The organism is Puerhibacterium puerhi, assembly GCF_009846865.1.
In the GTDB taxonomy this organism is placed as follows: Bacteria; Actinomycetota; Actinomycetes; order Actinomycetales; family Cellulomonadaceae; genus Puerhibacterium; species Puerhibacterium puerhi.
The window spans coordinates 1-48,183 of sequence record NZ_WUWN01000026.1; the positions used below are offsets into that span (position 1 = coordinate 1).

General features: G+C 76.7%; 37 protein-coding genes and 3 pseudogenes. 21 read left to right on the forward strand and 19 right to left on the reverse strand.

Features of this window, described 5'->3' with window-relative positions:
• The 4 genes and pseudogenes from GSF02_RS13175 to mtrA form a co-directional block, all read right to left on the reverse strand.
• Positions 1 to 321 (reverse strand): annotated as a pseudogene (locus tag GSF02_RS13175) (ComF family protein); the annotation flags it as partial.
• Between the two features lie 101 nt (positions 322 to 422).
• A complete protein-coding gene (locus GSF02_RS13180) occupies positions 423 to 2,168 on the reverse strand; it encodes an LpqB family beta-propeller domain-containing protein (RefSeq protein WP_159797246.1) in 1,746 nt (581 codons plus the stop codon).
• A complete protein-coding gene (mtrB, locus tag GSF02_RS13185; protein WP_159797298.1) occupies positions 2,165 to 3,898 on the reverse strand; it encodes an MtrAB system histidine kinase MtrB in 1,734 nt (577 codons plus the stop codon). Before mtrB ends, GSF02_RS13180 begins: the two co-directional genes overlap by 4 nt.
• A 104-nt stretch (positions 3,899 to 4,002) precedes the next feature.
• Positions 4,003 to 4,683: an MtrAB system response regulator MtrA gene (mtrA, locus tag GSF02_RS13190; RefSeq protein WP_159797248.1), complete on the reverse strand. Its 681-nt coding sequence runs from the start codon at positions 4,681 to 4,683 to the stop codon at positions 4,003 to 4,005.
• 105 nt (positions 4,684 to 4,788) lie between these two features.
• On the opposite strand from mtrA, the gene GSF02_RS13195 reads away from it, so the two are divergent.
• The 5 genes from GSF02_RS13195 to GSF02_RS13215 all read left to right on the forward strand — a co-directional run bounded on the left by GSF02_RS13195 (position 4,789) and on the right by GSF02_RS13215 (position 10,582).
• A complete protein-coding gene (locus GSF02_RS13195; RefSeq protein WP_159797250.1) occupies positions 4,789 to 5,964 on the forward strand; it encodes a glycerophosphoryl diester phosphodiesterase membrane domain-containing protein in 1,176 nt (391 codons plus the stop codon).
• The gene (locus GSF02_RS13200; RefSeq protein ID WP_235915555.1) at positions 5,961 to 6,677 is read left to right on the forward strand and encodes a DUF4129 domain-containing protein; all 717 of its coding nucleotides are present in this window, start codon (positions 5,961 to 5,963) and stop codon (positions 6,675 to 6,677) included. Before GSF02_RS13195 ends, GSF02_RS13200 begins: the two co-directional genes overlap by 4 nt.
• A complete protein-coding gene (locus GSF02_RS13205) occupies positions 6,674 to 7,975 on the forward strand; it encodes a DUF4350 domain-containing protein (protein WP_159797252.1) in 1,302 nt (433 codons plus the stop codon). The genes GSF02_RS13200 and GSF02_RS13205 overlap by 4 nt, the downstream gene beginning before the upstream one ends.
• A complete protein-coding gene (locus tag GSF02_RS13210; protein WP_456239001.1) occupies positions 7,969 to 9,096 on the forward strand; it encodes an AAA family ATPase in 1,128 nt (375 codons plus the stop codon). Before GSF02_RS13205 ends, GSF02_RS13210 begins: the two co-directional genes overlap by 7 nt.
• 112 nt (positions 9,097 to 9,208) lie before the next feature.
• Positions 9,209 to 10,582 (forward strand): DUF58 domain-containing protein, encoded by a 1,374-nt coding sequence (locus tag GSF02_RS13215; protein WP_159797254.1) that lies wholly within the window; start codon positions 9,209 to 9,211, stop codon positions 10,580 to 10,582.
• Positions 10,583 to 10,764: 182 nt separating this feature from the next.
• Here GSF02_RS13215 and GSF02_RS13220 read toward each other — a convergent pair whose 3' ends face one another.
• Complete coding sequence (locus GSF02_RS13220; protein ID WP_159797256.1) at positions 10,765 to 11,754, reverse strand: stage II sporulation protein M; 990 nt, start codon at positions 11,752 to 11,754, stop codon at positions 10,765 to 10,767.
• Positions 11,755 to 11,808: 54 nt separating this feature from the next.
• On the opposite strand from GSF02_RS13220, the gene GSF02_RS13225 reads away from it, so the two are divergent.
• Positions 11,809 to 12,627, forward strand: a complete 819-nt coding sequence (locus GSF02_RS13225) for an RDD family protein (RefSeq protein ID WP_159797258.1) — start codon at positions 11,809 to 11,811, stop codon at positions 12,625 to 12,627.
• Positions 12,628 to 12,649: 22 nt separating this feature from the next.
• Here the strand turns inward: GSF02_RS13225 and GSF02_RS13230 are convergent, their stop codons facing one another.
• Both GSF02_RS13230 and GSF02_RS13235 read right to left on the reverse strand, forming a co-directional pair.
• Positions 12,650 to 13,819 carry a glycosyltransferase gene (locus GSF02_RS13230; RefSeq protein ID WP_159797260.1) on the reverse strand — a complete coding sequence of 390 codons (1,170 nt, stop codon included), beginning with the start codon at positions 13,817 to 13,819 and terminating at the stop codon, positions 12,650 to 12,652.
• A gap of 186 nt (positions 13,820 to 14,005) precedes the next feature.
• Positions 14,006 to 15,001 (reverse strand): hypothetical protein, encoded by a 996-nt coding sequence (locus GSF02_RS13235; protein WP_159797262.1) that lies wholly within the window; start codon positions 14,999 to 15,001, stop codon positions 14,006 to 14,008.
• A 317-nt stretch (positions 15,002 to 15,318) separates the two neighbouring features.
• Here GSF02_RS13235 and GSF02_RS13240 point away from each other — a divergent pair, with 317 nt between their 5' ends.
• Complete coding sequence (locus GSF02_RS13240; RefSeq protein WP_235915556.1) at positions 15,319 to 16,314, forward strand: alpha/beta fold hydrolase; 996 nt, start codon at positions 15,319 to 15,321, stop codon at positions 16,312 to 16,314.
• Positions 16,311 to 17,492: a glycosyltransferase family 4 protein gene (locus tag GSF02_RS13245; protein ID WP_159797264.1), complete on the forward strand. Its 1,182-nt coding sequence runs from the start codon at positions 16,311 to 16,313 to the stop codon at positions 17,490 to 17,492. Before GSF02_RS13240 ends, GSF02_RS13245 begins: the two co-directional genes overlap by 4 nt.
• On the opposite strand, the gene GSF02_RS13250 is transcribed toward GSF02_RS13245, so the two are convergent.
• From GSF02_RS13250 to ahcY, 3 genes are all read right to left on the reverse strand, one after another.
• Positions 17,471 to 18,139 (reverse strand): response regulator, encoded by a 669-nt coding sequence (locus GSF02_RS13250; protein ID WP_159797306.1) that lies wholly within the window; start codon positions 18,137 to 18,139, stop codon positions 17,471 to 17,473. The genes GSF02_RS13245 and GSF02_RS13250 overlap by 22 nt on opposite strands.
• A 5-nt stretch (positions 18,140 to 18,144) precedes the next feature.
• Positions 18,145 to 19,539 (reverse strand): sensor histidine kinase, encoded by a 1,395-nt coding sequence (locus tag GSF02_RS13255; protein ID WP_159797266.1) that lies wholly within the window; start codon positions 19,537 to 19,539, stop codon positions 18,145 to 18,147.
• Positions 19,540 to 19,770: 231 nt separating this feature from the next.
• Complete coding sequence (gene ahcY, locus GSF02_RS13260; protein ID WP_159797268.1) at positions 19,771 to 21,312, reverse strand: adenosylhomocysteinase; 1,542 nt, start codon at positions 21,310 to 21,312, stop codon at positions 19,771 to 19,773.
• Between the two features lie 131 nt (positions 21,313 to 21,443).
• On the opposite strand from ahcY, the gene GSF02_RS13265 reads away from it, so the two are divergent.
• From GSF02_RS13265 to GSF02_RS18905, 3 genes and pseudogenes are all read left to right on the forward strand, one after another.
• The gene (locus GSF02_RS13265) at positions 21,444 to 22,757 is read left to right on the forward strand and encodes an acyltransferase family protein (RefSeq protein ID WP_159797270.1); all 1,314 of its coding nucleotides are present in this window, start codon (positions 21,444 to 21,446) and stop codon (positions 22,755 to 22,757) included.
• A gap of 200 nt (positions 22,758 to 22,957) precedes the next feature.
• A pseudogene (locus GSF02_RS13270) lies at positions 22,958 to 23,629 on the forward strand (MFS transporter); the annotation flags it as partial.
• 86 nt (positions 23,630 to 23,715) lie between these two features.
• Positions 23,716 to 24,123 (forward strand): MFS transporter, encoded by a 408-nt coding sequence (locus GSF02_RS18905; protein WP_328799031.1) that lies wholly within the window; start codon positions 23,716 to 23,718, stop codon positions 24,121 to 24,123.
• Positions 24,124 to 24,148: 25 nt separating this feature from the next.
• Here GSF02_RS18905 and GSF02_RS13275 read toward each other — a convergent pair whose 3' ends face one another.
• Positions 24,149 to 25,435, reverse strand: coding sequence for an Nramp family divalent metal transporter (locus GSF02_RS13275; RefSeq protein WP_159797272.1), 1,287 nt, complete (start codon positions 25,433 to 25,435; stop codon positions 24,149 to 24,151).
• Between the two features lie 106 nt (positions 25,436 to 25,541).
• Here GSF02_RS13275 and GSF02_RS13280 point away from each other — a divergent pair, with 106 nt between their 5' ends.
• The 7 genes from GSF02_RS13280 (at position 25,542) to GSF02_RS13310 (ending at position 34,422) form a co-directional block, all read left to right on the forward strand.
• Entirely contained in the window at positions 25,542 to 26,228 is a 687-nt protein-coding gene (locus GSF02_RS13280; RefSeq protein WP_328799030.1) for a YoaK family protein, read from the forward strand.
• A gap of 260 nt (positions 26,229 to 26,488) precedes the next feature.
• Entirely contained in the window at positions 26,489 to 28,207 is a 1,719-nt protein-coding gene (locus GSF02_RS13285) for an ABC transporter substrate-binding protein (protein WP_235915559.1), read from the forward strand.
• 5 nt (positions 28,208 to 28,212) lie between these two features.
• Positions 28,213 to 29,169 carry an ABC transporter permease gene (locus tag GSF02_RS13290; RefSeq protein ID WP_159797276.1) on the forward strand — a complete coding sequence of 319 codons (957 nt, stop codon included), beginning with the start codon at positions 28,213 to 28,215 and terminating at the stop codon, positions 29,167 to 29,169.
• Positions 29,166 to 30,092, forward strand: a complete 927-nt coding sequence (locus GSF02_RS13295; RefSeq protein ID WP_159797278.1) for an ABC transporter permease — start codon at positions 29,166 to 29,168, stop codon at positions 30,090 to 30,092. The genes GSF02_RS13290 and GSF02_RS13295 overlap by 4 nt, the downstream gene beginning before the upstream one ends.
• A gap of 92 nt (positions 30,093 to 30,184) precedes the next feature.
• Positions 30,185 to 31,954: a gamma-glutamyltransferase family protein gene (locus GSF02_RS13300; RefSeq protein ID WP_159797310.1), complete on the forward strand. Its 1,770-nt coding sequence runs from the start codon at positions 30,185 to 30,187 to the stop codon at positions 31,952 to 31,954.
• A complete protein-coding gene (locus GSF02_RS13305) occupies positions 31,938 to 33,629 on the forward strand; it encodes a dipeptide ABC transporter ATP-binding protein (protein WP_159797280.1) in 1,692 nt (563 codons plus the stop codon). The genes GSF02_RS13300 and GSF02_RS13305 overlap by 17 nt, the downstream gene beginning before the upstream one ends.
• Positions 33,610 to 34,422 (forward strand): GntR family transcriptional regulator, encoded by an 813-nt coding sequence (locus GSF02_RS13310; RefSeq protein ID WP_235915560.1) that lies wholly within the window; start codon positions 33,610 to 33,612, stop codon positions 34,420 to 34,422. Before GSF02_RS13305 ends, GSF02_RS13310 begins: the two co-directional genes overlap by 20 nt.
• A gap of 168 nt (positions 34,423 to 34,590) precedes the next feature.
• On the opposite strand, the gene GSF02_RS13315 is transcribed toward GSF02_RS13310, so the two are convergent.
• From GSF02_RS13315 to GSF02_RS13330, 4 genes are all read right to left on the reverse strand, one after another.
• Positions 34,591 to 36,096 (reverse strand): S8 family peptidase, encoded by a 1,506-nt coding sequence (locus GSF02_RS13315; RefSeq protein ID WP_159797282.1) that lies wholly within the window; start codon positions 36,094 to 36,096, stop codon positions 34,591 to 34,593.
• 235 nt (positions 36,097 to 36,331) lie between these two features.
• Positions 36,332 to 38,728: a BNR-4 repeat-containing protein gene (locus tag GSF02_RS13320; protein ID WP_159797284.1), complete on the reverse strand. Its 2,397-nt coding sequence runs from the start codon at positions 38,726 to 38,728 to the stop codon at positions 36,332 to 36,334.
• 367 nt (positions 38,729 to 39,095) lie between these two features.
• Positions 39,096 to 39,314, reverse strand: coding sequence for a Trm112 family protein (locus GSF02_RS13325; RefSeq protein ID WP_159797286.1), 219 nt, complete (start codon positions 39,312 to 39,314; stop codon positions 39,096 to 39,098).
• Positions 39,311 to 40,792 (reverse strand): phosphomannomutase/phosphoglucomutase, encoded by a 1,482-nt coding sequence (locus GSF02_RS13330; RefSeq protein WP_159797288.1) that lies wholly within the window; start codon positions 40,790 to 40,792, stop codon positions 39,311 to 39,313. Before GSF02_RS13330 ends, GSF02_RS13325 begins: the two co-directional genes overlap by 4 nt.
• 58 nt (positions 40,793 to 40,850) lie before the next feature.
• Here GSF02_RS13330 and manA point away from each other — a divergent pair, with 58 nt between their 5' ends.
• Complete coding sequence (manA, locus tag GSF02_RS13335) at positions 40,851 to 42,056, forward strand: mannose-6-phosphate isomerase, class I (RefSeq protein WP_235915561.1); 1,206 nt, start codon at positions 40,851 to 40,853, stop codon at positions 42,054 to 42,056.
• A gap of 40 nt (positions 42,057 to 42,096) precedes the next feature.
• On the opposite strand, the gene GSF02_RS13340 is transcribed toward manA, so the two are convergent.
• Positions 42,097 to 43,089 (reverse strand): glycosyltransferase, encoded by a 993-nt coding sequence (locus GSF02_RS13340; RefSeq protein WP_159797290.1) that lies wholly within the window; start codon positions 43,087 to 43,089, stop codon positions 42,097 to 42,099.
• Between the two features lie 52 nt (positions 43,090 to 43,141).
• A complete protein-coding gene (locus GSF02_RS13345; protein WP_159797292.1) occupies positions 43,142 to 43,501 on the reverse strand; it encodes a DUF3499 domain-containing protein in 360 nt (119 codons plus the stop codon).
• Between the two features lie 112 nt (positions 43,502 to 43,613).
• Between GSF02_RS13345 and GSF02_RS13350 the strand changes: the two genes are divergently transcribed.
• Together GSF02_RS13350 and GSF02_RS13355 are read left to right on the forward strand one after the other, a co-directional pair.
• On the forward strand, positions 43,614 to 44,153 hold the full coding sequence (locus tag GSF02_RS13350) for a metallopeptidase family protein (RefSeq protein WP_408003896.1): 540 nt from the start codon (positions 43,614 to 43,616) through the stop codon (positions 44,151 to 44,153).
• A gap of 61 nt (positions 44,154 to 44,214) precedes the next feature.
• Positions 44,215 to 45,450: an acyltransferase family protein gene (locus GSF02_RS13355; protein WP_159797294.1), complete on the forward strand. Its 1,236-nt coding sequence runs from the start codon at positions 44,215 to 44,217 to the stop codon at positions 45,448 to 45,450.
• Between the two features lie 55 nt (positions 45,451 to 45,505).
• On the opposite strand, the gene GSF02_RS13360 is transcribed toward GSF02_RS13355, so the two are convergent.
• Both GSF02_RS13360 and GSF02_RS13365 read right to left on the reverse strand, forming a co-directional pair.
• Complete coding sequence (locus GSF02_RS13360) at positions 45,506 to 47,227, reverse strand: DUF5719 family protein (protein WP_159797296.1); 1,722 nt, start codon at positions 47,225 to 47,227, stop codon at positions 45,506 to 45,508.
• 2 nt (positions 47,228 to 47,229) lie between these two features.
• Positions 47,230 to 48,183, reverse strand: a pseudogene (locus tag GSF02_RS13365) (glycosyltransferase family 2 protein); the annotation flags it as partial.

A 48,183-nucleotide genomic window follows, 5' to 3' on the forward strand; every position in this document is an offset into this window, starting at 1 on the left:
CGCCGCGCGGGCCAGCGCCGGGCCGAGCGCCGCGGCCGCCGCGCGTGCCGCGGGCACGAGCAGCGCGTCCAGGTCGGCGCGCCCGCGGTCCTTCCAGGCGACGACGACGCCGCGCACCGGCCCCTCGTACCGCGCCACCGCCCAGACCGGCAGCGGCGGCACGCCGTCGAGCCGGTCCAGCCGGGGCACGTGCGCCTCGACGCGGCGCGGCCCGTCGGCGAGCAGCCCGGCGCAGCCGGCGCACCACCGCACGTCGGGCGCGCCGCAGCCGGGGCACGCGACGGGCAGCACGAGGCGGGCCAGCTCGACGAGGGGGTGCACGGGCCCAGCGTCGGCGCCCGCACAGCCGTCCGGACGCCGGCGCACCGGGCGCTGGGGACGGCGCCGGCCGCGCGGCGCCCGGGGGCAGGCTCGCGCCGGCGTCAACCCGGGAAGGCGACCAGGTCGACGCCCTCCGCGAGGGCCGGCCACAGCGCCGAGGACTGCCGGATGTGCAGCACGGACTCGGCGTCGAGCGCGAGCATGCTCGTGCTGCCGACCGCCGCCGTCACCCAGGTCGGCCCGGTCACGCCGGGCACGGGGCGCGACAGCCCGCCCCCGGTGCCGGCCAGGCCGCCGACGCCCGCCAGGTACACCGTCCGGTCGCCGCCGGAGTCCTGGCCGAGCAGCGCGAGCGTCGCCTCGTCCTGCCACTGCGCCAGGGTCACGCCCTGCACCGACGCGCCGACGGGCACGGGGTCCGACAGGCCGGTGGGCACGCCCGCGGCGTCGCGCAGGATCCCCGCGACCCGCACCGCCGTCCCGTCGGGGCCGGTCGTCACGAGCGCCACCCGCGCCCCCTCGGGCGACACCCGCACCGACGTGACGACGACGTCCTCGAGCCACGCCGCGGTCACCGGGTACGCCTGCCCGCTCGCCACCACCACCTGCAGCGCCCCGCCGCGCACGCCGCTCCACACCGCGCCGTAGCGGTCGACCGACGGGGCGAGCAGGTCGGCGCCCTGCAGCAGGGTGTCCTGCGTCCCGTCCGGGTCGAGCCGCACCACCCGGTCGGCGCCGTCGCGCACCACGACCGGGTCGTGGCCCGGCCCGGTGGCCAGCGCCGTCGGGTCGAGACCGGCGAGCGAGACGTCCTCGTCCGCCGGCACCAGCTCGCGGCCCTCGACGCTGCGCAGCCGCCCGTCGACGAGGGCGAGGGCGTCGCCCTCGGTGCGCGGCAGCCGCGGGCCGGCGGCCTCGGGCACGGCGAGCGGCCCGGACCGGTCGGCGAGCGTCACGGTGCGTCCCTCGCCCTGCCCGGTGACGAGGGTCGCCTCGAGCTGCGCGGAGAACAGGGCGAGCTCGTCCGACGAGGCGTCGTCGATCTGCTCGGTGAGGTTGACCGCGACCGTGCCGTCGTCGGCGACCGTGACCGCCTCGATGGCCAGCGCGGTGCCCTCGGGCACCACCGACACGACCGAGCCGGCGAGCCACTCCGGCGGGCCGGCCAGGATCTCCTGGACGGCGTTGGTGCGCCACGTCGTGCGGGGGAACCACCGCACGTCGGGCACGAGCTGGGTCAGGTCGGGCGTCGGGTAGTACAGCCGCGTGAGGTGGTAGGCCTGGGAGAAGACGGCGGTGGAGAACAGCAGGCCGTCGTCGAGGCTCGTGATGCGCCACTCGCCGGCGGAGCGGCCCAGCTCGAACGTCAGCTCGCTGGGGCTCGGCCGCGGCTCCTCGGTGTAGACCCCCCGCTCGTCCACCGACGCCACCACCGTCACGCGCGCCCGGACGGTCGCGGTGGTGGCGTCGGCCTCGACGTCGTCGGTCGACAGGGTCGGGTAGCCGTCCAGCACGAGCACGCGCGAGTACGGCTCCCAGGCCTGCGACGCGCCCGTGGTGAGGAACTCGCGGGCCACGTTGAACGGCTGGGCGGTGGTGGGCCCCGCCTGCGTGGCGGAGAGGAAGCCGCGGACGATCTCGTCCGGCGTGTCGTCGACGTTCGGGCCGGCGGCGATGAAGCCGATCTCGCCCGTGCGCGGCACGTCGGCCCCGCCGTCCTGCACCTCGCCGGAGGTGGGGATCGAGGCGCAGGCCGCGAGCGCCGTCACCACGGCGGCGAGCAGGGCGGCCAGCAGGGCGGTCCGGGCGGCCGCACGGGGGCGGCCCGGGCGCCGCGGGGCGGTCATCGGCGCACCCCCGCGTCCCGGCCGCCGTCGGCGGGGCGGGCCTCCTCGGCGGGGCGGGCCTCCTCGGCGGGGCGGCCCTCCTCGGCCGGCGCCGCGGCGTCGGGCGCGTCCTCGGGCTCGAGGTGCGGCAGGTCGCCCAGGTCGGGGATGGCGATCGGGGTGGGGCCGGTGGGCGGGTTGACCACGGGGATCTGCCCGGTGGGCACGGCGGCGATGCCGCGCGACTCGGGCACCAGCGGCAGCGGCGAGCCGACGAGCTGGATCCCGGCGCGCCGCGGCAGGGTGAGCCGGAAGCTCGCGCCCCGGCCGGGGCGCCCCCACGCCTCGAGCCAGCCGGCGTGCAGGCGGGCGTCCTCGCGGGAGATGGCCAGGCCCAGCCCGGTGCCGCCCGTCGTGCGCGCGCGGGCGGGGTCGGCCCGCCAGAACCGGTCGAACACGTGCTGCACCTCCTGCGGGGTCATGCCGACGCCGTGGTCGCGCACCACGACGGCGACCGCGTGCCGGTCGGCGCCGACGGTGATCTCCACCGGCCGGCCCTCGGCGTGCTCCAGGGCGTTGACGACGAGGTTGCGCAGGACCCGCTCGACGCGCCGGGGGTCGACGTCGGCGGTGGCCGGCTCGTCGGACAGCTGCACCGACAGGAACACGCCCTTGCGCTCGGCGAGCGGCGTCGTGCCCTCGACGACCGCGGCGACGATCGCGCCGACGTCGCGGTGCTCGACGTCGAGCACCGCGCCCCCGGCGTCGAACCGCGAGATCTCCAGCAGGTCGGCCAGGAGCTCCTCGAAGCGGTCGAGCTGGGTGGTCAGCAGCTCGGCGGACCGACGGGCGGCGGGGTCCAGGTCCTCGCGCGAGGCGTGGATGACCTCCCCCGCCATGCGGATGGTGGTCAGCGGCGTGCGCAGCTCGTGCGAGACGTCGGAGACGAAGCGGCGCTGCGCCGCCGAGAGCTCCTCCATGCGCCGGATCTGGTCCTGCAGGCTCGCGGCCATCTCGTTGAACGACCGCGCGAGCGTGGCCATCTCGTCGTGCCCGCGGCCCGGCATGCGCTCGGCCAGGTGGCCGTCGGCCAGCCGCGCGGCGACGTCGGCCGCGCGGCGCACCGGGGTGACTGCCTGGCGCGTGACCATCCAGGTGATCGCGCCGAGCAGGGCGAGCACCGCCACGCCGCCGACCAGCAGCGTGCGCTGGACGAACCGCAGCGTCTCCTGCTCGGTCTGCAGCGAGTACAGCTGGTACAGCCCGTAGGTGCCGACCGTGGGCACCTCGACGGTGGAGCCCACCAGCACGCCCGGCTCCACCTGGCCGCTCTCGGCGTAGGCGGCCGGGATCGCCACCGACTGCAGCATCTGGTGGTCGGCGCTCAGCGTGGCGTCGCGCAGCTCGGGGCTGACGAGCCCGACGAGCGGCTGCGGCGAGCAGATGTCGGTGACGCCCGACGTCGGCCCCTCCCCGCCGGACAGCAGGCAGGTGCCCTGGGCGCTCGAGGCGCCGGAGGACAGCTGGCCCACCATCTGGATCAGCAGCGACTGCACGTCGGCGGGCGACGACGCCGGCGACGACGCGAAGGAGTCGCTCACCTGGGCGGTGGTGCGGGCCGACTCGCGGTCGACCTGGTCCACGCGCTGCTCGAACAGCCCGTCGCGCACCGAGGTGGACAGGGACGTGCCCAGCACCGCGAGCGCCACGACGCCGATGGCCAGCGTCGAGGTGATGACGCGCACCTGCATGGAGGAGCGCCAGCGGTGCACGACGGCGCGGCCGCGCCGCACCGCGACGGTGCGGGCCCGGGCGGCCGCGCGCAGCACGCGCCGTCCGCCGGCCCCGGGTCCGGTCACTGCGGCGCGCCCGCCTTGTAGCCGACGCCGCGGACGGTCAGCACGATCTCGGGGCTCTCCGGGTCGCGCTCGACCTTGGACCGCAGGCGCTGCACGTGCACGTTGACCAGGCGGGTGTCCGCCGAGTGCCGGTAGCCCCAGACCTTCTCGAGCAGCACCTCGCGGGTGAACACCTGCCACGGCTTGCGCGCCAGGGCCACGAGCAGGTCGAACTCCAGCGGGGTCAGGGCGATCTTGCGCCCCTCGCGCGTGACCGAGTGGCCGGTGACGTCGATCTCCAGGTCCCCCACCCGCAGCATCTCGGGGCCCGGGTCCTCGGTGCGGCGCAGCCGGGCACGGATGCGGGCCACCAGCTCCTTGGGCTTGAACGGCTTGGAGACGTAGTCGTCCGCACCGGACTCCAGGCCGAGCACCACGTCCACCGTGTCGCTCTTGGCGGTGAGCATGATGATGGGCACGCCCGACTCCGCCCGGATCTCGCGGCACACCTGGGTGCCGTCCTTGCCGGGCAGCATCAGGTCCAGCAGCACCAGGTCCGGCTGCGAGGACCGGAACGCGGCCAGGGCGCCGTCGCCGTCCGCGCAGAAGGTGGGCTCGAAGCCCTCGGTCCGCAGCACGATGCCGATCATCTCGGCCAGGGCCGTGTCGTCGTCGACGACTAGCACGCGCGACTTCATGCGGACAGTCTGCCAGGCTGTGCATATGTCGTGGTGGGGCCGCCTCGCCGGAGCCCCGCCGCGCTATCGTGACCGGACACGACGTCCCAGCTCTCCGGGGAGACCATGAGCACGCCCGAGCCGCCCGGCGCGGACCCGAACGAGCCGGGCTCCGTGGCCCCGCAGCCGCCCGCCGACCGCCCCGCACCCCCGTCGTCCGGCGCGCCGTCCGGCTGGGGCGAGGTGCCCCGCTACGGGCAGCCGCGCTACGGGCAGTACGGGCCGCAGCCGACGCCGGGCCCGTCGCCCGCGGGGATGCCGCCCGGCGGCGGCTGGGGCGCCCGGGCCGCCCGGCCGGGCATCGTGCCGCTGCGCCCGCTGACGCTCGGCGAGATCTACGACGGCGCGTTCGGGGCCATCCGGCACAACCCCGCCGTGATGCTCGGCGTCGCCACGCTCGTCATCCTCGTCGCCACGGTGGTCGGGGTCGGCGTCGGCCAGCTCCTCGTGCCCGCCCTCACCACGCAGATCACCGGCTACTTCGCGGCGGTGCCGCCGGAGGTGGCCAGCGGGCTGGGCATCTCCCCCGCGCTGTACGCACAGCTGCTGGGGCCGGCGATCGGCACCTTCCTGACGTCGCTGCTGGCCTCCCCGGTCGTCAACGGCATCCTCACCGTCTCGGTGAGCCGGTCCGTCGTCGGCGACAAGGTCACGGTCGCGCAGGTCTGGCAGCGGGTCCGCTCGCGCGTCGGCCTGCTGGTCGGCTGGGCGGTGCTGCAGACCCTCGGCGTGCTCGTGCTCGCGGGGGTGGCGGTGGCCCTGGTCGGGCTCGTCGTGGCGGCGACCGCCGGCGTGTCGGAGGGGCTCTCGGCGCTCCTGGCCCTGGTCGTCCTGCTCGGCTACGTCGTCACGCTGGTCTGGCTGGGGGTGCGCCTGGGCCTGGTCGCCCCCGCGGTGGTCCTCGAGGGGCGCGGCCTGGTCGTCACCGTGCGGCGCGCCTGGCTGCTCACCCGCGGCCAGTTCTGGCGGCTGTTCGGCGTCTACCTGCTCGCCGTCGTCATCGTCACGGTCATCGCCAACATCGTCACCACCCCGCTGGCCTACCTCGCCACGTGGATGGAGACGGAGCTCGGCGCCCCCGGCGCCGGGGCCGTCGTGGTGACGACGCTGGCCACCGTGGTCGCCACCGCGATCCAGACGATCTTCGTGGCCGGCGTGGTGGCGCTGCTCTACGTCGACGTGCGGATGCGGCGCGAGGGCCTGGACGTGGCGCTCGCCGCGGCGGCGGAGCGGCCGGCATGACCTTCCTGCTCACGGCGCCGGCGGCGGTGCGGGCCGGCGTCCTGCTCGGCGTGCCGGCCGAGGTGCCGGTGGACCCCGACCGCGACACGGCCCGGCGCTGGCTCGTCGAGGAGCTCGCCCGGCCCGAGTACTCCCAGCAGCCGTCGCTGCTGCAGCGGCTGTGGGAGTGGTTCCTGGGCCTGTTCGACGGGATCCCGGCGATCGACGCCCCGCCGCTGCCGGTGCTCGTCGGTGTGATCGTGGTGCTGGCCCTGCTCGTGGGGGTGGCGCTGTGGGTGGCCGGCCCGGTGCGGCTGGCACGCCGGCGCGCCCGGTCGGCCGCCGTCGTCGCGCACGACGACGACCGCACCGCCGCGCAGATGCGCGCGGCCGCCGACGCCGCCGCCGAGCGCGGCGACTGGGCGACGGCGGTCGCCGAGCGGTTCCGCGCGGTGGTGCGCGACCTCGAGGAGCGCGTCGTGATCGACCCGCGCCCCGGCCGCACCGCCCAGGAGGCGGCGTCGGCCGCCGGCGACCGGCTCCCGGACCTCGCGGCGGCGCTGCACGAGGGTGCGTCGCTGTTCGACGACGTGGTCTACGGCGAGCTGCCCGCCGGCCCGCACGACGACGCCGCCGTGCGCGACCTCGACGCGCGCGCCCGCGCGGCGCGGGCGGCGGTGCCCGCCACCACCCCCGGCGGCCTCGCCGCCCCGACGACGGAGGGCCGCCCGTGACCGCGCTCGGGACCCCGCCGCCGGTGACCGCGCCGGCCCGCGGCGCGACGGTGGTCGGTGACGGCACGACCGCCGCCGGCCGCGCCGCGCGGCGCTGGCGCGCCGTGCGGTGGTGGGTGGTGGTGCTCGCCGCCGTGGCCCTGGTGGTCGCCGTGCTCGCGGTGACCCGGCCGGCGACGTCGACCACCCCCTACGCCCCCGACAACGCCCGACCCGACGGCGCCCGCGCCGTCGCCCGGGTGCTCGAGGACCGGGGCGTCGACGTGCGGCACGTGACCACCGTCGACGACGCCGTGCAGGCGGCCACCGAGGGCGCCACGCTGCTGGTCGCGCCGAGCCCGCTGCTGTCCGCCGAGCAGGTCGACGCCCTCGCGGGCGTGCCGGCGGACCTGGTGCTGCTGGGCGCCGACGACCTGCTGCTCGAGGCGGCCACCGACGGCGCCGTCCGGCTCGGCGACACGCTCGACACCTCCGCCGGCACCCTCGCGCCGGACTGCGCGCTGCCGGCCGCGCGCGCCGCCGGCGACGTGCGCCTCACGGCGAGCCTCGCCGCGGCACCGGGCGCGCCCGACGTGGTGACGTGCTACCCCGGGAGCGACGGCGCGGCCCTGGCCGCGGTGGCGGACGGCGGGCGGACCGTGACCGCCGTCGACGACCCGTCGCTCGTGCTCAACGGCACGGTGCTGGAGGCCGGCAACGCCGCGCTCGCGCTGCACCTGCTCGGCGCGCACGAGCGGCTGGTCTGGCTCGTGCCGGACCCGTTCGACCTCAGCACGGGCGACGGCACGGGCGGCGCCGCGCCGGCCGGTCCCACGCTGCCGCGGTGGACGGGCGCGGTGGGCCTGTGGGCCGGCCTGGTGGTGCTCGTGCTGGCGTTCTGGCGCGGCCGGCGGCTCGGCCCCCTGGTCGCCGAGGAGCTGCCCGTCGTGGTGCCGGCCGCCGAGGCCGCCCGCGGCCGCGGCCGCCTCTACCGGCGCGCTCGGGCCCGCGGGCACGCGGCCGCCGGCCTGCGCGCCGCCGCCGCCACCCGCATCGCCGCCCGCCTCGGCCTGCCGCGGTCGGCCGACCCGACCGGCGTCGTCGACGCCGTCGTGCGCGCGAGCGGCCGCGACCCCCGCGACGTCGCCGCGCTGCTGTACGGCCCGCCGCCGCCCGACGACGAGGCGCTGGCCGAGCTGGCGCGGCGGCTGGACGCCCTCGACGGCGACACCGCAGGACGTGCCGGCGCGGCACGCCCCACCCCAGGACGCCCCACCCCAGGACGCCACACCCCAGGAAGCGAGGTTCCCCGATCGTGACGGACCCCGAGCAGAACCACGACCCGGCCGGCCACGCCGCGGCCGCCCCGCCGCCGGCGCCCCAGGCGACCGTGCAGCAGGCGCAGCAGCCGCAGCAGCCGACCTTCGCCCCGGCGCAGCCGGCGGCGCCCGCCCCGGCCCCGGCGACGGCGCACGCGCCGGAGCGGCCCACGCTCGCGCTGCGCACCGCGCTGGCGGGCGTCCGGACGGAGGTCGGCAAGGCCGTCGTGGGCCAGGACTCGGCGGTGACGAGCCTGCTCATCGCGCTGCTGTGCTCGGGCCACGTGCTGCTCGAGGGCGTCCCCGGCGTGGCCAAGACGCTCCTGGTGCGCTCCCTGGCCGCGGCGCTGGACCTCGACACCAAGCGCGTGCAGTTCACCCCCGACCTCATGCCGGGCGACGTCACCGGCTCGCTCGTCTACGACGCGCGCACCGCGCAGTTCTCGTTCCGCGAGGGCCCGGTGTTCACCAACCTCATGCTCGCCGACGAGATCAACCGCACGCCGCCCAAGACCCAGGCGTCGCTGCTCGAGGCGATGGAGGAGCGGCAGGTCTCGGTGGACGGCGAGCCGCGCCGCCTGCCCGACCCGTTCCTGGTCATCGCCACGCAGAACCCCGTCGAGTACGAGGGCACCTACCCGCTGCCCGAGGCCCAGCTCGACCGGTTCCTGCTCAAGGTGCTGCTGCCCGTGCCGGAGCGCGAGCAGGAGATCGAGGTGCTCGCCCGGCACGCCGCGGGCTTCGACCCGCGCGACCTGGCCGCCGCCGGCGTGCGCGCCGTCGCGGGGCCCGCCGAGCTCGCGGCCGCCCGCGCCGAGGTGCGCCGCGTCCAGGTGGCGCCCGAGGTGCTCGCCTACGCCGTCGACGTCTGCCGGGCGACCCGGCAGTCGCCGTCGCTGTCGCTCGGGGTGTCCCCCCGCGGGGCCACCGCCCTGCTGGCCACGGCCCGGGCGTGGGCGTGGCTGAGCGGGCGCATGTACGTCACCCCGGACGACGTCAAGGCCCTCGCCCACCCCACGCTGCGCCACCGCGTGCAGCTGCGCCCGGAGGCCGAGCTCGAGGGCGTGACCGCCGAGAGCGTGCTGTCCACCGTGCTGGCCACGGTGCCGGTCCCCCGATGAGGGTGGTGCCCGACGCCGTGGGACGGGCCCTCCGCTCGAATGATTCGGTCGCTGCGCTCCCTCGGCTCTCGCGGACGGCCCGTCCCACCGCGTCCGGGGCGGGGGTGCGACCGTGGCGCTGACGTGGCGGGCCGTGGCCCTGGCCGCGGCCGGAATCCTGCCCGTGCTGCTGTTCCCGGTGCCGGGCACGGTGGTGGTGTGGGCGCTGGTCGTCGTGGCGGCGTGCAGCGCCGACGCGCTGCTGGCCGCGTCGCCGCGCCGGGTGGCGCTCACGCGGCAGGTGCCGGCGTCGGTGCGGCTCGGCGAGACGGCGCGCAGCGAGCTGACCGCGGTCAACCTCGCCGGGCGGCGCCTGCGCGCCGTCGTGCGCGACGCCTGGCCGCCGTCGCTGGCGGACGGCGGCACCCTCGTGGAGGCGCCCGACGGGGCCCGGGTGGCGGCCGCGTCCGCCCGGGTCGTGCCGTCGGCGCGGCACAGCGTCGACCTGCCGGCGGGCGACGGCGCGCGCCTCGTGACGCCGCTGCGCCCGACCCGGCGCGGCGACCGGGACGCCGGCCCGGTGACCGTCCGCTCCCTCGGCCCGCTGCGGCTCGCCGGGCGGCAGGCCACGATCCCGGTGCCGGCGCGGCTGCGCGTGCTGCCGGAGTTCGCCTCGCGGCGCCACCTGCCGAGCCGCCTGGCGCGCCTGCGCGAGATGGACGGCCGCTCGGCGGTGCAGGTGCGCGGCGAGGGCACCGAGTTCGACTCCCTGCGCGAGTACGTGGTCGGCGACGACGTGCGCTCGATCGACTGGCGCGCCACCGCCCGGCGCGGGGACGTCGTCGTGCGCACGTGGCGGCCCGAGCGCGACCGGCGCGTGCTGGTGGTGCTCGACACCGGCCGCACCGCCGCCACGCGCATCGGCACGGGCGCCGACGGCACGGGCGCCCCGCGGCTGGAGGCCTCCGTCGAGGCGGCCCTGCTGCTGTCGGCGCTCGCCGACCGCGCGGGCGACCGCGTGCAGGTGATGGCGTTCGACCGGCAGCTGCGCGCCCGCGTGGCCGGCGCCTCCGGCCCGCGGCTGCTGCCGAGCCTGGCCGACGCGCTCGCCGGGGTCGAGCCGCGGCTGCTGGAGACCGACTGGCCGGGGCTCGTGACCCAGGTGCGCTCCCACGTCGCCCAGCGGGCGCTCGTCGTGCTGCTCACGACGCTCGACCCCGCCGCGGTGGAGACCGGCCTGCTCACGGTCGTCGACCAGCTCACGACGACGCACCAGGTGCTCGTGGCAGCGGTGACCGACACCGAGGTCGCCGCGCTGCGCGCCGGGCGCGGCTCGGCGGGCGCCGTCTACGACGCCGCTGCCGCGGCCCGCGCCGAGCTCGAGCGGGACGCCGTCGCGGGCGTGCTGCGCCGGCACGGCGCCGAGGTGGTCGAGGCGCTGCCGGACGAGCTCGCCCCGGCGGTGGCGGACGCCTACCTGGCGCTCAAGGCGGCCGGGCGGCTCTGAGGCCGCCGGCGCCCGGACCGTGGCGGGGCGGCGCCTCCGCGAGAGCCGAGGGAGCGCAGCGACCGGACCAGCCATGCGAGAGCGCGGCGGGGCGGCGCCTCCGCGAGAGCCGAGGGAGCGCAGCGACCGAATCATTCGAGCGGAGGCGCCGCCCCGCCGCGCCCGCCCGCGCGCCCCCAGACTTAGCCGGCGGTCGGGACCACCGCGCCGGCGCGGTCGACGTCGAGGTCGCCCGTCTCCCCCGCCGCCACGGCGCGCCGGCCGAGCACCAGCACGTACGTCCAGAACGCCGCCAGCGCCACGGTGCCGATCGCGATCTTGAGCCACCACGGCAGCCCCGAGCCGGTCACGAAGCCCTCGACGATCCCGGACAGGGCGAGCGCCCCGACGAGCCCGACGGCGCACGTGACGAGCGCGCGGCCCTCCTGGGCGAGCGCCGCCCCGCGGCGGCGCGGGCCCGGGTCGACCAGCGTCCAGAACGTCTTGAGGCCGGCGGCCCCGGCGACGAAGACGCTGGTCAGCTCGAGCTGGCCGTGCGGGGCGATGAGGGTGAGGAACAGGTCGAGCTCGCCGTGGGCGGCCATCATGCCGCCCGTGGTGCCCACCGAGAACGCGTTCTGCCACAGCACGTAGGCCGGCAGCACCCCGGTGACGCCGAACGCCACCAGCAGCGCGGAGATCCACGCGTTGTTGGTCCACACCATCGCGGCGAACGAGACGTCCGGGTCGTAGTAGGAGGCGAACGCCTCCTGGACGTACCGCTCCTGCGCCGACGGCGTGCCCATGGCCGCCAGCGCCTCGGCGTCCGTGGCGACGTGCCATCCGGCCACGACGCTCACCAGCAGGAACGCGACGGTCACGCCGAGGGTCCACCACCGCACCCGGTACAGCGCGGCCGGCACGGACACGGTGGCGAACCGCACGACGTCGGACCACGCCGGGTCGTGGGCGCCGGAGATCCGGGTGCGCGCGCGGGTGAGCAGGTCGGACAGGCGGGTGACGAGCACGGGGTCGGGCGCCGCCGAGCGCACGGTCGACAGGTGCGTGGCGACCTCCTGGTACAGGCGGACCAGCTCGTCCGCCTCCGCCCCGTCCAGCCGGCGCCGCCTGACCAGCACCGCGAGGCGGTCCCAGGCGGCGCTGTGCACGGCGGAGAAGGCGTCGAGGTCCACGACCGATACCCTGCCACACGACGACCCGACGACCCCGAGCCCTCGGAGGCCCCTGTGCACGACGGCATCCTCATCGGCGAGGGCGTGGTGCTCGACGCCCGGCCGGCGTCGTTCGCCACGCGCGCGCTCGGTGCCCTGCTGGACGCGACGGTCACCGTGGCGGTGGCCGTCGGCCTGCTCGTGCTGCTGGGCCTGAGCATCGAATCGCTCGACGAGCGGTGGCTGCGCGCGACGACGATCGTCTTCGTCGTGCTCTTCCTCGTCGTCGCCCCGGCGGCCGTGGAGACGCTCACCCGCGGGCGGTCGCTGGGCAGGCTCGCCACGGGCACCCGGGTGGTGCGCGACGACGGCGGCCCGGTCCGCCTGCGGCACGCGCTGATCCGCGCGCTGCTCGGCGTGCTCGAGCTGTGGGCGACGGCCGGGGGCGTCGCGATCGTGGCCTCGCTGTCCAACGCCAAGGGCAAGCGGCTCGGGGACATGGTCGCGGGCACGTACGCCATCCGCGTGCGCGGCGGCAAGGGCTGGTCCATGCCGCTGCAGATGCCGCCGGAGCTGGCCGCGTGGGCGGCCCGGGCCGACATGCGGCGCCTGCCCGACGGGCTCGCCCTGGCCGCCCGGCAGCTGCTCGACCGCGCGCCGCGGCTCGCGCCGTCGTCCCGGGCCGCGCTCACCGACGAGATCGCCGCTCGCGTGGAGCCGTACGTGGCGCCCGCGCCGCCGCCCGGGACCCCGGCCGAGGCGTTCCTGCACGCCGTGCTGCACGAGCGCCGCGACCGCGAGCTGGCCCGCGGGCTGCGCGAGCGCGAGCGTGCCGCGGACCAGGCAGCGGCGCTGCACCGCCTGCCCTACGGCGTGCCCGACCCGCGCGTGTGAGCCGGGACGCCCGGCGTCCGTCTCAGGCGGGCACCGGGACGCGCGCGGTCACGCGGGCGTAGATGTCCTCGAACTCCTCGAGGGTGCGCCCGAACGCGTGCCGCTCGGCCAGGCGCACGCTCGCCGCGCCGGCCCGCTCGCGCAGCGCCGGGTCGTCGAGCAGCGCCAGCAGGTGGCCCGCGAGCGCCGCGACGTCGCCCGGCGGGTAGAGCGCGCCGTTCTCGCCGGGGCGCACCAGGTGCGGCAGCGCCATGGCGTCGGCGGCCACCACCGGGAGCCCTGCCGACATCGCCTCGAGGGTGGCCAGGCTCTGCAGCTCGGCGACGCTCGGCATGCAGAACACGTCCGCCGACGCGTAGGCCTCGAGCAGCTCGGCGTCGGTGACGTGCCCACGGAACCGCACGTCGGCGGCGATGCCGAGCTCGTCGGCCAGCGCGCTCCAGCGCTCGCGGCGGCAGCCGTCGCCCACGATCTCGAGCCGCGCCGGCACCTCGGTCGGCAGCAGCGCGAAGGCGCGGATCAGCTCGTCGACCCGCTTCTCCTCGTCCAGCCGCCCGACGAACAGCACGGTCGGCACGGCGCCGGGCCGCCGCCGGCCGCGCGCGGCGAACCGCTGGGCGTCGATCCCGTTGGACACGGGCAGCACCCCGGTCAGGCCGGTGCGGTCCATGAGCAGCTCGGCGGCCCGCGGGGTGGGCGTGGTGACGACGTCGGCGCGGGCGAAGACCCGGCCCTGGTCGCGCCACATCGCCGCGGCGAAGGCGCCGTGCAGCGGCCGGGGCACCGGCAGGTAGGCGACGAGGTTCTCGGGCACGAGGTGGTTGGTCATCACCACGGGCACGCCGTGGGTGCGGGCCGCCGCGACGACCGCGCGGCCGACCAGCACGTGGCCGTGCGAGTGCACGACGTCGGGCCGCAGCTCCGCCACCAGGCGGCGGACGTGCGCGGACACCTCCCAGGGCAGGCTGACGCGGTGCGAGGCGTGGCCGACGTAGCGCCGCGAGCGCACGCCGTGCACCGTGACGCCGTCGCGCACCTCGCGCGTGGCCCGGCCGGTGGGCGACGGGGCGACGACGTGCACCTCGTGGCCGCGGCCGGCCAGCCCGGCCGCCAGGCGGGCGGCGGCCTGCGCGGCACCGTTGACGTCGGGCGGGTAGGTCTCGGCGCCGACGACGATCCTCAAGCTCTCCATGGGTCCTTCTCTTCCAGGGTCGGGCCCTCCGTGGGGAGGGTCGTGCTGGGGGGTCGTACAGGTGGGCTCTGGGGGGCGGAGCGCAGGGGGGTCACCAGCGTGGCCCACCGCGGGGCGCGCCCCGGGGCGACGCGCGGGCGACGTGGACGGTTTCGCCCCCTGCCGCACGCGCTGCGCGCACGGTCCTCACGCGGCCCGGCGCAGGGGCTCCGGGCCGGCCGCGCGCACGACGGGTGCCGCTGCGGCGCGCGCGGCCCGCGCGGCGGCGGCGTCGGGGTGGTGGCGGGCGAGCGTGACCACGCCGGCGGCGGCCGACGCCGCCGCGAGGCCCAGCACCGCCCAGAGCGCGGCGGGCGTCGCCGCCCCCTCGCCCAGGAGCACCGCGCCGAGGAGCACCGCCACGAGGGGGTCCACCACGGTGAGGCAGGCCACGACGAGCTCCGGCGCGCCGGCGGTGTAGGCGTGCTGCACGAGCCAGCCGCCGGCGGCCAGCGCGACGACGACGCCGGCCGCCGCCGCGAGCACGGGCGGCGCCGTCAGCGGCACGTCGCCGGACGCCACCGCCTGCGACACGGCGCGCACGAGCGCGGAGACGAGCCCGAAGGCCGCCGCGGCCCCGGTGGCCAGGCACAGGCACGCCGCCCAGCCGGAGCGCGTGACGCCCACCGCGGCCAGCGCGGCGACGACGACGCCGACCGCGAGGCCGGCCACGAGCGTCGAGGCGCCCGGCGGGGGCGTGCTCGTCGTGGAGCCGGCCGAGGCGGCCACGAACCCGACCACGCCGAGCACGCTGAGCAGCACGCCGACGACGACGCCGGTGCCCGGGCGGCGCCGGGTGCGCAGCGACGCGAGCAGCACGGCGGCCGGCACGGCCAGCACGCCGACGGGCTGCACCACCCGCAGCGGGGCGAGCAGCAGGGCCCCGGCGTGCACGAGGGTGCCGGCGCCCGCCAGACCGAGGCCGAGCAGCCAGCGCGGGTGACGCACCACCTGCACGAGCCGGCGCAGCCCCATCCGCGGGCGGCCCGCGGGCGTGCCGGCCCGCCCGCCGCCGTCGAGCGGGACGACGCTCGGGCCGGGCGCGGTCACGGCGTGGTGCTGCAGCACCGCCGCGCCCGCGAAGCAGACGGCGCCGACGACCGCCAGGGCGATCGCGGTGCCGGTGCCCGTCAGGCCGCTCACGCGCGGCCCCGCGCTTGGCCGGCCGTGACGCACCGGCCCCCCACCACCGTCGAGCTGACCACGGGACCCCACGGTGCCCGGGCCAGGTGACGCGGCAGGCGTCGGGCGGGCGAACGGTCGTCGAACGCCAGGGGAACGGCCGCCGCCGGCGGGGTCGGCAGAGGGCGCGGGTGCGTCGTCATGGGCCCCACCCTGACAGGTCGCGCACCCCGAGTGAATCAGGACGTCCCCCGGGTTTCCCCCGGGTTCTCCGGAGAATCCCCTGATCTGGGCCGTCATCCCTCGGCCGGCCGCCCCGGCGCCGATACGCTCCCCGTGTGCCGACCCCCTCCCCCGCGGACGCCGCCGCGCCCGACGCCGCGCCCGTCGCCGCGCCCGACGCCGCGCCCGACGCCGCGCCCGCCCGCCTGCCGCGCCGTGCCCCGCGCCCGGACCTCGCCGACGTCGTCCTGCGCGGCGCCCGCACGCGGGTGCACGCCTACGGCCCGCAGGACGCGCCCACCACGCTGGTGGCGCTGCACGGCTTCCGCGGCGATCACCACGGCCTCGAGCCGATCGTGGCCGACCTGCTCGCCGCCGCGGACGTCCGGCTGCTCGTGCCCGACCTGCCCGGCTTCGGCGCGTCGGCGCCGCTGCCGGACGACCGGCACGACGTCGCCGGGTACGCGGCCTGGGCCGCCGAGCTGCTGGACGCCGTCGCGCCGGACGAGGGGCAGGGCGACGGGCAGGGCGACGTCGTGCTGCTGGGCCACTCGTTCGGGTCGGTGGTGGCCGCCGCCACCGCGGCGCGCCGGGCCGTGCGCGGCCTGGTGCTGGTCAACCCCATCGCCGCCACCGCCCTCGCGGGCCGGCCGGGCGCCGCGGCCGTGACCGGCGCCTTCCACCGCCTCGCCGGCGCGCTGCCCGAGCGGCCCGGCACGGCGCTGCTGCGGCTGCCCGTGGTGACCCGGCTGGCGTCGGTGGCGATGGTGCGCACCCGCGACCGCGCGCTGCGCCGCTGGATCCACGCCGAGCACGACCGCCGCTTCGCCGGGTTCGCGGACCGCCGCACGCTCCTGGAGGCCTACGCGGCGTCGTCGGGCAGCGACGTGCGCCCGCACGCGCCGGCCGTGACCGCCCCCACCCTCCTGGTGGCCGCCGAGCTCGACGACCTCGCCCCCGTCGCCGCGCAGCGCGCGCTGGCCGGGCTGTTCGCCGACGCCCGGCTCGTCGTCGTGCCGGGCACCGGCCACCTGGCGCACTACGAGACGCCCGACGCCGTCGCCGCCGCGGTCGCTGACTTCCTGCGCACCCTCGACGGGCGCGCCCGGTGACCGCCCCCGACCGCGCGCCCCGCGTCCTGGTCGACTGCCGCTACGTGCGCACGGGCCGCCACGACGGCATCAGCCGCTACACCGCTGGCCTCGTGGCCGAGCTCGCGCGGCTGCACCCGGTCGAGCTGCTGATCAGCGACGAGCGCCAGCTCGCGCACCTGCCGGACCTGCCGTGGCACCGGGTCTCGGGCCCCACGAGCTGGCGCGAGCCGTTCGTCGCCCGCCAGGTGCGCCGGCTGCGGCCCGACGTCGTGTTCAGCCCGATGCAGACGATGGGCACCTGGGGCCGCGACTACGGCCTGGTGCTCACGCTGCACGACCTCATCTACTACCGGCACCCCACGCCGCCGGCCGACCTGCCGGCGCCCGTACGTGTGCTGTGGCGGGCCTTCCACCTGGCCTGGTGGCCCCAGCGGCTGCTGCTCGACCGGGCCGACGCCGTCGTGACCGTCTCGGCGACGACGCGCGAGCTCATCGCGGCCCACCGGCTCACCCGCCGCCCCGTGACCGTGGTGACGAACGCGGCCGACCCGGCGTTCGGCGACCTGGCGGCCGGCGACCTGGCGCCCGGCGACCTGGCCGCCCCCGCGCCGCAGCGACGGACCCGAGCCCTCGTCTACATGGGCTCGTTCATGCCGTACAAGAACGTCGCCACCCTGGCCCGGGCGATGGCGCGGCTGCCCGAGCACGAGCTGCACCTCATGAGCCGCGTGCCGCCGGGCGAGCGCGAGCGCCTGGCCGCCCTGGCCGGGCCCGGGCGGCTGGTGTTCCACGACGGCGCCGACGACGCCACCTACCGCCGCGTGCTGGCCTCGGCGACGGCGCTGGTGTCGGCGTCGCGCGACGAGGGCTTCGGCATCCCCCTCGTCGAGGCGATGACGCTGGGCGTGCCCGTGGTCGTCAGCGACATCCCGGTGTTCCGCGAGGTGGCCGGCGCGGCCGGGGCCTACGTGGCCCCCGACGACGCCGGCGGGTTCGTCGACGCGGTGCGTGCCCTCGACGACGACGCGACGTGGGCGCGGCGCTCGGCGCAGGCGCGCCGCGAGGCCGCGCGGTTCGACTGGGCGGCGTCGGCGCGCGTGCTGCTCGCCGAGCTGCTGCGCGTCGCCGCCGAGCGCGAGCAGCGCAGGGGGTCCAGGGGGCGGGCGGGCAGGCGTCAGTCCGCCGCGCCGAGGTAGCGCAGCACCGCCAGCACCCGGCGGTGGTCGGCGGCGTCGGGCGGCAGCCGCAGCTTGGTGAAGATCGCCGCGACGTTCTTCTCCACGGCGCCGTAGGACAGGAACAGCGTCTCGGCGATCGCGCCGTTGGAGCGGCCCTGCGCCATGAGGTCGAGCACCTGCCGCTCGCGCGGCGTGAGCGTGTCCAGGCCGTCCTCGCGCGAGCGGGACGCGCCCAGCAGCTGGCCGACCACCTCGGGGTCCAGCACGGTCTCGCCCGCCGCGACCCGGCCGAGCGCGGCGACGAACTCCCCGACGTCCGCGACGCGGTCCTTGAGCAGGTAGCCGACGCCGCGGGCGTCGCCGGCGAGCAGCCGCGAGGCGTACCGCGTCTCCACCCACTGGCTGAACAGCAGCACCGGCAGGCCGGGGTGGGCCTCGCGCAGCGCGAGCACCGCCCGCAGCCCCTCGTCGGTGTGCGACGGCGGCATGCGCACGTCGGCCACCACGACGTCGGGCAGGGCGCCGTCGGCGGCGAGGGCGGCGACCTGCGCGACGAGCGCGTCGCCGTCGCCGACCGCTGCCACGACGTCGTGGCCGCGCCGGCCGAGGAGGGCGGCGAGCCCGTCGCGCAGGATCGCCGAGTCCTCGGCGAGCACGACGCGCAGGCCGGTCACTGCTGGGTGCGGGTCGGGAGCGTCACGGTGACCACCGTAGGGCCACCCACCGGGCTGGAGAGGTCGAACGTGCCGTCGACGCTGCGGACCCGCTCGACGAGCCCCGCCAGGCCGGTGCGCCGGCCCGAGCCGTCCGGGCTCGCGACCGCGGCGCCGCCGCGGCCGTCGTCGCGCACCCGCAGCACCAGCGCGTGGTCGCGCCGCTCGGCCAGCACGTACACCCCGGTGGCGCGGGCGTGCTTGGCCGCGTTGGTCAGCAGCTCCGCCACGGTGAAGTAGGCGATCGCCTCCACGGCGGGCGACAGGTCGTCGGCCTCCAGCCCGTCGCAGTCGACGGTGACCGGCAGGGGCGCGCGGGCGGCGAGGGTCTCGAGCGCGACGGCCAGCCCGCTGTCCAGGGCGGGCGGGTGGATGCCGCGGGCGATCTCGCGCAGCTCGGTCAGCGCCTCCTTCGTCGAGGCGTGCGCGGTGCCCAGCAGGTCGGCCGCGAGCGCCGGGTCGCCGTCGCCGGTGAGCTGCTCGCGCGCCTCGCCGAGCTGCATCGCCACGGCCACCAGCCGGGCCTGGGTGCCGTCGTGCAGGTCGCGCTCGATGCGGCGCAGGCGCGCCTCGGCGTCCTCGACGGCCCCGGCGCGCGAGGCGTGCAGCTCGGCGACCCGCAGGCTGGCGCGCGTGGGCCCGAGCAGCGTGCGGGTCAGCACGCGCAGGAGCTGGGCGAACACGTGCGTGACCCACGGCCACGCGAGCAGCACCAGCACGCCGGCGACGGCGAGCGCCGCCTGCCGGGGCGGGGTGTCCACGAACCAGTCGGGACCCAGCTGCGCGCCGCGGTGCCAGGTGCCGTCGGTCGCCTGCTGCGCCGGCAGCCAGCGCGACCAGATCCAGTGCGTCGTGGCGCCGAGCCCAGTGACGAGGAACGTGGTGCTGAGCACGAAGCCCAGCAGCGTGACCGGGAAGGTGACGGCGAGGAACAGCAGCGCCCGCCACCCGGCGGCGTCGGCGAGCGGGGCGCCCAGGCTGCGCCAGAAGCCTCGCGGGCGGACGTACGGCAGCGGTGCCGCCACGGGCGTGTCCAGCAGCGAGGACCCCATCCCGCGGTACAGGGCCGCCCAGCCGCGGCCGCCGAGCACCAGGGCGCCGACGACGAAGAGCCCGACGACGGTGACGCCGAGCCCGGCGCCGAGCGCGACCGTGGCCACCGCGTACGCGAACCCGAACGGGGCCAGCAGCAGCGCCAGCCAGAGGTAGCCGTGCTCGGCCCAGGCGCGGCGGTGGAACGGCGCGCGCAGGAAGGGGACGCCGGCGGCGGGCTGCCAGGCGGCGGCGCCGGCCGGGCGCGGGCCGGCGGGCTGCGGCCCGGCGTGCGGGCCGACACCGGGGGCGGAGGTCATGGGAGCCATGCTCCCAGCCTGGCGGCCGGGCACGGCCCGGGGCCAGGGTGCCGGCCGCCGGGGGGGGCGGGGGGGGGGCCCCCCCCCCCCCCCCGGCGGGGGGGGGGGGGGGGGGCCCCCACCCCGCGGCGGGCGCGGGCGGGGGCCGTGGGGGCGGCCGGCGGGGGGGCACGGGGGACGTCCCCCGTGCCCGACGGCGGCGGGCGGGTCGGTGCCGGACCCGAGCCCGGCTCAGTACCGGTAGTGCTCCGGCTTGAACGGCCCCTCGACCGGCACGCCGATGTAGGCGGCCTGCTCGGGCGACAGCTCGGTCAGCCGCACGCCGAGCGCGTCGAGGTGCAGGCGCGCGACCTTCTCGTCCAGCACCTTGGGCAGGCGGTAGACCTGGTTGGCGTACTGCCGCTCGCCGGCCGGGCGCCGGGAGTCCACGAACAGCTCGATCTGGGCGATCGTCTGGTTCGAGAACGAGTTGCTCATGACGAACGACGGGTGGCCCGTGGCGTTGCCCAGGTTGAGCAGACGGCCCTCGCTGAGCACGATGACCGACTTCCCGCCCGGGAACGTCCACTCGTGCACCTGCGGCTTGATCTCCGTCTTGGTCACGCCGGGCGTCGCGGCGAGGCCGGCGATGTCGATCTCGTTGTCGAAGTGGCCGATGTTGCCCACGACGGCCTTGTCCTTCATCCGCGCGATGTGCTCGGCGCGGATGACGTCCTTGTTGCCCGTGGTGGTGATGAAGAAGTCCGCCTGGTCCAGGACGTCCTCGATGCGGGCCACCTGGAAGCCGTCCATCGCCGCCTGCAGCGCGCAGATCGGGTCGACCTCGGAGACGATCACGCGCGCGCCCTGGCCGCGGAACGCCTCGGCGGCGCCCTTGCCGACGTCGCCGTAGCCGGCGACGAAGGCGACCTTGCCGCCGATGAGGATGTCGGTGGCGCGGTTGATGCCGTCCGGCAGCGAGTGGCGGATGCCGTACTTGTTGTCGAACTTGCTCTTGGTGACCGAGTCGTTGACGTTGATGGCGGGGAAGAGCAGCTCGCCGGTCTCGGCCAGCTGGTACAGGCGGTGCACGCCCGTGGTGGTCTCCTCGGTGACGCCCTGGATGCCCGCGGCGATCTCCGTCCAGCGCAGCGGGTCGGCCTCGAGGCCGCGGCGCAGCACGTCGCGCACCACGTTCATCTCGTCGGTGTGGTCGGGCTCGCCGGGCAGCGTGTTCGGCGGCACGACGCCGGCGCGCTCGTACTGCAGGCCCAGGTGGACCAGCATCGTGGCGTCGCCGCCGTCGTCGAGGATCATGTTCGGCCCGCCGCGGCCCTCGGCGCCGTCCTGGCCCGGCCACACGAGGATCTGCTCGGTGCAGGTCCAGTAGTCCTCGAGCGTCTCGCCCTTCCAGGCGAACACGGGCACGCCCTGCGGGTCGTCCGGGGTGCCGTGCGGGCCGACGACGACCGCCGCGGCGGCCTCGTCCTGCGTGGAGAAGATGTTGCAGCTCGCCCAGCGCACCTCGGCGCCGAGCGCGACCAGGGTCTCGATGAGCACCGCGGTCTGGACCGTCATGTGCAGGGACCCGGCGATGCGGGCGCCGCGCAGCGGCTGGGACTCGCCGTACTCGGCGCGCAGGGCCATCAGGCCCGGCATCTCGTGCTCCGCGAGGCGGATCTGGTGGCGGCCGGCCTCGGCCAGGGCGAGGGAGCGGACCTTGTAGCGGCCGGGGACCTCGTCGAAGCCGGGGGTGCTGGCGGCTCGTTCGGGCGCAGTGGTGGACACGGACATCCTCCGTCGTTCGGTGTGCATGACTGCCGTGCGCTGGGGGCTCCCGTCTGCGCTGCGGCTCCAGCCTATCGCCGCCGCGACCGGCGCTCCCCGTTGGCGACGTTATCGAACCGTGACCTATGGTCGAGCCGATGGCGGTGACGACGGAAGCGGCAGCGAACGAGATCGAGGCGCCCCGGGGCACGGGCGGGGCCAGGAGGAGCGAGGAGCCGGCAGCGGCCGGCGCGTCCGCGCCCGGCGCGGGCACGAGGCCGGACGCGAGGCCGGACGCGAGGCCGGACGCGAGGCCGGGCACCCGCGGCGGGCGCGGCGGCGGCAGCCGCCTGCTCCTGCTGGACGGCCTGCGGTTCGCGGCGGCCGCCGCCGTCGTGCTCTACCACTTCACGGCCACCTCCACCGTGGGCGCGTACTGGCAGGCCCGGCCGGTCGACGTCTTCGGCCCGCTCAACGCGGTCAGCCGGTACGGCTGGCTCGCCGTCGAGCTGTTCTTCGTGCTCAGCGGGTTCGTGATCGCGCTGTCGGCGCAGGGCCGCACGCTGGCGCAGTACACCGGCTCGCGCGTGGGCCGGCTGTTCCCCGCCTACTGGGTGGCGGTGCTCGTCACGGTGCTGCTGCAGCAGGTGTGGTCGGGCGGGCGGCAGGCCGACCTGCCCGACACGGTGCTCAACCTGACCATGGCGCCGGACGTGTTCGGCGCCGCGCCGGTCCAGGTGGTGTTCTGGACGCTCCTGGTCGAGCTGAAGTTCTACGTCCTGGTCGGCGTGCTGCTGGCGCTCGGCGGCCTGACCCGGGGCCGGGTGGTCGCGTTCGCGGTGGCGTGGCCGGTGGTGGGTCTGGTCGCGCAGCGGGCCGGCTGGTCCGGCGTCGCCGACGCGCTGGTGGCGTCCTACGCGCCGTACTTCGGGGTCGGGATGCTGCTGTTCCTGCTGCGCCGCCCGGCGGCGGAGCGCGCCGCCTCCCCCGGCCGGGGCCGCGGCGCGGACGCGCCGGTGCTGGCCGCCCTGGCGGTGGACGTGGCGCTGAGCCTGTGGCACGTCGCCGACCGCGCCCAGCACGCCTCCCAGCTGCAGGGCGTGCCCGTGTCCCCCGCCGTGGCCGCCGCGATCGTGCTCGGCTCGGTGGCGGCCGTGTGGCTGGCGTCGTCGCCGCGCGCCGCGGTGCGCGGGCCGCGCCTGACCGCCGCCCTCACGGTCGCCGGGGCGCTGACCTACCCGCTGTACCTCGTGCACACCCAGTTCGGCTACGCCGTCATCGACTGGCTGGCGCCGCGGTCGGGGGTGTGGCTCACCCTCGCCGCCGCCGTCGCGGCGTCGCTCGCGCTGGCCGCGGTCATCCACTACGCCGTCGAGCGGCACGCCACGCGGCCGCTGCGGCGCGGGGTCGAGCGGACCCTCGTGCTCGCCACCGCGGCGCCCCGGCTCGGCGCCCCCGCCGGGGCCCGCTGAGGCCGGGCGCCCGGAGGCCGGGCTTCTCGGCTGGAGCGCGCTGCGGCCCGGCGCGCCCCGGCGCCGCGGCCCGCGGCGCGGGAGGATGGGCGGCGATGCCCGCTCCCGCCGCCCCCGGTCCCCGCCCGCTCTTCCCGCTGCGCAGCGTCGTGCTCGGCGCGTTCGTGCCGTCCTTCGTGTTCGACGTCGGCGTCGGCGCGATGCTCCCGGTCGTCGCGCGGACGGCCACGGACCTGGGCGCCGACCTCGCCGCCGCCGGCCTGCTGGCGGCGCTGGTGCCGGTGGGCCAGATCCTCGCCGACCTGCCCGCCGGGGCGCTGGCCGCCCGCCTCGGCGACCGGGTCGCGATGCTCGTGGCCGGCGTCGTGGCGGCGGTCGCGTTCGCCGGCGCGGCGCTCGCCCCGCACCTGGCGACGCTGGCGCTGGCGGTGCTCGCCGTCGGCGCCGCGGCCGCCGTGTTCAACCTGGCCCGGCACAGCTACCTCACCGAGATCACCCCGCCGCTGCAGCGGGCCCGCGTGCTGTCCACGCTCGCCGGCGTCCACCGCGTCGGCCAGTTCGTCGGCCCGTTCGCCGGCGCGCTGGCGATCCAGCTCGGCGGCGTCCGTGCCGCCTACTGGCTGGGGGCGGGCGCCGCGGTCGTCGCCACGGTCACGGTCGCCGTCGTGCGCGACGACGACGGCGCACCCGTGGCCGCCCGGCGGCGCGCCGCGGGCCCGGCGGACGCCGGGCCGGGCGGCCTCGCGCGCCCCACGGTGTGGTCGGTGCTGTGCGACCACCGGGCCCTGTTCACCACGCTGGGCATCGCGTGCGTGCTGGTCGGCGCCGTGCGCGGCGCCCGCCAGACCGTGATCCCGCTGTGGGCCGAGCACCTGGGTCTCGACCCGGCCGTGACGTCCGTGCTGTTCGGCGTGGCGGCGGCGTCGACATGCTGCTGTTCTACCCGGCCGGCAAGGTCATGGACCGCTGGGGCCGGCTGTGGATCGGCGTGCCGTCCATGCTGCTCATGGGCGTGGCGCTTGTGTGGCTGCCGTTCACGCACGACGCCGTCACCCTCGGCGCGGCGGCCATGCTGCTGGGGCTGGGCAACGGGATGGGGTCGGGCATCCTCATGACCCTCGGGTCCGACGCCTCGCCGGACGCCGGACGGGCGCAGTTCCTCGGCCTGTGGCGGGTGCTGCAGGACACGGGCATGGCGGTGGGCCCGCTCGTCGTGTCGGCCGGCGCGGCGCTCGGCTCGCTCGCCGCGGGCATCTGGGCGGCGGGCGCCCTCGCGCCCACCGCCGCCGCGGCCCTGCAGCGCTGGGTGCCGCGGTGGACGGTGCACACCAACCGCACCACCCGCCGGCGCGCGGGGCTCGGCTGAGCGCCCGCCGACCCGTCAGCCGCCGTCAGCCGCCGAAGAGCGGGGCGACCGCCTTAACGAGCTCGTTGACGCCCAGCACCACGAACATCGCGGCGATGAGCCCGAGCACCACGTTGAGCCAGGCGCGGTTGCGCCACTGCCGCGGCATCGTCCTGGAGTTCAGCAGCACCAGCAGCGTCACCGCCAGGAACGGCATGAAGAACGCCCCGAGCGCCCCGTAGGCCACGACCAGCGCGATGGGCCGGTCGAGCAGCAGCAGGAGCATCGGCGGGAAGGTCAGCCACAGGACGTACGCCTTGTAGTAGCGCCCGCCCGCGCCGCGGCGCGGGTCGCCCGCCGGGACGTTCCGCACCGAGGCCACGAAGTCGGCGAACATCAGCGACACGCCGTGCCACACGCCGAGCACCGACGAGAACGACGACGCGAAGAACCCGACCAGGAACAGGTGGCCGAGGAAGGTGCCGTACCGGTCGGCCAGCACGTCGGCGAGCTCCACGAGCCCGCCCTCGCCGTCGGCCAGCGCGACCCCGCTCGAGTACAGCAGCTCGGCGCCGACCACGAGCATCGCGATGACGAAGATGCCGGAGACGACGTACGCGGCGGCGTTGTCGATCCGCATCACCCGCATCCAGCGCGGCGTGGTCCAGCCCTTCTCCGACAGCCAGTAGCAGTACGCCGCCAGGGTGATGGTGCCGCCGACGCCGCCGGCCAGCCCGAGGGTGTAGATCACCGCGCCGTCCGGGATGCGCGGCACCAGGCCCGTGACCACCTCGCCGAGGTTCGGGAGCGTGGCGACCGCCGAGCCGACCACGGTGACGAACATGACCCCGACCAGCACCGCCATGAGCTTCTCGAAGAAGCCGTACCGGCCGAACCACACCAGCGCCGCGCCGACGACGCCGGTGATCATGGCCCACCAGCGCACGTCGAGGCCGGGCAGCAGCGCGTTGAGGGCCAGGCCGGTGCTCGACATGGCGGCGGCGCCGTAGCTCAGGCCCCAGACCACCACGTAGACGCCGAAGTAGACGACCGCCCAGCGGCCCACCTGCCGCCACCCCTCGAAGATGGTGCGGCCGGTCGCCAGCGACCAGCGGCCCGCCCCCTCGACGAGCGCGATCTTCACCACGACGCCGAGCACCGCCGCCCACAGCAGCGCGTACCCGAACCGCGACCCGGCCACGAGCGTGGCGACGAGGTCGCCCGCGCCGATGCCCGTCGCCGCCACGACGAGCCCGGGCCCGACGATGCGCCAGCGCGGCTTCTCCGCGAGCTCGTGCTGCACGCCTGCTTCGACACCTTTGTCCACGGTCATGCGCTCGAGGCTACACAGCGGGCGGTGATCTGGCTCACGCTGGGCTCGCAGCCCGCGCCCAGCGTGCGCAACACTGCCGGAACCCGGTGCCGCTACCGTGCCGCCCGTGACTCGACCCGCCTCCCGCGACCGCACGCACGTCGCGCTCATGCTCGCCCTGACGTTCTCGACCGGCATCGCCGACGCCGTCGGCTACCTCGGGCTCGACAAGGTCTTCACCGGCAACATGACCGGCAACGTCGTCATCCTCGGGATGGCGCTGGTCGGCGCCGACGACCTGCCCGTCGTCGGCCCGGTCGTGGCGCTGGCTGCGTTCCTCGCCGGAGCCGCGCTGGCCGGCCGCATCCTGCGGCCCGTCGCGGCCGGCTGGCACCGCCGCACGACGACGGTGCTCGTCGTGGTCGCCGCCGTGCTGGTCGCGGTGGCCGGCGCGCTCGCGCTCGCCGACGACGGCGGGCCCACCCTCAGCGGCTACCCGCGGGCCGTGGAGCTGGCCGTGACGGCCGGGCTCGCCCTGGCGATGGGCGCCCAGGCCGGCGCGGCCCGCCACCTGGCCGTCAAGGACGTCACGACCGTGGTCGTCACCTCGACCATCACCGGGCTGGCCGCCGACTCGGCGCTGGGCCGGGCGGTGCCCCAGCCGTGGGTGCGGCGCGTGCTGGCCGTGGTGCTCATCGGGGCCGGCGCGGGCGCCGGCGCGCTGCTCCTGCAGGTGCACCTGGCGTGGGGCGTCGCGCTCTCCGCCGCCATCACCGTCGCCGTCGCGCTGGTCGGCCACCGCACCCGCGACTGACCCTCACCCCTCGGCCACCCCCTCCCGACCACCCCCTCTCGGCCACACCCTGTGGGGGGGGGCCCCGGGGGGTCCGAGACAGCCCGGGGTTTGTCGGACCGCCAGGGACCCGCAGCCGTCTGCGCCCGTCCCAGCACGTAAGACACCCCTGGTGCGCGCAACAGAGGATTAACAGGATGGCAACCCATTGCATACCAACGGTGAACTCCGTAGGTGATTGCATTCAATCTGACCTTGTCGGCCCCGGATTGGACACCATCGTGCGCGTCTCCTCCTTCGCCTCACCGCGTGACCCCGCGGCGCCCGCCGCGGCGCCAGGCCCCCGCCCCCGCCCCGCCCGCCGCCTGCGCGCGGCCGCCCCCACCGCCGTCGTGCTCGCCGCGACCCTGGCCGCCGGCGGCTGCCAGGCCGTGCAGACGACCTCGACCGGTGAGGGCAGCGCCGCCCCCACCGCCGACGTCACCGACGTGTCGTTCGACGGCAAGACGATCGTCGAGGGCGGCGACCTCGTGATGGCGCTGTCCGCCGAGCCGGACCGCCTCGACCCGACCACGTCGTCGTCGCTGTACACGCGCTACGTCATGCAGACCATGTGCGAGAAGCTGTACGACATCGACGCCGAGGGCGCGATCGTGCCGATGCTCGCGACCGAGCTCCCCGAGGTCTCCGACGACGGGCTGTCGGTGACGATCCCGCTGCGCGACGACGCCGTCTTCGCCGACGGGACGCCGTTCGACGCCGAGGCCGTCAGGACGACGCTCGAGCGGCACCTGACCCTCGAGGACTCCTCGCGCCGCAGCGAGCTCGGCCCGATCACCGGCGTGACGGCCGTCGACGACCACACCGTCCGCGTCGACTACGAGACCCCGTTCGCCCCGCTCGCCGCCGTGCTCGCCGACCGCGCGGGCATGATCATGTCGCCGACGGCGCTCGCCGAGCAGGGCGACGCGTTCGGCGACCACCCGGTGTGCGTCGGGCCGTTCAAGTTCGTCGAGCGCGTGCCGCAGACGTCGATCACCGTCGAGCGCGACCCGCTGTACTACGCCGCCGACGACGTCCACCTCGACACCATCACCTACCGGATCATCACGGACTCCTCGATCCGGGCGGCCAACCTGCGCTCGGGCGACGTGCACGTGGCCGACTCGCTGTCGCCGCAGGACTTCGGCGAGCTCGAGCAGACCGACGGCGTCGGCCTGCTGCAGGTCGCCTCGCTCGGCTACCAGGCGATGACGATCAACGTGGGCAACACCGACGGGGTGGGCAGCCCGCCCGGCAGCATCGACACGCCGCTGGCGACGGACCCGCGGGTCCGCGAGGCGCTGTCCATGGCCGTCGACCGCGATCAGCTGGTCGGGTCGGTGTTCCACGGCCTGTACGACCCGGCCTGCTCCCCCATCTCGCCCGCCAGCCCGTTCAGCACCGACGCGTCCGAGGCGTGCTCCGAGCACGACCCCGAGGCTGCCAAGGCGCTGCTCGAGGAGGCCGGCGTCGAGGTGCCCTACCAGGTCGAGATGAAGGTCTCGAACAACCCGGACACGCTGCGCCTCGCGCAGGCGATCCAGGCCCAGGTGGCCGAGGCGGGCTTCGAGCTGACGATCACGCCGGTCGAGTACTCGACCCTGCTCGCCACCCAGGACGCCGGCGACTTCGCGCTGCTGCAGCTCGGCTGGTCCGGCCGCATCGACCCGCACGGCAACATGTACAACTTCCTGTCCACCGAGGCGGGCAACAACTACTCCGGGTACTCGAACCCCGACGTCGACAGCCTGCTCACCGAGGCCGCCCAGACCACCGACACCGCCGAGCGCGCGGAGCTCTACGGCCAGGTCGTGACGCAGGTCCAGGAGGACAACCCGATCGTCTACCTGTACCGCACGCGGTCGCTGACCGGGTACACCACCGACGTCGCGGGCGTCTCGACGTACGCCGACGGCGTCGTGCGCCTCGGCACCGCCGCGTTCGTCGAGGAGGGCTGAGACCGATGGTGCGTCTCCTCCTCGCCCGCCTGGGGCAGTCGGTCGTCACGCTGCTGATCGCCTCGGTCGTCATCTTCGTGGGGGTGCGGCTCCTGCCGGGCGACCCGGCGCTCGCCATGGCGGGCGAGGAGGCGACGCCCGAGCGGGTCGCCGCGATCCGGGCCGAGCTCGGGCTCGACGACTCGCTGCTGGTGCAGTACCTCCACTTCCTCGGCCAGGTGCTCAGCGGCGACCTCGGCGAGTCGACCCGGACCGGCACGCCCGTGACCACGCTGCTCGGCTCGACGCTGCCGGTGACCCTGTGGCTGTCGCTCTACGCGATCGTCGTCGCCGTCGTCGTCGGCATCGCCCTGGGCGTGGTGGCCGAGCGCTTCCGGGGCCGCTGGCCCGAGTGGCTCGCCAACGCCGCCGCCCTGACCAGCCTGTCGGTGCCGAACTTCTGGCTCGGCATGCTCGCCATCCTCTGGCTGTGCATCGGGCTGGGGCTGTTCCCCGCGTCCGGGTACGTCGAGCTGGGGCAGGACCCGCTCGCCTGGGCGCTGCACCTGACGCTGCCGGCGCTCGTGCTGGGCACCGGCCTGGCCGCCGTGATCATGCGTCAGACCCGCGCGTCGATGATCGAGGCGATGGGGTCGGACTACGTCCGCACCGCCCGCGCCACGGGCCTGCCCAAGGGCCGGGTCCTGCTGCGGTACGGGCTGCGCAACTCGCTCGTCGTCGTCGTGACGATCGCCGGCCTGCAACTCGGCGGGCTCATCTCCGGCGCCGTCGTCACCGAGCAGATCTTCGCCCTGCCGGGCTTCGGCAAGCTCACGCTCGACGCCGTCTTCACGCGCGACTACCCGGTCATCCAGGCGGTCGTGCTCGTCACCACCCTCGGGTACGTGCTCGTCAACCTCGCCGTCGACGTGCTGTACACCGTGGTCAACCCGCGGATCCGCGTGGGAGGGAGAAGCTCGTGACCCAGGTCGTCACCACCACCGCCACCACCGCCCCGGGCGGCGCGGCCGGCGCGCCCGGCGACGGGCCGCAGGTCGCCGCGGTCCCCCGGCTGCGGGTGCTCACCCACCTGCTGCGCACGCCCCTGGCCCTCACGGGCCTCGTCATGCTCGCCGTCGTCGTGCTGGCCGGGGTGCTGGCACCGTGGATCGCGCCGTACGCCCCGGAGCAGGTCCACTTCGACGCCCCCTTCCAGCTGCCGGGCACCGTGGGGTTCGCCCTGGGCACCGACGACCTGGGCCGCGACATCCTCTCGCGCATGCTCTGGGGCGTGCGCGCCTCCCTGACGGTGGGGCTCCTGGCCGTGGTCCTCGCCGTCGTCGTCGGCACCCCGCTCGGGCTCGCCGCCGGCTACTGGCGGTGGCTCGACGCGCCGATCTCCCGCCTGACGGACGTGACGCTCGCCTTCCCGTTCCTGGTCCTGGCCGTCGGGCTGGCCGCCATCAGCGGCCCGAGCCTGACCAACGCCGCGATCGCGCTCGGCGTCGCGCAGGTGCCGACCATGATCCGCGTGGTCCGGGGCGAGACGCTGCGCGTGCGGGAGCACGAGTTCGTCCAGGCCGCCGTCGCGATGGACGCCTCCGGGCCGCGCATCCTGGCCCAGCACGTGCTGCCCAACTGCCTGTCCGCCGTGATCGTGCAGGCCACCGTCATCATGCCGGTGGCCGTGCTCGGCGAGGCCGTGCTCAGCTTCCTCGGCCTGGGCATCCAGCCCCCGACCCCGAGCCTGGGCATCATGCTGGCGGACGCCCAGCAGTACCTCAGCCGCACGCCGTGGCCGGCGCTCTTCCCGGGCCTGGCGATCGTCGTCGTCTGCCTGGGCTTCAACCTCGTGGGCGACGCGCTGCGCGACGCCCTCGACCCCTCGACCTCCGACCGCAAGTGAGCCGCCGCGTGAACAGCCCCGTGAGCCACCACCCCTCCTTCGTCGCGCCGCCCGCGGCGCCGACCCGCCCCGACCTGCGCGGCACGTTCGGCATGGCGGCCTCCACCCACTGGCTCGCCACCGCGAGCGCCCAGGCCGTCCTGGAGCGCGGTGGCACCGCGTTCGACGCCGCCGTGGCCGGCGCGTTCGTCCTGCACGTCGTCGAGCCGCACCTCAACGGCCCCGGCGGCGACATGACCGGGGTGTTCGCCACCGCGCAGGAGCCCGGGCGCCCGCGGGTGCTGGTGGGCCAGGGCCCCGCCCCGGCCGGCGCGACGATCGCGCACTACCGCGACGCCGAGGGGCTGGACCTCGTGCCGGGGTCCGGCGCCCTGGCGGCGGCCGTGCCGGGCGCCGTCGACGCCTGGTTGCTCCTGCTGCGCGACCACGGCAGGTGGTCGCTCGGCGACGTCCTGGCCTTCGCGATCGGCTACGCCCGCGACGGCCACCCCCTGCTGGCGCGGGTGAGCACCACCATCGCCGGCGTGGCGGACCTGTTCCGCGACCACTGGCCCACGTCCGCGGAGCGCTGGCTGCCCGGCGGCCGCGTGCCCGAGCCCGGCGAGCTGGTGACCGACCCGCAGTACGCGGCGGTCCTCGAGCGGCTCGTCGCCGCGGAGGCGGCGGCGCTCGCGGGCGGCGCGGCGCGCCCGGCCGCGATCGACGCCGCCCGCGCGGCCTGGCGCGACGTCGTCGGGCCGGCGGTCGAGGAGTTCGTGCGCACGCCGCACCGGCACGCCGACGGCCGCGACCACGCGGGCGTCATGACGGCGGCGGACGTGGCCGGCTTCACGGCGTCGTACGAGGACCCGGCCACGGTGACCTTCCGCGGGTACACCGTCGCCAAGACCGGGCCGTGGGGCCAGGGACCCGTCCTGCTGCAGACCCTGAAGATCCTCGAGGGGTTCGACGACGCGCTGCTGGACCCGTCGACCGAGGCGGGCGCCCACACCGTGCTCGAGGCGCTCAAGCTGGCCATGGCCGACCGGGACGCCTGGTACGGCGAGGAGCTCGACGCCGCGGCGCTCGCGCACCTGCTCTCCGACGCGTACGCCGCCGAGCGCCGCGCGCTCGTGGGTGCGAGGGCCTCGACCGAGCTGCGCCCCGGGTCCGTGCCCGGCCGCCCGGCCCCCGCCCTGCCCCCGCTGCGCACCGACGCGGCCGCGGGCGCCGGCATCGGCGAGCCGACGGTCGTCGTCGACGCCGGGCTCGAGCTCGCCGCCGACGGCTCGACCCGCGGCGACACGTGCCACATCGACGTCGTCGACCGCTGGGGCAACATGATCTCCGCGACCCCCTCGGGCGGCTGGCTGCAGTCCTCCCCCACCGTCCCGGGCCTCGGGTTCTGCCTCGGCACGCGCCTGCAGATGTCGTGGCTCGACGAGGCCTCGCCGTCGGCCCTGGCGCCGGGCCGGCGCCCGCGGACCACGCTGACCCCCACGCTCGTGCTCCGTGACGGGCAGCCGGTCATGGCGCTCGGCTCGCCGGGCGGCGACCAGCAGGACCAGTGGCAGCTGCTCCTGCTGCTGCGGGTGCTGGTGGGCGGCTACAGCCCGCAGGAGGCGATCGACGCGCCCGCCCTGCACACCACCGCGTTCCCCGGCTCGTTCTGGCCGCGCACGTGGACGCCGGCCGGCGCCGTCGTGGAGGACCGCCTCGGCGACGACGTCGTGCGCGGTCTCGCCGCGCGCGGCCACGCCGTCACCCGCGCCGGCGACTGGGCGCTGGGCCGCCTGTCCGCCGTCACCCGTGATCCCGCCACCGGCGTCCTCGGCGCCGCGGCCAACCCGAGAGGAGCCCAGGGCTATGCAGCAGGCCGCTGACCCCACCACCCGGTCCGCACCGACCGGCACGCCGGACGGCGCCCCGCTGCTCGCGGTGCGCGGTCTGGAGATCTCCTACGGCGCGCGCCCCGTCGTGCACGGCGTCGACCTCGAGGTCCGCCGCGGCGAGCGCGTCGCGATCGTCGGCCAGTCCGGCTCCGGCAAGTCCACGCTCGTGGCGGCGCTGCTCGACCTGCTCCCGGGCGCCGGGCGGGTCACGGCCGGGGAGGTCCGCCTCGACGGCGAGCTGCTCACGGGCGACGGCGGCGCCCGCGTGCGCGCGGCCCGCGGCCGGCGGATCGGGCTCGTGCCGCAGGACCCGGCCACGAACCTCAACCCGACCATGCGGATCGGGGAGCAGGTGGCCGACGCCCTGCGGGCCGACGGCGTGCGCGGGCCGGCGCTGCGGCGCCGGGTCACCGAGCTGCTCGCCGAGGCCGGCATCCCCGACCCCGAGCGGCGGGCGCGCCAGTACCCGCACGAGTTCTCCGGCGGCATGCGCCAGCGCGTGCTCATCGCCCGCGCCCTGGCGCGCGAGCCGGAGCTGCTGGTCGCCGACGAGCCGACGTCCGCGCTCGACGTCACCGTGCAGCGGCGCATCCTCGACCACCTGCAGACGCTCGTCGAGGCCCGCGGCACGGCCCTGCTGCTGGTCACGCACGACCTGGGGGTCGCCGCGGACCGGGCCGACCGCGTCGTCGTCATGCTCGAGGGCCGCGTGGTCGAGCAGGGGGCGCCCGAGCAGGTGCTGCGCGACCCGCAGCACGAGTACACCCGCCGGCTCGTGGCCGCGGCGCCCGGGCTGTCGGTGCGCCGGCGCCCGGCGGCCGCCGCGGACCGTCCCGCCGAGGAGCCGGCTGCGTCCGCGCACGCCGGCCGCCCCGCCGCCAGGGGCGACGACGTCGTCGTCGTGGAGGAGCTCGTCAAGGAGTTCCACGTGCGCGGCAGCCGCGAGCGCGTGCGGGCCGTCGACGGCGTGTCGTTCACCGTGGCGCGGGGCACCACGACGGCGCTCGTGGGCGAGTCGGGCTCGGGCAAGACCACCGTCTCGCGCATCCTGCTCGGGCTCGAGCGGGCCACCAGCGGCGTCGCGCTCGTCGAGGGCACCGACCTCGCGTCCTGCACGCGGGCCGAGCGGCGCGTCGCCCGGCGGCGGGTGCAGCCGGTGTTCCAGGACCCGTACGGCTCCCTGGACCCGACGCACACGGTGGAGCGGCTGGTGGACGAGCCGCTGCGCGTGCTGCGGATCGGCGACGCCGCGGCGCGGCGCCGGCGCGTCGCCGAGCTGCTCGACCAGGTCGCGCTGCCGCGCGACGTGCTGCACCGCCGGCCCGGCGAGCTCTCGGGCGGGCAGCGCCAGCGCGTCGCGATCGCGCGGGCGCTGGCCCCCGAGCCGTCCGTGCTGCTGTGCGACGAGGCGGTCTCCGCGCTCGACGTGCTGGTGCAGGAGCAGGTGCTGGACCTCCTGGGCGACCTGCAGCGCGACCTCGGGGTCTCCTGCCTGTTCATCACGCACGACCTCGCCGTCGTGCGGCAGATCGCGGATAATGTCGTCGTCCTGCGGCGAGGACGTCTCGAGGAGTCGGGGGGCGTCGACGACGTCTTCCTCGCCCCGCGGGCCGACTACACCCGCGAGCTGCTAGGAGCCATCCCCGGTGCCGCCGTCCTCTCCTGACACCTCCGACGTCGCCGGCGCGGCGTCCGACCCCGCCCCCGCCCGGGGCGTGCCCGCCTACCCGTCGGGCGGGGTCTCGTCGGGCATCCAGGACGCCATCCGCCGCGACGTCATCACGGGGCGGCTGACCCCGGGCGACCGCGTCACGGAGGCGTCGCTGGCGCAGCGCTACGGCGCCTCCCGCGTCCCCGTGCGGGAGGCGCTGCGCGCGCTGGAGAGCGAGGGGTTCATCGAGTCGCGCCCGCACGTCGGCTCGCGCGTCGCGGCGATCCCGGTCGACGACGCCGACGACCTGTTCGCGGTCCGCGAGACCCTCGAGGTGTCGACGGCGCGGCGCGCCGCCCTGCGGGCTGCGGCCCTGTGGAGCGCCGACCAGCCGCCGGAGGACTGGTTCACCGCGCGCCGCGAGATCGCCGCGCTGCTGGACTCCGGGGACGACTGCGTCGCCCGCGGCGATCTCGACGCGCTGGTCGACATCCACGACCGGTTCCACCTCGCGGTCGCGCGCCTGACCGGCAGCCGGACGCTCCCGCGGCTGCTGCGGCAGGTCTCGTGGAAGATCGAGTGGCTCTACGCCGCCGAGCCGCAGGAGCGCGGCAGCCGCCTGTGGCCCGAGCACCGCCGCCTCGTGGCCGCCATCGACGCCGGCGACGCGGAGCAGGCCGCCGCGCTCATGGCTCACCACGTCCGGGAGTCCCGCATCGGCTACCTCACCCGCTACCCCGTGCGCGGTGCGAGCGCCGACCCCGCGGTGGCGGCCGCCGTCGACGAGCGGCGCGGCGCCGGCCGCTGAGCCCTGCCCTGCCCTGCCCTGCCCTGCCCTGCCCTGCCCCTGCCCCCGCCCCTGCCCCCGGCCCGGACGGATGCGGGTCCCTGGCGGTCCGAGACAGAGGGCTCTGTCTCGGACCGCCAGGGACCCGCAATGTTCGTCGCCCGGGGCCGCCGGCCCCTCGGGTCGGGGCTACTGCAGGGTGACCGCGTCCAGGGCGTCGACGATGCCGTCGCCGTAGAAGCTGTTCTCGGTCAGCCCGCCCACGCAGGCCGGGCCCGAGGAGACCGGGCCGCACGCGTGGTCGTCCGCCTGCTCGCGCACGGCCTGCTCGAGCTGCGCCGGCGTCCAGTCCGGGTGCGTCGACTTCAGCAGCGCCACGACGCCCGCCACGTGCGGCGAGGCCATCGAGGTGCCCGAGGCGGTGCGGTAGCCGTCGCCCGGGAAGTTCGTCGACAGGATCGACGAGCCGGGAGCGGCGACGTCGATCTTGCCCAGGCCGCGGTTGGAGAACGACGACAGGTTCCCCGCCCGGTCGATCGAGGAGACGGTCACGACGCCGTCCAGCTCGGCCGGGATGTCCTCGCAGCCGGAGTTGATCGTGCGGGTGACGGGCGTCGAGTCGTTCGGGCTCGAGGTGTCGACGGTGTTGTTCGCCAGGTCGGTCGCGGCGTTGCCCGCGGCGGCCACGTGCGCCACGCCGCGGTCGGTGGAGAAGTCCACCGCGCGGGTCACGGCCTCCTTGACCGCGGCCTGGTCGGGCTGGTCGGCGCACCAGTACATGAACGGGTCGATGTAGTACGAGTTGTTGGTGACGTCCATGCCCTCGAGGCCGGCCCAGACGAACCCGCAGATCGCGTACTCGGGGTAGATGAACCCGTCGTCGTTGACGACCTTGACCGAGGCGAGCCTCACGCCGGGGGCCACGCCGACGATGCCGACGCCGTTGCGGGCGGCGGCGATGGTGCCGGCCACGTGGCTGCCGTGGTAGCTGGTGGTGGGCTGCCAGCCGGTGGCCGAGGTGTCCGGCCTGCCGGCGGAGGTGCAGTTGACCGACGCGGCGGTGTCGATCACCGGGGCGAGGTCGGGGTGCGTGGCGTTGATGCCGGAGTCGAGCACGCCGACGAGCACGTCGGGCGAGCCGTCGGTGATCTCGTGGGCCTGGTCGGCCTTGATCAGGCTCATGTCCCACTGCTCGGCCTCGCGCGGGTCGGGCGCGACGGCGCTGGCCTCGACCTCCTCGAGCCCGACACCGACCGTCTTCTTCTTGGTGGCCTTGTGCGGCGCCCCCTTGGCGCCCGGCACGGTGCCCGCCGCGGCCGGCGTCGCCTCCGAGACGGGGACGGTGCGGGTGACGCCGACCGACTCCACGGCGTGCCCCTTGGCGAGGCGCACGACGTCGGCGCGGAAGGTGTCGTTGGCCGAGTGGGCGATCACGACGCCGATCTCGGGCCAGGACTGGACGACGACGCCGCCGGCGTCGGTCACCGCCCGCTCGGCCAGCCGGGTCTGCCCCGGGTTGGCGTGCTTGGCGTTGACGACGTACGAGAACGTCTGCCCCTCGGGCGTGACGACCGGCACGGGCGTCGACGTCGGCTCGTCGGCGGCGACGGCGACGTTGCCGAGGCCGACGAGCGCGAGCGCCGCGGTCGCCGTGGCTGCCGCCAGGCGGGCGCGGCGGGTGGTGCTCAGCTTCATGGGTTCCCCCCTCACGAGATCGAGACCCGGGCAGGGTCTCGGGGGTGACCATATGCGCCACCACGTCCACGTGTGGCGTGCGCCACACCGCGCGACACGCGTCTGAAACACAGGCGCACACGAGTGCGGGTCCCTGGCGGTCCGAGACAGACCCCTCTGTCTCGGACCGCCAGGGACCCGGATCGTTGGGGGCTGGGACGGGCGCCAGCCAGGCGCCCGCGGGTGGGCCCGGAGGTCAGCCGACCGCGGCAGAGGGGTCGCCGCTCGGCTCGGCAGAGGGGTCGCCGCTCGGCTCGGGCGACGGGGCGCCGCTCGGCTCGGGCGACGGGGCGCCGCTCGGCGCAGCGGACGCCCCGACACTCGGCTCGGGCGACGGGTCGCCGCTCGGCTCGGGCGAGGGGTCCACGCTCGGCTCGGGCGACGGGTCGCCGCCGAGCGAGGCCGTCGGCTCGGGCGACGGGTCGCCGCCGAGCGAGGCCGACGGCTCGGACGACGGGGCGACGCGTGGCAGCGCCGCGGACGTCGACTCGGACGTCGACGCGGACGCCGACACGGCCGCCGCCGCCGGCCGCTTCCCCAGGGCGACCCGCACGACGTACACCTGCGCGGCCGAGGTGGGCACGGTCGTCTCGTGGTTGCCCTGCGCCGCGTACTGCAGGTACAGCTCCAGCACACCCTCGTCGTGCCACAGCCGGGTGTCGTACGTGGGCTCCCACGAGTGCACCGGCCCGGCCGTGAGGTCGCGCAGCTCCCAGCGGTTCGCGCCGATCCCGCCCGCCTGCGTCCGGGCGACCGTCGCGACGTTGCCGCGCTCGGCGTCGCGGAGCATGAGGAACACCTGCGCCTGCGCCCCCGTGCCCCGCACGGCGATGTTGGGCCGGGACAGCGGCAGCGCCAGCGTGCCGTTGCCCGCCAGGTCCGCCGCCGTGCTGCGGAAGCCGGTGAAGGTCGTGTGCCATCCCGCGTCGTCGTGCCGGATCACGGCGTACTGCGTGGTGCCGCCCTTGTTCAGCTCCGTGTTGAGGTAGGTGGCGATGAACGGCTGCCCCGCGTCGTCGAGCGTCATGGCGGTCTGGTTCATGAGGTTGCTGCCCTCGGGCACGCGGGCCACCTTCTCGGCGGTGGCCTGGGTGATCGGCAGGGCGTACGCCGTGCCGTCCGAGCGCACCCACCGCCGGCCCGTGGCGTCGGTCGCGACGGCGTACATCACGTCCGAGTTCGTCGCGACGTTGGTGGTGCGGCGGAACGTCCAGGACAGGTGGAGGCGGCCCTTGTCGTCGGTGACGGCCTGCCAGTACGCGCTGCGGGCGTTCTCGCCGGAGATCAGCGCGTCCGCGACCCGCGACCACTGTCCCGCTCCGGCGTTCGCGCTCACGTCGAGGCGGTTGAGCACCACGTCGCCGTTGCCGGACCTGCCGTGCCGGTAGAGGAAGAACAGGTCCCCGTCGGTGGTCGGCAGGAACTGGGGGTAGGTGACCGCGTCCTCGAGCGTGCCGATCATCGACTGCTTCGGGCCGAGGGCCAGCCCGCCGGCGGTGGTGGTGCGCGCGTAGCTGAGCGGGTGGCCGTGCATGCCCCACGAGACGTGCAGGTACCCCTGGCCGTCCAGGCCGATCGAGATGACGTTGTGGGCGTCCTGGATCGGCCCGCGATACGACGACGTCTTGGTCTGCCAGCTGTCGCTGTCGTGCACGCGCTTGGCGATCACCACGCGGCCGAGGTCGTCGTAGTACGCCGCGTACTGCACCCGCACGCCCGCCACGACGCCGCTCGTGAGGGACTCCTTGCGGAACGACGCGGCGTTGACGGTGTTCTCGGCGTACCCGCGCCCGAGCCGCCACGAGCGCTCGACATCGCGCGTGAGCTCCAGCTCGAGCGCCGTGGGCGGCGGGGTCCAGCGGCCGAAGTACACGACGTCCCCCGCCCGCCCGTAGGCGACCACCTGGTCGGCGGCGCCGCCGCCCAGCGAGCTGCGCACGTAGAACTGGTTCGCGCGCCGCACGACCGGCAGGTCGGTGCCGTTGCCGTCGACGTCGGCGAGGTACACCTCGTCGTCGGCGCGGCCGTAGGTGAAGGTCACGTCGGCCGGGCCGGTGGTCAGCGAGTTGCGGACGTAGAAGGTGGCCCCGCGGCGCAGCACCACGGTGGCGACGCCGTCGCCGTCCACGTCCCCGAAGAGCACCTCGTCGCTCGGGCGCCCGTAGGTGAAGGTCACGTCCGCCGCGCCCGTCGTGAGCGAGTTGCGGACGTAGAACGTCGCGCCGCGCCGGATGATCGGCGTCTCCGCGCCGTCGCCGTCGAGGTCGGCGAAGAAGAGCTGGTCGCCGGCGCGGCCGTAGTCGACGACGGCGTCCGCCTCCCCGGCCGACAGCGAGTTCTTGACGTACAGCGTCTTGCCGCGGCGCACGACCGGGGTGTCGGTCCCGTTGCCGTCGGTGTCCGTGAACCACACCTCGTCGCCGCTGCGCCCGTACCGGAAGACGGAGTCGGCCGGCCCGGCCGACATCGAGTTCTTCACGTGGTAGTCGGCGCCGCGCCGCACGACCGGGGTGTCCGCGACCCGGGTGTCTGCCTCGGCGGTCGGCGTCGGCTGCAGCCCCACGGGGTCGACGACGACGAGGCCGGCGAGCACCAGGACCGCGACGAGCGCGCCGACCGGGCGCCGCCCCCCGGTCGCGGCGTCGGCCGGCGGGCCTCCGGACGCGGGCGAAGGCGTGGGCGTGGTGGCGGACCGGCATGCAACGTCTCCAGCGTCGGGAACCCCGCGCCGCGCCCCAGCGGGGACGCGCGCGGCGAGGCCCGCCGCTTCCCGGGACCGGCCCGACAAGAGAGACGGCGCTCGCGCCGGATCATGACGCGGAACGGGCACACCAAACCTGTGACCTCGGTCACAGTCGCGGCGGGTGTGCGACGCCGCCGTCAGGGCACGCAGCCGTCAGGGCACGCAGCCGTCAGGGCACGTGGCCGTCAGGGCACGCAGCCGTCAGGGCACGCAGCCGTCAGGCGCGCGGCTCCAACGGCCGGGCGTCCGCCTCCAGCAGCACGGGGATGCCGTCGCGCACCGGGTAGGCCAGCGGCCGCTCCGGGTCGGTGGAGTGCAGCTCGGGCTGCCCGTCCGGCCCGACGCCGTCGACCAGCTCGGCCCCCGTCACCGGGCAGCGCAGTGCGCCGCGCACCCAGGCGTCGAGCCCGCCACCGTTGCTGACCTGCTCGCTCATGCCGGTTCTCCTCCTTCGGCGCGCACCAGCGACAGCACGTCGTCGCGCACCTTGGCCATGATGTCCTCGTCCGCCGCCTCGACGTTCAGGCGCAGCAGCGGCTCCGTGTTCGACGCGCGCAGGTTGAACCACCACTGCGGGTGGCCGTCCCAGTGCGACACCGTCGCGCCGTCGAGCTCGTCGACGGCGATGTCCGGGTAGGCCTCCCGGTAGGCGTCCAGCACGCGCTCGCGCGCCGCGGCGACGTCGGGCACGCGCGAGTTGATCTCCCCCGACGCGACGTACGGCTCGTACATCTCCGCGAGCGCCGACAGCGGGTGCTGCTGCTCGCCGAGGGCGGCCAGCACGTGCATCGCGGCGAGCATGCCGGTGTCGGCGAAGAAGAAGTCGCGGAAGTAGTAGTGCGCGCTGTGCTCGCCGCCGAACACGGCCTCGTGCTGCGCCATCTGCGCCTTGATGAACGAGTGGCCCACGCGGGTGCGCACGGTCGTCGCGCCCGCGGCCTGCAGCAGGTCCGGCACGGCGCGCGAGGTGATGAGGTTGTGGATCACCGTGGGCGTGCGGCCGGCGGCGAGCTCCTTGCCCACCTCGCGCAGCCCCACCAGGGCGGTGATGGCCGACGGCGAGACGGGCCGGCCGGTCTCGTCGACGACGAAGCAGCGGTCGGCGTCGCCGTCGAACGCCAGGCCCAGGTCCGCGCCGTGCTCGACGACGGCGGCCTGCAGGTCGAGGAGGTTCTTCGGCTCGAGCGGGTTCGCCTCGTGGTTCGGGAACGTGCCGTCCAGCTCGAAGTACAGCGGCACGACCTCCAGCGGCAGCGCCGGCAGCCCGGCGCCGGTGCCGAGCACGGCCGGGACCGTGTGCCCGCCCATGCCGTTGCCGGCGTCGACCACGACCTTCAGCGGGCGGATGCCGGACAGGTCCACGAGCCCGCGCAGGAACGCGGCGTAGTCGGCCAGCAGGTCGCGCTCGGTCACGGTGCCCGGCTCGGGCGCCGGCTCGGGCAGCCCGTCGTCGAGGTAGGACTGGGCGCGCTCGCGCACCTGCGCCAGCCCGGTCTCCTGGCCGACCGGCCGGGCGCCGACGCGGCACAGCTTGATGCCGTTGTAGACGGCCGGGTTGTGCGAGGCGGTGAACATGGCCCCGGGCAGGCTCAGCGACCCGGAGGCGAAGTAGAGACCGTCCGTGGAGCACAGGCCGATGCGCACGACGTCGACGCCGGCCGCGGTCAGGCCGCGGGCGAACGCCTCGACGAGCGCCGGCCCCGAGTCGCGCATGTCGTTGCCGACGACCACCGCGGGTCGGCGCGCGGCAGCGTCGGGCGAGGCGTCGGGCGAGGCGCCGGGCGCGTGCTCCGGCAGCACGACCACGCGGGCGAAGGCGGCGCCGACCGCCTCGGCCACCGCGGGTGAAAGCTGGTCCGGGACGGTGCCGCGCACGTCGTAGGCCTTGATGATCGTGGACAGGTCGAGCGTCACGGCGTCAGCCTACGGGGCCCGTGTGCGAGGCTGGGCCGCGACGCGAGGGAGGTGGCCCGTGGGACGGGCGGTGCACGTGCTGACCAACACGGTCCAGCACTACGACTGGGGCTCGCCGGTGGCCGTGCACGAGCTGCTCGGCACGACGCCGGACGGGCGGCCCGCGGCCGAGCTGTGGCTCGGCGCGCACCCCAGCGCACCCTCGCGCACGGCGGACGGCGTGCGGCTGGACGACCTCATCCACGACGACCCGGTGGGCACGCTCGGCACCCGCGTCTCGGACGGCTTCGGGCCGCGGCTGCCCTTCCTGCTCAAGGTGCTGGCCGCGGAGCGCGCGCTGTCGCTGCAGGTGCACCCCCGCCCCCACGCCGCCCGGGCCGGGTTCAACCGCGAGAACCGGACCGGCGTCCCGCTGGGGTCGCCGCAGCGGTCGTTCCACGACGACCAGCACAAGCCCGAGATGGTGGTCGCCCTCACCCGGTTCGAGGCGCTCGCCGGGTTCCGCAGCCCCCGTGCCGCGCTGCGGCTGCTGCAGGGCCTGGACGGCGAGCTCGTCGCCCGGGCGGCCGACGCCCTCGCCCGCGACCGCTCGGGCCAGGGGCTGCGCGCGGCGTTCGGCACCCTCGTCGCGGCGCGCGGCGACGCCGCCTGCCGCGAGCACGTCGACCAGGCGGTGGCGTCGGTGCGCGCGCGCCTGGAGGCCGGCTCGCCGTCGCCCGTCGAGGACGCGACGGTGCTGCTGCTGGCGCAGCAGCACCCCGGCGACCCCGGCGCCGTGGCGTCGCTGCTGCTCAACCGGCTGACCCTCGAGCCGGGCCGGGCGATGTTCGTGCCGCCGGGCGAGGTGCACGCCTACCTGTCGGGGCTCGCCGTCGAGGTGATGGCCAGCTCCGACAACGTGCTGCGGGCCGGGCTGACGACCAAGCACGTCGACGAGCCGGCGCTCGTCGAGTGCGCCTCCTTCGAGCCGTCGCCGCCGGTCACGCCGCGGGTGGCGGTCGCCGGGCGGCACAGCCGCGTGGTGACGTTCCGCGCGCCGGTCGAGGAGTTCGCCCTCACGGCGGCCGCCGTGGACCCGGCCGAGCCGGCGGTGCTGCCCCCGGCCGGCCCTCGGGTGCTGCTCGCGCTCGACGGCCGGCTCGAGCTGCGGCACGCGGGCGGCACGACGCCGCTGCCTCGCGGCCGGTCCGTGTTCGTCCCCGACGCCACCGGCCCCCTCGAGGCCGCCGGCGAGGGCCGGCTCGTCTGCGCCTGGGTGCCCTGACACCAGGATCTCCGGCCCCCGGCGCCCCCTGGCCCCGGCGTCAGGCGCCGAGCGGGCGCGGCGGCTCCCACCGCGGGTCGCGGCGCAGCGCCCGGGCGTCGCGCCAGCCGCGGACCAGCTCGGGCAGGCCGGAGCGGACGTGCCCGGAGACGAACAGGCGCACGAACTCCTTGCCGAACGTCACCGCGGTGCCCAGCGCGAACAGCGCCGGCCGCAGGTCGCCGTGCGCCTGCAGGTAGCGGGCCATGTACCCGCGGTTGCGCATGATGTGGTACCGCGCCATGTCGCTCGTGGAGTTGAGCTTGCGGATGCGCCCGATGGGCAGGTGCTGCAGCGTGCGCGTGCGGCGCAGCGCGAAGTCGCTCACCAGGGCCGGGCGGGTCACCTTCGTGGACAGGTAGCCGTAGATGGTGTCGTCCCAGTAGATGAAGAACCGGGCGTCCGGCAGGCCGATGCGGCGCACCACCTCGCGGTGGAACACCCCGCCTTCGAAGCAGGCGGTGTTCATGGGCCGCCACCGCGGCGCGCCGTCCTCGGGGAAGGCGCGCGGGGCGAACGGGTTGGGGATGCCCATCGTTGTGACGAAGTGGTACTGCCAGTAGAACGCGCTGCCGTCGAAGTTGCGCCGCTGCGGCTGCAGGACGCCGTGCGTCCGGTCCAGCGGCACGCCCGCGGCGAGGTCGCGGTCGACGCCGTCGGTCCAGCGGCGCACGCGCGCGAGGCCCTCGGGGAGCACGGCGACGTCGTCGTCCATCATCCAGATCCAGTCGGCACCCGCCTCGTAGGCGAGCCGCATGCCCTCGCTGAAGCCGCCGGCGCCGCCGGTGTTGGTCGCCTGGGGTGCGTACTGGACCTTGGTCTCCGGCAGGTCGGCGGCGGCGTCGGCGACGATCCGGCCCGTCTCGGGCGAGTTCTCGTTGTCGACCACGACCAGCAGGTCGGGCTTCGCGCTCAGCGCGCGCACGGAGTCGAGCAGCTCGCCGAGCAGCTCCTGGCGCTTGTAGGTGACGACGACGACGGCGAGCTGCGACATGGCCGCCAGCCTATCGGGGCCGGGCGGGCCCCTCGGACGCCGGTGCGGGCGCTCAGTCGCCCTCGGCGCGCAGCACGCGCAGGTGCCCGCGGCGGGCCGTCTCGGTGAGCGTGCCCGGCTCCGGCCGCGCGGGCTGGCGCACGCGGCCGGCCTCGCGGACCGCCTCGGCGAGCGCCGACAGGTCGTCCGGCGTGGGGCCGACGTCCTCGAGCTGCGGGGTGAGCCGCACGACCTCCCAGCCGCGCGGCGCGGTGAGCCGCTCGGCGTGCTCGGCGCACAGGTCGTAGGAGTGCGGCTCCGCCAGCTGGGCGAGCGGGCCGAGGACGGCGGTGGAGTCCGCGTACACGTAGGTGAGGGTCGCGACGGCCGCACGCGTGCATGCCGTGCGCGAGCACTGCCTGACCGATCTCACGCGGTGACCTTACGCCCTGCCCGGGGCGTGCCCCGCGCACCCACGCCGGGCGTGACCGCAGCGTGACCAGCGCCGCACCGGCGCCGCACCGGCGCCGTCGTAGAGTCGGCACGTGGGACTCTTCGGCTCCTCGCGCGGCGGACAGCCGACGCCCCCGCCGCACGGCCGGCCGCGCCGTCCGCGCCCCGCGGTCGTGCCCTTCGTGGCCCCCGCGCTGCCGACGCCGCAGGCCGACGCCGCCCCCGCCCGCCGGCGCGACCGGCGCGGGCGCGGCCTGCGCGGACCGCTGCTGCCGCCCGGCGCCCCGGCGCACCGAAGCCGCTCCGAGCGGTTCGACGACCTGGTGCTCGACGCCGTCGAGGACGTCGAGCGCACGTGGGCGCGGCAGCTGGCCGGCACGGAGTTCGCCGTCGAGGACGTGCCGCCGTCCGACCCGGCGCCGTGGGAGGCCGGCGGCGTCCCGCTCGGGCGGTGCTTCCCCGCGCACGCCGGCCAGCCCGCGCGCGTGGTGGTCTACCGGCGGCCCGTGGAGCTGCGCGCCGTCGACGACGAGGACCTGGCCGACCTGGTCCACGACGTCGTCGTCGAGCAGATCGCCCACCTCCTCGCGCGCACGCCCGAGGAGATCGACCCCCACTTCGAGGGCCGCTGACCCCCGCCCGGACAGGCGCCACCGTGCGCCCGTCCAGGTTGTCTTGTTACCTTCGGCGCCCGTGACACGCCGCTCCCCCCGCCCCGAGGCCTCCGGTCGACTGCACAGCCTGGACGGTCTGCGCGGCGTCGCCGCCGTCATCGTGCTGCTGCACCACACCGCCCTGCTGATCCCCGCGTTCGCGGCCACGTACAAGGGCGGCGACCAGCCGCAGCCCGGGACGCTCGAGTGGAGCCTGGCCCGCACGCCGCTGCACCTGCTGGTCGCGGGGCCGGAGGCCGTCCTGGTCTTCTTCGTCCTCAGCGGCCTGGTCCTGGCGCTGCCCGTGCTGCGCCGCCCCGCGTACGACTGGATGAGCTACTACCCGTCGCGCCTCGTGCGGCTCGGCGTGCCCGTCGCCGCCTCCGTGGCGCTGGCCGCGGTGTGGATCCTGGTCGTCCCGGCGACCCAGCGGCCGGCGAGCGTGTGGACGCACTCGATGCCGTTCACCGACCTGTCGTGGAAGGACGTCGTCGTCGCGCTCGACCTGGTGTCCAGCAGCAGCTACCCGATCAACAACCCGCTGTGGTCCATCCGCTGGGAGCTGCTGTTCTCCCTGGCCCTGCCGCTGTACGTCGCCGCCGCGCTGTGGCTGCGGCGCCGCTGGCTGGTGGTCGTGCTCGTCACGCCGCTGGTGACCTACGCGGGGTACCAGACGTCGAACGGCGCGCTGCACTACCTGCCGGTGTTCTTCCTCGGCACCCTCCTGGCGGCCTCGCTCCCCCAGGTACAGCGCCTGCTGGCGCGGTGCGACGGCCTCTTCTGGCGCCTGGTCGCCTGGCCGCTCGTGACGCTCGCGGCGCTCGCCGTCCTGGTGATGCCGTGGCTGGCCGGCCACGGGTCGCCCGAGCTCACCCACGAGGTCGACGCCCTGCGGGCCCTCGGCCCCCTGGGGGCGCTCGCCGTCGTGGTGACGGCGCTCGGCTGGACCCCGCTGCGGCGGCTGCTCGAGACGCGGCCGTTCCAGGCGGCGGGCAGGTACTCCTTCAGCCTCTACCTCGTGCACGTCCCCGTGATCATGGCGGTGGCCTGGGGCCCGGCCGGCGGTCTCGAGCTGCGCTACCGCGCGCTGCTGTGCGTCGCGGTCTCGGCGGTCGTGGCCGTGGCGTTCTTCCACCTCGTCGAGCGGCACTCGCACACCCTCGCCCGCCGCGTCGGCAAGCGGGTCAGCGCCGCGATCGCCGCCCGGCAGCCGGCCGCCGCCGCCCCGGTCACGCCGGCGGAGCGCACCACGCAGGCTGCCGGCTCGGGCCGCTGACGCCCCGACAGCACAGGCCGGCACCGGGCCCGGCCCGTCCGCCGGGCCTGGACGGTCAGCCGGCGGCGTCGACCTCGTGCACGCTCACGCTGCCGGGCGCCGACACGGTCGCGGTGGCGGGCAGCGACGCGACGAGCGTGCCGGACGAGTCGGTGCCGTCGTCGGCCGTGAGCTGCACCGACCACACGACGCCGGCGTCCTCGGCCTCGACGCCGACGGCCGCCGCGCTGGCGTCGCCGGCCAGCTCCGCGAGGTCCACGGTGGTGCTGCGCGCCGCCTCGAGGTCGACCGACCGCTCGGCGACCTGGGCGCCGTCGGCGCCGTAGAGCCGTACGACGGCCGTGGTCTGCCCGCTCGGGTCGGCGTCCTCGCCGCGGTCGGCCGGCACGGCGGTCAGCGCCAGCACCGCCCGCGTGCCGCCCGGCAGGGCCGCCTGGGCGGAGGCCGCGGCCTCCGGCACCGCCGTGCCCGCCACCCACGCGACGTCGTACGGCGCGCCCGAGACCACCGCGTCGTCGGCCGCCGCGCCCTCGCGGTGGCTGACCGCGGCGGCCACGAGCGGGCGGTCCGCGTCCACCACCACGGTGTAGGACCCCTCCGGCAGACCGCCGATCGGCAGGTCGGTGACGACGCCGGGGTCGAGGTCCACCTCCTCGCCGCCGCGCAGGTACACGCGCCCGTCCGGGCCGTAGACGCTCACGCGGGCGGTGGTCGGCTCCTCGCCGGGCACGAGCATCCGCAGCTGCGGGGCGTGCGGGTCGTCCACGGCCTGGCCGCCGGAGACGATCCCGGGCACGGCGACCGACCGCCGCGGCGCGGCGCCCGGCGTCAGCAGGTCGGTGCCCTGCGGCACCAGCCCGTCGATCGCCTGGGCCTGCAGGGCGGCGGCCACGCGTGCGCCGGACGAGGTCACGTGCACCGCGAGCCGGCGCTGGTCCGGGGCGGCGGCCTCGAGCCGCGTCTCGCGGGACTCGCCCGGGCCGAGCACGAACGAGCCGTTGCTGCCGAGCGCCACCTGGCCGCCGGGCCCGTAGACGTCCAGCGTCACCGTGGCGGCGCGCTCGCTGGGGTTCTGCACCACGAGCAGGGCGCTCGAGCCGACCTCCGTGCTGCCGCCGACGAGCCACTGCGAGATCGCCGGGGCGGTGCAGGCGCCGGCGGCGAGGCCGCGCAGGTCCCCCGACGTGGTGACGGAGGCCAGCGCGCCGGCCGCGCGGAACGGTCCCTCGGCGTCGGGCTGGGCGCGCAGCAGCAGGGAGCCGGACGCACCGCCCGCCGCGGCGTCGGCCGCCGCCCCGCGGGCGAGCTCGCGCCCGCCGGTGCCGTCGAGCGCGGACAGGCGCGGGGCCTGCTCCGGCGACCCCAGGACCGCCAGGGCGTACGTCGAGGCCGTCTGCACCGGCGCGGCCCGGAACTGGTCGTCGCCGACGTCGGCGCCCTCCGGGAGCCGGGCGGGCTGCGGGCACACGAGCGTGGCCGGCGCGGGGTCGACCGCCACCGCGCGTGCGGGGTCGGGCCCGACGGCGGCGGGGTCGCCCGTCAGGGCCTGCGCCCACGGCAGCCCGACGGCGGCGACGGCGCCGGTCGCACCGACCACCGCGACGCCCGTGACCGCCATGGCGACCCAGCGGACCACGGTGCGGGTGCTCCGGCCCCGGGCACTCCTCGTGGCCGGGGTCGCCTCGGTGGTCGACTCCGTGGTCGTCTCGGCGGTCGACTCCGTGGTCGTCTCGGCGGTCGGCTTCGTGGCCGCCCGCGTGGCCTTCTTCCGTGCCACGGTCACCTCCCTCGCCGGCGCCCGACGGGCAGGGCCAGCAGCACGAACACCAGCAGCACGACGCCGCCGGCGGTGAACCACAGCGGCTGGCGCGGGTCCACGTAGTCCACCCGCAGGCGGCCGCCCTCGGCGGGCACCTCGAACGCCTGCAGGCCGTCGGCCTCCACGGCCGCCAGCCGGCGGCCGTCCAGCGTGGCCTGCCAGCCCGGGTCGGCGGCGGACGCCAGCACGACCACGCGCGTGGTGTCGGGGTCGGAGGCCACCGGGACGGCGTCCCGCACGCGCAGGCCCCGGGAGGCCAGCACACCCAGCACCTCGGGCCGGTCGCCCGCGCCCGGCGCCGCGTCCGTCAGCCGCGCCCAGCCCGGGGCGGGCTCGCCCTCGGGCGCGACGCGCCACAGCAGCGTGCCCTCGCCCTCGGTGACGCGCGTCAGGCCGGCCACCATGTCCAGCGTCGTCACCAGGTCGCGGTCGGCCCCGGGCGGCACCTGCACGGCGCCGACCCCGAGGTCGGCCAGCCGCGCCGCGAGGTCGGGCGCCTGGCCGGCGGCCAGGTCGGCAGCCACCGCGTCGAGACGCTCGTCGCCCGCCTGCGGCGCGCCGACGACGCCCGCGTCCCGGGCGCGCACGACCACCGACGCGTCGGTCAGCGCGGTGCCGTCCGCGTGCAGCAGCGCGTAGCCGACCACGCCGTCGGCGTCACGCTCGAGCTGCAGCACGCGGGCGTTGCGGCCGGAGTCCTGCATCTGGCGGCCGACGGCGGGCACCACCGGCGTGGCGGTGGCCCCCAGGTCGCCCACCTGGTGCCCGTGCGCCTCGGCGAGCGCCCACGAGGTGGCGCCGGCCACGGGCAGCACCAGCGCCACGACCACGCCCGCGACGGCGAGGGACCGCGCCGCGCGCCGGCGGGCGCGGCCGGCGTCGGCGTCGCGCACCCGGCGGCCGGCGCGGGCCCC

What these genes read in the sequence shown, in the direction of transcription:
- GSF02_RS13180 (WP_159797246.1), bottom strand. Translation starts at nt 2,168, where the DNA reads ATGACCGCCCCGCGGCGCCCGGGCCGCCCCCGTGCGGCCGCCCGGACC.
- mtrB (WP_159797298.1), bottom strand. Translation starts at nt 3,898, where the DNA reads ATGCAGGTGCGCGTCATCACCTCGACGCTGGCCATCGGCGTCGTGGCG.
- mtrA (WP_159797248.1), bottom strand. Translation starts at nt 4,683, where the DNA reads ATGAAGTCGCGCGTGCTAGTCGTCGACGACGACACGGCCCTGGCCGAG.
- GSF02_RS13195 (WP_159797250.1), top strand. Translation starts at nt 4,789, where the DNA reads ATGAGCACGCCCGAGCCGCCCGGCGCGGACCCGAACGAGCCGGGCTCC.
- GSF02_RS13200 (WP_235915555.1), top strand. Translation starts at nt 5,961, where the DNA reads ATGACCTTCCTGCTCACGGCGCCGGCGGCGGTGCGGGCCGGCGTCCTG.
- GSF02_RS13230 (WP_159797260.1), bottom strand. Translation starts at nt 13,819, where the DNA reads ATGGAGAGCTTGAGGATCGTCGTCGGCGCCGAGACCTACCCGCCCGAC.
- GSF02_RS13255 (WP_159797266.1), bottom strand. Translation starts at nt 19,539, where the DNA reads ATGACCTCCGCCCCCGGTGTCGGCCCGCACGCCGGGCCGCAGCCCGCC.
- ahcY (WP_159797268.1), bottom strand. Translation starts at nt 21,312, where the DNA reads ATGTCCGTGTCCACCACTGCGCCCGAACGAGCCGCCAGCACCCCCGGC.
- GSF02_RS13265 (WP_159797270.1), top strand. Translation starts at nt 21,444, where the DNA reads ATGGCGGTGACGACGGAAGCGGCAGCGAACGAGATCGAGGCGCCCCGG.
- GSF02_RS18905 (WP_328799031.1), top strand. Translation starts at nt 23,716, where the DNA reads ATGGACCGCTGGGGCCGGCTGTGGATCGGCGTGCCGTCCATGCTGCTC.
- GSF02_RS13275 (WP_159797272.1), bottom strand. Translation starts at nt 25,435, where the DNA reads ATGACCGTGGACAAAGGTGTCGAAGCAGGCGTGCAGCACGAGCTCGCG.
- GSF02_RS13290 (WP_159797276.1), top strand. Translation starts at nt 28,213, where the DNA reads ATGGTGCGTCTCCTCCTCGCCCGCCTGGGGCAGTCGGTCGTCACGCTG.
- GSF02_RS13300 (WP_159797310.1), top strand. Translation starts at nt 30,185, where the DNA reads ATGGCGGCCTCCACCCACTGGCTCGCCACCGCGAGCGCCCAGGCCGTC.
- GSF02_RS13305 (WP_159797280.1), top strand. Translation starts at nt 31,938, where the DNA reads ATGCAGCAGGCCGCTGACCCCACCACCCGGTCCGCACCGACCGGCACG.
- GSF02_RS13315 (WP_159797282.1), bottom strand. Translation starts at nt 36,096, where the DNA reads ATGAAGCTGAGCACCACCCGCCGCGCCCGCCTGGCGGCAGCCACGGCG.
- GSF02_RS13325 (WP_159797286.1), bottom strand. Translation starts at nt 39,314, where the DNA reads ATGAGCGAGCAGGTCAGCAACGGTGGCGGGCTCGACGCCTGGGTGCGC.
- GSF02_RS13340 (WP_159797290.1), bottom strand. Translation starts at nt 43,089, where the DNA reads ATGTCGCAGCTCGCCGTCGTCGTCGTCACCTACAAGCGCCAGGAGCTG.